Genomic DNA, 55328 nt, shown 5'->3' with positions numbered 1-55328 from the left:
GGGGGTGGGAGCCGGGCTTGCCCGCGATAAAATCGCCTCGGTCTGTCAGTTGCACCGAGGCGATGCTATCGCAGGCAAGCCAGCTCCTGCACCCGCCCGCTCCCACATAGGTTATGCAGCGTGAGTGGAACCTGGGTTAGAACTTGTAGCCGATGCCCACCATGTACACCATCGGGTCCACATCAACGTTTACCTTGGCGCGAGTGCCAGGTGCCACGGCGTTGTTTTCCACGGTCGCCTTGGTGCTGATGTCGATGTAGCGCGCCTGGGCGTTGATCATCCACTTGTCGTTGATCATGTAGTCCGCGCCGATCTGCGCCGCCCAGCCCCAGGAGTTCTCGGCCTTGAAGTTGCTGAAGCCTTCGCCCTGTGCGCGGCTGCCGACGTGTTCGTCGTAGATCCAGGTGTAGTTGATACCGGCGCCCACATACGGTTGGAACGCAGACTTGTTGTCCAGCGGGTAGTACACGACGCTCAGGGTCGGCGGCAGGTGTTTGAGGGTGCCGAGCTTGCCGTTGGCCGGGCTCAGGGCGGTGCCTTTGATCTTCACGTCGTGCTCGAACGGGGTGGCCGCCAGCAGCTCGATACCCACGTGGTTGGTCAGCATGTAGGCAAAGTTCAAGCCCAGCTGGGTGTCGCTGCTCATGGTCGCCTTGCCGCCCAGGTTGGTGCCCGCCAATGGACCCTGGTCAACCTTCACGTGACCGCTGTCGGCTTTCGGGTTCACGGTGATTGCACCGGCGCGCACCAGAATATCGCCCGCTTCGTGAGCGTGGACGACCGGGGCGGCGAGGGCGAGCGCGAAGAGGGACGCGCCGAGCAGAGACTTGTTCATGGGAGCTCCAAAAGGACGTTTAAAAGTTGTACGTCCAATGGTAAAGATCGTTCCGCTCGATCTTTTGACTCAGCTCAATGAAAGGTCGATCAGCGCTATTGCGGCAGTTCGTAGATGTAAATCTTCTCGGCGTCCATCTGGTAACCGGCGTCGGCCAGCTCGCTGGTGGACGGTTTGACCTGCATCGCGCCTTCGATCCAGTACGGCTGGTACAGCTCATCGAGCTTCACGCCGACTTCGCTTTTCACATGCACAATCTGGTTCGACGGCGGCGGTGGCACATGGATGCACGCGCCGAAATACGGCACCAGCAAGAACTCGGTGGTGCGGCCTGCTTCGCTGACTTCCAGCGGCACGATATATCCCGGCAGACGAATATGCTGGCCATCGAGGCCCTGTACCACCGGCGCGTGGGGCATTTCCTGCTTGGCCGCTGGCGCCGACTCCAGCGCGTCGGCCATCCCGGACAAGTTGTGCAGCGGCTGCATGTTCGGTATTTCCGGTTCGGCATCCGGCGGGATCAGCTCCGACCAGGTCAGCTCTTTAGGCTCAGCGGCCCAGGCCGGCAGGGCCATCAGCAGAAACAGTGCAAACAGGACGCGACGCATCAAAGCCTTCCTCATAAACGTATGGACAGGCCATCGGCCAGGGATTGTCGATAGGCGCGCCACGCGGGCACGCTGCCCATCAACAGCGCTGCGCCGAGGATACCGGCCAGCAGCGTCCATTCATATTCGCTCGGCCACGACATCGGCAGGTCCAGGCCGTAATTGGCCTGCAGATACCCGCGCGACGCGGCGATGCACACGTACAGCAGGCCGACCCCCGCGATCACGCCGGACAAGGCCAGTGCAAAGGCTTCGAAGATCAGCAAGGTCGCGATATGCCAGGGCCGTGCGCCCACCGAACGCAGGATCGCCATTTCGCGGCGGCGTTCGTTGAGGCTGGTGAGGATCGCCGTGAGCATGCCGATCAGCCCGGTCAGCACCACGAACAGCGAGATCACGAACAGGGCTTTTTCGGCGGTGCCCATCATGCTCCACAGCTCCTGCAGCGCCACGCCCGGCAGGATCGCCAACATCGGCTCGCCACGGAACTCGTTGATCTCGCGTTGCAGCGCGAAGGTGGAAATCTTGTTGTTCAGGCCGAGCATGAACGCGGTGATGGCCTGCGGGGTGAGGTCCATGTTGCGCGCCTGGTCGGCGCTGATGCGGCCTTTGCCCTGGGCGGGCACGCCGTTGTGCCAGTCGATGTGGATCGCTTCCATGCCGCCCAGGCTGATATGCAGCGTGCGGTCCACTGGTGTGCCGGTACGCTTGAGGATGCCGACCACGGTGAACGGCTTGTCATCGTGTTTCACCAGGCTGACCACTGCCACGCCGTGGGCCAGTACCAGCTTGTCGCCGAGCTTGTAATGCAGCGCATCGGCGACTTCGGCGCCGAGCACCACCTCGAACGGGTCAGTGGCGAAGGCGCGGCCGCTGGCCAGTTCAAGGTTCTGCTTGCGGCCGTACTGGTAGTGCTCGAAGTAGGATTCGTTGGTGCCCATTACGCGGTAGCCGCGGTGGGAGTCGCCCAGGGAAATCGGGATGGCCCATTTCACCTGGGGGCTGGCGGCGAAGTGTTCGTAGCTGTCCCAACGGATGTTGTTGGTGGCGTTGCCGATGCGAAACACCGAGTACAGCAGCAGGTTGACCGAGCCGGAGCGGGCGCCGACGATCAGGTCGGTGCCGCTGATGGTGCTGGCAAAGCTGTTGCGCGCCTCAACGCGCACGCGTTCCACCGCCAGCAGCAGGCACACCGACAAGGCGATGGCGAAGGCGGTGAGGATCGCAGTAAAGCGGCGGTTCGCCAGGCTGGCCATGGCTAGACGGAACAAATACATCTCAAACCTCTGCGGGCGTGGCGGCGCGATTGAGTTCGGCCAGCGACAGGTTGCGGTCGAACAGCGGCGCCAGGCTCTGGTCATGGCTGACAAACAACAGGCTGGCGCCGGCCTCGCGGCATTCGGCGAACAGCAACTGGATGAAGGCTTCGCGGGCGTCGTAGTCCAGGGCCGAGGTGGGCTCGTCGGCGATCACCAATTCTGGTTGGCCGATCAACGCACGGGCGGCGGCAACGCGTTGTTGCTGGCCGATCGACAGCGAGTCGGCGCGGCGCTCCAGCAAGTCCCGGTCCTTCAAGCCCAGGTGCGCGAGCAGGGTGGCAGCAGCCTGGTCGACACTGCCGTGGCGCTGGATCGCCCGCTGCGCACGCAGCTTGGAAAAGTGGCAGGGCAGCTCGACGTTTTCGCGCACCGACAGGAACGGCAGCAAGTTGAACTGCTGGAAGATGTAGCCGGTATGGTCGACGCGAAAGCGGTCGCGGGCGCCGGCCGAGAATTCGGTCAGCTCCTGGCCGAGCAGGCGAATGCTGCCGCGGCTGGGCTTCTGCACGCCGCCGAGCAGGCCGAGCAAGGTGGTTTTGCCACTGCCGCTCGGCCCCTTGAGAAACAGGGTTTCCCCTGCTTCCAGGCGGAACGCGGGGATGTCCAGCAACTGTGGGTGGCCGGGCCAGTTGAAGCCCAGGTCAGACAGTTCGATTAACGCTTGGGTCATGGGGAGTCAGTGGTCTGGTCTGGTTTGATTTGGATGATGACACCGATCAGGTGTGGAAGCTGGCTTGCCTGCGATGCAAGCGACGCGGTGTGGCAGAAACACTGCATCGATGCTATCGCAGGCAAGCCAGCTTCCACCTTGACTGAGGCATGAACTCAAAATTTCAGGGTAGCTGCCTGTGCCGTCGCTTCGACACCTTGCTGGCCGCTCGGGCCGATCAGTTGTACCTGGATTTTCTGCGTGGCAGGGAAAGTCTTGAACACCTGGCTCAGGTCCAGGTTGCTCAGGGCTGTCGGCGTGGCGCAGGTGAATTGGTAATGCGCGTGGATTTCGCTGTGGTCGTGATGATGCTCGTGGGCGCTGTCTTTGGCGTCGTGATCGTCATCATCGTCGTCGTGGTCAACTTCGGGTTTGTCGCCGAACAGTGGGCTGTTGAGTTCCTGGGTGCTCACGACGCAACCGGCACTTTTGGGCAGGTTGAACAGGGCGACAGGGTTTTCCAGCTGCTTGCGTGCAGCGGCGACCTTGGCCTTGTCTGCAGCGGTGGTGGCCAGGTGTTCGAAGCCCACCAGGTTCATCGCCGGGCTGTCCAGCTCAAGCTCCAGGGCCTGGCCGTCGAGTACGGCATTGAGGCGACCGACGCCGTGTTCGTGGGCACCCAGGCTGCCGTGCTCGTGTTCATGGTCGTGCTCGTCGGCAGCATGGGCGATGGCGAGTGGCAACAGGGCAAACGGCAAAGCAAGCAGCAGACGGCGCATGAGAAGGCTCCAGAACATGAAAGTTTTGTTATGTGATCTTATAACAATAGTGCCGAGAGTTTGACCGCCCGCTTGGCGTTGCGCAAGCCGCATGGGAGCATGCCCGTCAGAAAAGTGCAGGAGTAAGGACGATGTTGCGAATTCGTGGAACCGTCGGCGACCTGCCGGTGGACTTGACGCTGGAACTGGATGACGGCGATTGGGCGCGACTCGGCGCGCAGTTGCAGGCTGCGCCCGTGACGAGCGCGGCTGCCGCGCCGGTGGCGCCGGCCAAGCACAATGACGACCAGTGGCAGGGCGCCCAGGACCTGTTGCGCAACGCCGGCCAACTGAACGGCCTGGAGTTGCTCGACCAGCTTGAAGGTTTGGCGGGCGACGCGTCGGCGGGCAAGCGCCTGCTGGTGCGCCTGCGCCATAGTGCCAAGGTCAAGGTGAGCAGCGGCGGGGATACGCCGCTGTACAGTTGGATCGGCGATTAGTACAGCGCGGCAAACAGCTTGCGGCGGTACGCGGTCACCAGCGGGTGATCATTGCCCAGCAGTTCGAACACCTGCAGCAAGGTCTTGTGCGGCAAGCCTTCGCTGTAGCTGCGATTGCGGATAAACAGCTTGAGCAAGCCTTCGAGCGCCGCGTCGTACTGCTGGCGCGCCAGTTGCTGGATGGCCAGTTGATAAGCCGCTTCGTCGTCCTGCGGGTCTTGCGCCAGGCGGCTTTTCAAGTCGGCAGCGTCCGGCAGGTCGGCGGCCTGGCGCAGGAAGGTGATTTGCGCCTTGGCCCCGGCGAGGGCGGCCTTGTGATCGTCGCTCTTGACCGCGTCCAGCACAGTCTGGGCTTCACCCAGCTCACCGCGCTCGGCCAGGCAGCGCGCATACAGGATCAACGCCGCGGCGTTGGTATTGTCCTCGCCCAGCAGCGCCACCAGCACCGCTTCGGCATCGCTGATGCGGCCGTCGGCAAACAGCGCCTGGGCCTGCTCCAGCGGATCTGCCGCGGCCGGTGGTGGCATCTGCACATGCGGCTCCAGCATCGCCCGCACCGCCGACTCCGGCTGCGCCCCGGCAAAGCCGTCGACCGGCTGGCCATCCTTGAACAGCACCACGGTCGGCAGGCTGCGAATGCCAAACCGCGCGACGATATCCTGCTCGGCATCGCAATCGACCTTGGCCAGCAGCAACTCGCCCTGATAGCTCTCGGCGATCTGCGCGAGCATCGGCATCAGCGCCTTGCACGGCGCGCACCACTCGGCCCAGAAATCCACCAGCACGGGTTTTTCGAAGGAGTTCTGGATCACTGCCTGATCAAAGTTGGCGGTGGTGACATCGAAGATGTACGGCGTGGGCTCACTCATGGGGCGTCTCGAATAAAGCGGGAATGGGGCAACTATAAGGGCTGGCGCGATTGGCTGAAAGCGTGTCCAGCAGGCGAATGCGCTCACCTGCAGGCGCTGGCTTGCCGGCGATGGCCTCAAGAACGCCGCGAATGGTACAGGCTCACCTTGCGAAACTCCCAAGGCTCCGCCAAATCCGGCAACGTCAGCGCATCCAGGATCTCCAGCCGCCGGTAATCCGGATGCTGGAAATCACGCACGCGCGAATCCGCCACCAACGCTTCGCGGCCTCGGCTCAGGAACTGGTCCAGCAGCGGCAGGTTGGCCCGATCGTAGAGCACGTCGGCGACCAGGATCAGGTCGAAGCGGTCGGCTTCGGCGAAAAAGTCCGCCGAGTAGCTTAGCTCTACACCATTGAGCTCGGCATTCGCCCGACAGGACGCCAACGCCAGCGGATCCAGATCGCAGGCCACCACTTCCAGCGCACCGGCCTTGAGCGCCGCAATCGCGGCCACACCGGAGCCGGCGCCGAAGTCGAGCACGCGTTTTCCCGCAACCCATTGCGGGTTCGCCGCCAGGTAGCGTGCCAGAGCCAGGCCGCTGGCCCAGCAAAAGCTCCAGTAAGGCGGCTCGTGCAGGATGCGCCGGGTTTCTTCGGGGCTGAAAGCGCGGTCCATGTTGTCGGCGTCAAGCAACCACAACGACAACTCGGTGCCCGGCAAACGGCAGGGCACCAAGTGCGCGTCGCCGATCAGCTCGCTCAGCGCGGCTTGCAGGTCCAGCGGTGGCGTCATGGTGCCTTGACGAGTTGCAGGGGGCCGGTGGTCTGGGTGATCGGCTGGGTGATGCGCACGGCGGGCAGGTGCAGGATCAACTGGCCGGACTGGCTGGCGCGACCGCGCAATTCAACCCGCGCACCGGCCGGGAAGGCTTCGGGGTTGTAGCGCAGGCGGAAGGCGAGCGGCTGGCCATTGCCGGTCAGCACACTGCTGGCCAGCAGTTGTTGCGGGCGCGAACGGTCATCGATGACCAGCAGCGCCATCTCGACTTCGGCGCCGGCCGGCACGTTGGTCAGGCTGCCGCTGATTTCACGCTGGTAAGCGGGCAGGGGGCCGAGGTCCTCGATGCCTGGGACTTTTTTCTCTTGCGCAGGCGTGGGTTGAGGCGCGGCCGGCTTGGGGGCTTCGCTGCTGCAGGCGACCAGGAAACTGAACAGGGTAAGCAAAACAAGTGGTCGTAACTGCATGTACGGCTCCAGAAAGGACAAAATCCGTGGCTTAAAAAATATGAAACATAATAGTCAGCCTATATACCGTAAAGGCTATGGCTTGTCTTGCCACGGGGATGCGCTACCATGGCCCTCCCTTTTTTTGTTGCCTGCCACCATGCACTGTCCCTTCTGCGGTGCCAACGACACCAAGGTCATTGACTCGCGTCTGGTCGCCGAGGGCGATCAAGTGCGTCGCCGGCGCGAATGCCTGGCCTGCGGTGAACGTTTCACCACCTTTGAAACCGCCGAACTGGTGTTGCCACGGCTGATCAAGTCCGACGGCAGCCGCCAGCCCTTCGACGAAGAAAAACTGCGCGCCGGTATGCAGCGCGCCCTGGAAAAACGCCCGGTGAGTGTCGAGCGGCTGGAAGCGGCGCTGGTGCATATCAAGCACAAGCTGCGTGCGACCGGCGAGCGCGAGGTCAAGAGCCTGGTGGTTGGAGAGCTGGTGATGGGCGAGCTGCAAAAGCTCGACGAAGTCGCCTATATCCGTTTCGCTTCGGTGTATCGACGCTTCCAGGACCTCAATGAGTTCCGCGAAGAGATCGACCGCCTGGCCCGTGAGCCGGTCAAAGAATGAACCCACCTTCTGCTGAACAGGCCGTCCTCGACGCCCATTACATGGCCCGCGCCCTCGAATTGGCGCGCAAGGGCCTGTACACCACCCATCCCAATCCTCGGGTCGGCTGCGTGATTGTGCGCGATGGGCAGGTGGTCGGCGAAGGCTGGCATGAACGCACCGGCGAACCGCATGCCGAGCCCAACGCCCTGCGCGCCGCCGGTGACAAGGCACGCGGCGCCACCGTGTACGTGACCCTCGAACCTTGCAGCCACCATGGCCGCACGCCGCCGTGTGCCGATGCACTGGTGAGCGCCGGCGTCGCGCGGGTGGTCGCCGGGATGCAGGACCCGAACCCGGAAGTGGCCGGGCGGGGCATGCAGCGCCTGGCTCAGGCGGGTATCGAGGTGCTCAGCGGTGTGCTCGAGGCACAGGCGCGTGCGCTGAACCCTGGGTTTCTCAAGCGCATGGAGCATGGCCTGCCCTTTGTGCGGGTCAAGCTGGCGATGAGCCTCGACGGTCGCACCGCGATGGCCAGCGGCGAGAGCCAATGGATCACCGGCCCGGCTGCCCGCGCCGCCGTGCAGCGTCTGCGCGCCGAGGCCAGCGTGGTGCTGACCGGCGCCGACACAGTGCTGGCCGACGGCGCCCGCCTGACCGTGCGCGCCGCCGAGCTGGGCCTGGATGCGGACACTACGGCACTCGCCCTGTCGCGCCCACCGCTGCGCGTGTTGATCGACGGGCGCCTGCGGGTGCCGCTCAATGCGCCATTCTTCAAGGCGGGCCCCGCGCTGGTGATCACCTGCGTGACCCCGGAAAACCAGTTTCCGCGCGGACCCGAGTGCCTGGTGGTGCCGGGCGTGGACGGCCAGGTCGACCTGCGCTCGGCACTGGTGGCGCTGGCCGCCCGTGGCGTCAACGAAGTGTTGGTGGAGGCCGGCCCAAGCCTGGCCGGTGCGTTTGCCCAGCAGGGGCTGGTCGACGAGTATGTGATTTTCGTCGCCGGCAAGTTCCTCGGCTCCGCCGCGCGGCCTTTGCTGGACTGGCCGCTTGAGAAACTGGCCGACGCCCCCCAACTCAAGATCACTGAAATGCGCGCGGTAGGCGACGACTGGCGAGTCACTGCCGTCCCGCTTCCACCCGCGAGCGTATAATTCTGACCGGGCGCTCAAGTGCCCGCACCGTTTTCCAGGAGAAGGCCATGTTCACCGGCATTATCGAATCCATCGGCAGCATCCGCGCCATGACCCCCAAAGGCGGCGACGTGCGCCTGCTGGTTGAAACCGGCAAGCTCGACCTCGGCGACGTCAAGCTGGGCGACAGCATCGCCGTCAGCGGCGTGTGCCTGACCGTCATCGAACTGCCGGGCAACGGCTTTGCCGCCGATGTCAGTCGGGAAACCCTGGACTGCACCGCGATGAACGACCTGAAGGCCGGCAGCCCGGTCAATCTGGAAAAAGCCCTGACCCCGACCACCCGCCTCGGTGGCCATCTGGTCAGCGGCCACGTCGACGGCGTCGGCGAAGTGGTTGCCCGCAGCGAAAATGCGCGTGCCGTGGAGTTTCGCATCCGCGCGCCGAAAGAACTGGCCAAGTACATCGCCCACAAAGGCTCGATCACCGTCGATGGCACCAGCCTGACCGTGAACGCCGTGAATGGCGCCGAATTCGAACTGACGATTATTCCCCACACCCTCAGCGAAACCATCATGGCGTCCTACCAGCCGGGTCGCCGGGTGAACCTGGAAGTCGACTTGCTTGCCCGTTACCTGGAGCGCCTGTTGTTGGGCGATAAGGCCGCAGAGCCAACTGCCGGGAACATCACTGAAAGTTTTCTGGCCGCTAACGGCTACCTGAAATCCTGACCAAGGGGGTGCCGCGTGGCGCTCAATAGCATCGAAGAACTGGTTGAAGACATCCGCCAAGGCAAGATGGTCATCCTGATGGATGACGAAGACCGCGAGAACGAAGGCGACATCATCATGGCCGCCGAGGCCTGCAAGCCCGAGCACATCAACTTCATGGCCAAGCACGCCCGTGGGCTGATCTGCATGCCCATGAGCCGTGAGCGCTGCGAACTGCTCAAGCTGCCGTTGATGGCGCCGCGCAATGGGTCGGGCTTCGGCACCAAGTTCACCGTGTCGATTGAAGCGACCACCGGCGTCACCACCGGTATCTCCGCCGCCGACCGCGCGCGCACCGTGCAAGCGGCTGCCGCGAAAGATGCCAAGGCTGAAGACATTGTCAGCCCCGGCCATATCTTCCCGCTGATGGCCCAGCCGGGCGGCACCCTGGCGCGCGCCGGCCACACCGAGGCGGCCTGCGACCTGGCGCGCATGGCCGGTTTCGAGCCGAGCGGGGTGATCTGCGAAGTGATGAACGACGACGGCACCATGGCCCGTCGCGCCGAACTCGAAGCCTTCGCCGCTGAACACGGCATCAAGATCGGCACGATTGCCGACCTGATTCACTACCGCATGATCCACGAACGTACCGTTCAGCGGATTGCCGAGCAGCCGCTGGACAGCGAACTGGGCCAATTCAACCTGGTGACCTACCGTGATTCGGTTGCAGGCGACGTGCACATGGCCCTGACCCTGGGCACCATCTGCGCCGACGAACCGACCCTGGTGCGGGTGCACAACATGGACCCGCTGCGCGACCTGCTGATGGTCAAGCAACCGGGTCGCTGGAGCCTGCGCGCCGCCATGGCTGCGGTTTCCGAGGCTGGCAGTGGTGTGGTGCTGTTGCTCGGCAACCCGGTGGATGGCGACGTCCTGCTCGCGCATATTCGCGAAACCGCCGAGCATGCCCAGGTCAAGACGCCGACCACCTACAGCATCGTCGGCGCCGGTTCGCAGATCCTGCGCGACCTCGGTGTGCGCAAAATGCGCCTGATGAGTGCGCCAATGAAATTTAATGCGATATCCGGTTTCGACCTGGAAGTTGTAGAATACGTGCCCTCCGAATAAAGGCCGGCGATTCCTGCCCCTTGTTCGCGGTTAAATCATCACTGAGGGACGCACTTTTCGCGTCCCGGCTCTTTAAGAGATTTGTCGAATGACCCTGAAGACCATCGAAGGTACCTTCATCGCCCCCAAAGGCCGCTATGCCCTGGTGGTTGGCCGCTTCAACAGCTTCGTGGTTGAAAGCCTGGTAAGCGGTGCCGTGGACGCCCTGGTTCGCCACGGTGTGAGCGAGAGCGACATCACTATCATCCGTGCGCCTGGCGCCTTCGAAATTCCACTGGTTGCGCAAAAAGTTGCACAACAGGGTGAATACGCGGCGATCATCGCCCTGGGCGCGGTCATTCGTGGCGGTACTCCGCACTTCGAATACGTGGCTGGCGAATGCACCAAGGGCCTGGCCCAGGTGTCCATGGAGTTCGGCGTGCCGGTTGCGTTTGGCGTGCTGACCGTGGATTCCATCGAGCAAGCCATCGAGCGTTCCGGCACCAAGGCCGGTAACAAAGGCGCTGAAGCTGCCCTGTCCGCCCTGGAAATGGTCAGCCTGCTGTCGCAGTTGGAGGCCAAGTGATTTCCGACGAGAGCGATCAGTTCAACCCTCAGGAGCCACGTCCTGCGGATGCCGGCAAGCCCTCCAAGAGCGAGAAGCGTCGCAAGGCGCGTCAGCTCGCGACCCAGGCGCTGTACCAGCGTCACCTGGCAGGCGCTTCGCTGAACGAAATCGAGGCACAGTTTCGTGTCGACAACGACTTTACGTTCGCCGACCAGAGCTACTTCCACGACATCCTGCACGGCGTCCACGCCAACCTGACCGAGATCGATACGGCCCTGGCACCTTGCCTGGACCTGACCATCGAGGAACTGGACCCGGTTGAACTGTGCGTCATGCGCCTGTCCACCTGGGAACTGCTCAAGCGCGTCGACGTGCCGTACCGCGTGGTGATCAACGAAGGGATCGAGCTGGCGAAAGTCTACGGTTCGACCGACGGCCACAAGTTCGTCAACGGCGTGCTCGACAAGCTGGCCCCGCGCCTGCGCGAAGCCGAAGTGAAGGAACACAAGCGCTAAGCCGCGCTTGAGTTCCCATGGGTGAGTTTGAGCTGATCCACACCTACTTCGCCGCCGCGCCGTGTGCGCAGGGCGGCGAAGGCATTGCCCTGGGGATTGGCGATGACTGCGCCCTGCTGGCGCTCCCTGCCGGGGAGCAGTTGGCAATCTCCACCGATACGTTAGTGGCCGGCGTGCACTTTGCCGACCCCTGTGACCCGTTCCTGCTCGGCCAGCGCTCGCTGGCCGTGGCGGTGAGCGACCTGGCCGCCATGGGCGCCCATCCCCTCGCGTTTACCCTTGCCCTGACGACACCGACGGTCGATGCCGATTGGCTGCAACGCTATGCCCAGGGTTTGAACGCCATGGCGCAGCGCTGCGGTGTGGGCCTGGTGGGCGGCGACACCACACGCGGGCCGTTGAGCCTGACCCTGACCGTGTTTGGTCGTGTACCCGCCGGGCAGGCGCTGACCCGCAGCGGTGCGCAGCCGGGCGACCTGCTGTGCGTGGGCGGTGAGCTCGGCAATGCCGCCGGTGCCTTGCCGCTGGTCCTGGGGCAGCGCAGCGCCGACGCGGCCATCGCCGATCCGCTGCTGGCCCATTACTGGTCGCCGCAGCCGCAGTTGGCGCTGGGGCTGGCGCTGCGTGGCAAGGCTACGTCCGCGATGGATATCTCCGACGGGTTGCTGGCCGATTGCGGGCATATCGCCAAGGCATCGGCCGTCAGCCTATTGATCGAGCGCGAGCGGTTGCCGTTGTCGGCGCCGCTGCTGGCGTTTGTCGGTGATGACGCCGCGCGCGTGGCGGCCTTGAGCGGCGGCGACGATTATGTCCTGGCGTTCACCCTGCCGCCTGTCGAGTTGGCGCCGCTGCTGGCCGGCGGCTGGCCGATCCATGTGATCGGCCGGGTCGAGGCGGGGCAGGGCGTGACGCTGCTGGATGCTGCCGGGCAGGACATCACCCCGGCCGTTCGCGGCTATCAGCATTTTCGCGAGGCGCCCTGAGTCGGCGAGCTGCGCTACCCTCTATAGCGTTATCACGGATGCAAGGCTTTGCAGGAGGTCGTCACCATGGATGTGCGCCGCTGGCTGCTGATACTGCTGTGTGCTGTCGCGGCGCCCACCCTGGCGCGGGAAGTGCCGGTGGTGCCCGGCAAGGTGCTGCTGGCCAGTGAGGCCTGGGACGACTACACCAACGCTGACGGCAGCGGCCTGGCCTGGGATGTGCTGCGTCAGGTGTTCGAGCCTGCGGGGATCAGGCTGCAGATCCGCACCGTGCCTTATACCCGTTCGGTCGGCCTGACCCAGCGTGGCGAGGTGGATGGCTGGGTCGGTTCCTATCGCGAAGAAGCCCAGGGTGTGTTGTACCCGCACTGGAACTTCGATTCCGATCATATCTACGCGCTCGGTCTGGCCAGCACCGCGACGCCGACCGTGGCCACCCTCGGCAATTACCGCCTGGCCTGGGTACGCGGCTACAAGTACGAGGAGTACTTGCCCAATGTGCACCGTTTCGACCAGATCCAGCGGCGCGACGGCATTCTGCCGATGCTGCAGCACGGCCGGGCCGACTTCTACATCGATGCCCTGACCGAAGTTTCCTACGTCCTCAAGCAGGCCGACGACCCGGCGCGCTTCAGGCTGACGCATATTGCCGAACTGCCGTTGTATGTCGGGTTTGCCGACAACGAGCGTGGACGGGGGTTAATGGCACTGTTCGACCAGCGCATGGCGACCCTGGTGAAAAATGCCGAGCTGAAGCCGATTTTCGAGCGCTGGAAACAGCCGTATCCGTTCTGACTGGCATAGAACCGGGATGAAGGCCAATCGAACCGATTGATCTTTATCAGCGATAATTCAGCTTAAGCGTCTGTAGGAACCTGCTGTTACAATGGCCGCCACTGTAAAAACTGAAATCAGGAGCACACGGTGCCCGTCGTTTTCGTCGCTGCTTCCAAGCTGCCTACCCCTTTTGCCACGTTCACCATGAACGGCTTTCTCGAAGAAGCCACCGGTCGCGAGCACGTTGTGCTCAGCCTGGGGGATATCGCTGATGGCGCGCCGGTTCTGGGGCGCGTGCACTCCGAATGCCTGACCGGTGACGCGCTGTTCAGCCAGCGCTGCGACTGCGGTTCGCAACTGGAAGCCGCGCTGCAGGCTATCGCCCGTGAAGGTCGTGGCGTGCTGCTGTACCTGCGTCAGGAAGGCCGTGGCATTGGCTTGCTGAACAAGATCCGCGCCTACGAGCTGCAGGATGGCGGCGCCGATACCGTCGAGGCCAACGAGCGCCTGGGCTTCGCCGCCGACCAGCGTGACTACGCGATCTGCCTGCCGATGCTCGAGCACTTGGGCGTCAAATCCCTGCGCCTGATGACCAACAACCCGCGCAAGGTCAAGGCCTTGACCGAGATGGGCATCACTGTGGCCGAACGCGTGCCGCTGCACACCGGGCACAACCCGCATAACAAGCTCTACCTCGCGACCAAGGCCAGCAAGCTCGACCATATGATGGGCAACGAGCATCAGGGCGAGGTTGATCGCGCGTGACCCGCGGCCAGGTGAAACGGCGACTGTCCTTCAACTGGTGGCAGTACCTGGCCCTGGCGCTGCTCCCGCTGTTCGTGATCAACCTGGTGTTTGGCCAGGCCGAGTCCCTGCTGCCGGTGCTGGCGATGCCATTCTTTATCGCCGGCGTGGCCTCGATGTTCCTCAGCCTGCGCTACTTTCACGGCTATAAACACGCGCTGATCGCCACCGCCAAAGCCCTCGATACCGCTGAAGAACCGGCTGCCTGGATCACCCTCGCGGCTCGCCGGCGCACGGCGTTGCTGGTGGCTGCCATACCCGCATGGATCGGTGCGCTGGCGGTGTTCGTCGGCCTGGAAGCGGTGCCGCTGTTTCTGCTGGCGCTGTCGACCCTGGTGCTCTTTTACCTCTACCGCATTCCCCGTCAACTGGGATGAAGCGCCACTGGCTGGCGGTCCTGCTGCTGGCGCTGAGTGCCCCGGCGTGGGCAGCCGAGCGCGTGGTGAGCCTGGCGCCATCCTTGTCTGAAATCGTGGCTGAACTGGGCGCTGCCGACCTGCTGGTCGGCGTGCTCGATGGCGGTGAGCGCCCGGAAGCGCTGGCCAACGTGCCGTCGGTTGGCAAGTACGGCCAGTTGGACATGGAGCGCCTGCTCAGCCTCAAGCCCGACCTGATCCTGCTCTGGCCCGGCAGCGTCGGCCCGGCCCAGCGCGAGCAGCTGCAGCGCCTGAACATCCCGGTTTTCGTCGCCGAACCGCACAGCCTCGAGCAACTCACTACCCAGGTCCAGACGATTGCCGAACAGCTGGGCCGCGCCGAGGCCGGCCGACAATTGGCTGTGCAGTTGCGCCAACGCCTGGCCGAATTGCGCCAGCGCTATCAACGTGCCGAGCCATTGCGGGTGTTTTACCAGGTGTGGGACCAGCCGCTGTACACCGTGGGCGGCGGGCAGATCATCAGTGATGCGTTGAATGTGTGCGGCGCGCGCAATGTGTTCGACGATCTCAAGCTGCCCGCGCCGCAGGTCAGCATCGAGTCAGTGTTGCAGCGTGATCCCGAGATGATCCTGGTGGGTGATCCGGCTCAGCTGCAGGCCTGGAAGGTCTGGCCGGCGATGGCAGGACGGGTGCGCGTGGTGCCGGATAAAGGCTTGGAGCGGCCCAGCGGGCAGATGCTGGAGGCGGTGGGGCGGTTGTGTGAGGTGATTGCGCCGAGCCGGTGAGACCGCTATCGCCGGCAAGCCGGCTGCTAGAGGGTGAGCGCATTCCCGTCGCAGGCGCTGGCTTGCCGGCGGTGAGGCCTGCACAGACGCCTCACATCTCAGGCGTCCAGGTCACCCCAAACATCCACACCCGGCCTTCTTCGCGATAATCGTGATTGTTCAGGAACGCCGGGTCGTTGTAGCTGTACATCGCGCGGGCGTACGTCTTGTCCAGCAGGTTATCGACCTTCACCGACAGCAACACTTCACGGTTCAATGCCCAACTGCTGCGCAGCCCCAGCAGCGCATAACCGCCCAGGCGATTGCGATTGTCTTCATCGTCGTAGCTGCTGCTGATCGCCTGCCAGCTGGCACCCAGGCCCAACTTATCGAATTGACGATCCAGGTCCAGGCTCACTGTACGCCGCGCCCGGCGGGCCAGGGTGTGGCCGCTGTCGCGGTCGCGCGGGTCGATGACCGCGAGGCCAAGGTTGCCTTGCCAGCCGAACAGGTCCTGCTTGAGCGCCGCTTCAAACCCGTTGATGCGCGCCGACGCCACGTTCTGCGGCTTGCCGGTGCGATCGAGGATAATCGCATCGCTCAAGTCGGTGCGGTACAGCGAGGCTTCCAGGCGTGTGCTGTCAGTCAGTTGGCTGCGCCATTGCAGCTCGTAGCTCTTGGAGGTTTCGGGTTGCAGGTCGGGGTTGCTGTATTGCGTCTGCGGGTAGTACAGGTCGTTGAAAGTCGGCGCACGGAAGCCTTCGCTGTAGCTCAGCAGCAGGTCATTGTCGGGGTTGACCGGCACGGTCAGGGTGCCGCTCCAGCTGTTCTGGCTGCCGAACTGCTGGTTCTGGTCGCGGCGCAGGCCCAGCTCGGTGGAAAACCACTCCCCGCGAAAGCGATGCTGCACAAAGGCGGCACGGTTCCAGCGGCTGTTTTCGGTAAAGGTGGTGGAGCCGTGGAAGCGGTCTTCGTACCAGTCGCCGCCGAGGATCAGGCTGTTTTGCTCATTGAGCGTCAGGTCGTTCTGCCAATTGACCGAGTCGCGATAGGTGTTGAACACACTGGAATCATCGCTGAGGGTATCGCGCTTGGTATCGCGATTTTCGCTGTGGCCCAGCTCCAGGCGCGATTGCCAGTGCTGATTGAGCGTGGCGTCGACATAGCCGCTGGCGCTGCTGACGGTGTAATCGGTGTAGGGCTTTTGCCCAACGGTCTGGCGAGTCGCGACGTCGTAGCGGCCGAAGCTGTTGTCGTACTCCGATTTACCGCGGTTATCCAACAGGTTGAAACCCGCCTCCAGCGTGTCGCTGAACGCGTGGCTGAGGTTCAGGCTGAGGGACTGATTGCGGTAGGCATCATGATCGCCATCGCTGAGAAACGATTGGTGGGTCGAATTGATGCTTGCGGTTTCATCCAGGCTCGCACCCAAGTTGAAGCGCGTGTGTTCGTCGCCGCCGGATACGCCGAGGCTGCGCTCCCAAGTCCCGTTGCTGCCAAACCCGAGCTTCATGCGCGGTTGCAGGCCTTGCTCGGCGTTGCGCCGGGTAAACACCTGGATCACCCCGCCAATCGCGTCGCTGCCGTAGATCACCGAGCGCGAGCCGCGCAGCACTTCCACCCGCTCGATCTGGTCGACATTCAAGTACTGCAGGCCGCTGTCGCCGGAGGTGGTGTTGGCGATGCGCTGGCCGTCCACCAGTACCAGGCTTTGTGCGGATTTGGTGCCGCGAATGTAAATGCCCGGCAAGCTGCCACGGCCACCAGTGGGCGCGACTTGCACGCCGGGCACGCGGCTGAGCAGGTCGGTGAGGCTGGTGGGCTGCAGGCGGTCGATGTCGTCGCGGGTGAATACGGTGTTGGCAGCGCTGCTGTCGTTGCGCGCCTGGACCTGGCGGTTGGCGCTGATGACGACGTCGGGGAGTTTCAGGGCGTCGTCGCGCTCGAAGGTATCGGCGAGCAGGTCGTTGGCGGGCAGGAGAAGTAAGGGCAGGGCGAAGCGAAGGCGACTCATGGGCTGTCCATTGCATTTGAACACGGCACGAAACCAATGCAGGTGCTGGTTTGCCTGCGATGCAGGCACCTCGGTTTTTCAGTGAGGCCGAGGTGATGCTATCGCAGGCAAGCCAGCGCCTACAGGTGATTCGGGGTTACAGGCCGAGCAGTGCCAGGCGCTCGCGCACCGATGCTTCGATGCCGGCCTCATCCAACCCGCACTCAGCGAGCATCTGCGCCGGCTTGGCATGTTCGACGTACACATCCGGCAAGCCCAGGTGCAACACCGACTTGAGGATGTTCTCGCGCGCCAGGAACTCGCTGACCGCCGCACCAGCGCCACCCATGATGGCGTTTTCTTCGACAGTCACCAGCAGCTCGTGGCTGCCGGCAATTTCGCGCACGAGGGCTTCATCCAGGGGTTTGACGAAGCGCATGTCAACCACGGTCGCGTCGATTTTATCGGCGACTTTCAAGGCTTCGGCCAGCTGCACGCCGAACACCAGGAACGCAGTCTTGCTGCCTTGGCGACGCACGATGCCCTTGCCGATCTCGATAGGCTCGAGGTCTTTCTCGATCACCGCATTCGGGCCGTTGCCACGTGGGTAGCGCACGGCAGCCGGGCCGTTGTACAGGTGGCCGGTGCTGAGCATCTTGCGCAATTCGTTTTCGTCGCTCGGTGTCATCACCAGCATGCCGGGGATGCAGCGCAGGTAGGACAGATCGAAGCTGCCGGCGTGCGTCGGGCCGTCTTCGCCGACCAAACCGGCGCGGTCGATGGCGAACAGCACGTCGAGGTTCTGCACCGCCACATCGTGGACCAGTTGGTCATAGCCGCGCTGCAGGAAGGTGGAGTAGATCGCGACCACTGGCTTGGCGCCTTCACAGGCCATGCCGGCGGCGAAAGTCACCGCGTGCTGCTCGGCAATCGCCACGTCGAAGTAGCGCAGCGGGAAACGCTCGCTGAAGGCCACCAGGTCGGAGCCTTCCTTCATTGCCGGGGTAATGCCCACCAGGCGCGGGTCGGCTGCGGCCATGTCGCACAGCCATTCGCCGAACACACCGGAATACTTCGGCCCGCTGGCTTTTTTCGGCGCGGCGGCGGGTGCATCGACGGGTTCGAGCTTGGTGATCGCGTGGTAACCAATCGGGTCGACTTCCGCCGGGGCGAAACCCTTGCCCTTCTTGGTGACGATGTGCAGGAACTGCGGGCCCTTGAGGTCACGCATGTTGCGCAGCGTGGCGATCAGGGTCGGCAGGTCATGGCCGTCGATCGGGCCGATGTAGTTCCAGCCCAGCTCTTCGAACAGGGTGCCGGGGACCAGCATGCCCTTGGCATATTCTTCGGTACGGCGGGCAATTTCCCACGCGCCGGGCAGACGCGAGAGCACTTTCTTGCTGCCTTCGCGCATGCTGGCGTAAGTACGGCTGGAGAGGATCTTGGCCAGGTAGTTGGACAGGCCGCCGACATTGCGCGAGATCGACATGTCGTTGTCGTTGAGGATCACCAGCATGTTGGCGTCCACTTCGGGCGCGTGGTTCAGCGCCTCGAAGGCCATGCCGGCGGTCAACGCGCCGTCGCCGATCACGGCAATCGCCTTGCGGTCGCTGCCTTGCAGGCGGGCGGCAATGGCCATGCCCAGCGCTGCACTGATCGAGGTGCTGGAGTGGCCGACGCCAAAGGTGTCGTACTCGCTCTCGGAGCGACGCGGGAAGGCCGCGATCCCGTCCTTCTGGCGCAGGGTGCCCATGCGCTCGCGACGGCCGGTAAGGATTTTATGCGGATACGCCTGGTGGCCCACGTCCCACACCAGCCGGTCGTCCGGGGTGTCGAACACGTAGTGCAACGCGATGGTCAGCTCGATGACGCCCAGGCCGGCACCGAAATGCCCACCGGTCTGGCCGACCGTGTAGAGCAATTCCAGGCGCAGTTCATCGGCCAGGGTTTCCAGCTCGGCTTCACCCAGTCGACGCAGGCCGGCCGGCGTGGCAGCACGGTCGAGCAGGGGCGTGGACGGGCGCTTGCGGGGAATCTCTTGGAACGTCGTGGGCATCAGGCGAATCGTTATAGGTATAGAAGAGGCGGCAGTTTACCTCAAGCATCGCAAACTGCCCACGCAGAGCGCCGAACTTGGCTGATATGCGGCTGCAATAGCCGCCGTTATCAGTGGCGGCGTTCGACGATATACCGCGCCAGGCCGCGCAGGGGCTCGGCCGCCGCGTCGAAAGGTCGCAGGGCGTCCAGGGCCTGGTCACGCAGTTCCAGGGCATAGGCCTTGGCGGCTTCAAGGCCGAGCAACGCAGGATAAGTCGGTTTGTCCCGTGCGATATCCGCACCTTGGCGCTTGCCCAGGGTGGCGGTGTCACTTTCGACGTCGAGAATATCGTCCTGCACCTGGAACGCCAGGCCGATGGCCCGGGAGTAGGTGGTCAGGGCCGCCAATTGCGCGGCTTCGGCACGCCCGCTGGCCAGGGCGCCGAGGTGCACGGCGGCTTCGATCAGTGCGCCGGTCTTGTGGCGATGCATGTGCTCGAGGGCTTGCTGGTCCAGCTTGAGGCTGACCGAACCCATGTCGATCGCCTGCCCGCCTACCATACCGGCCGGGCCTGCGGCGTGGGCCAGGGCGGTGACCATGCGCAACCGGATCTCGGCGTTGACGCTGCTCAGCGCCGGGTCCAGCAACGCGCTGAACGCCAGGCTCTGCAGGCCATCGCCGGCCAGGATCGCATAGGCTTCATCGAACGCTTTGTGGGTGGTCGGCTGGCCGCGACGCAGATCGTCGTCGTCCATCGCCGGCAAATCGTCATGCACCAGGGAATAGGCGTGAATCAGCTCCACCGCACAGGCCGCACCATTCGCCTCTTCGGCAGGCGCCCCCAGGGCTTCGCAGGCCGCGTAGGCCAGCAGCGGGCGCACGCGCTTGCCGCCATTCATCACGCTGTAGCGCATGGCTTCATACAGGCGCGTCATTTCCGGGCTTGGCGCAACAAACAAGGGCTCCAGCGCCGCATTTACCCGGGCTTGGCTACTGGCCTGATACGCGTCGATCATTCCGGCTGTTCCGCATCGAAAGGTTCTTCGGCCAACTCCCCGTCACGTTCCAGCAGGACCTGCACCTTCTGCTCCGCCTGCGCCAAGGCGCTCTGGCAGTCGCGGGTCAGGCCGATACCTTGCTCAAACGCCGTCAGCGAGTCTTCCAGCGACAGCTCGCCGTTCTCCAGACGCTCGACCAGAGTTTGCAGGTCGGCGAGGGATTGTTCGAAATCGAGTGCAACTTTTTTGCGGGCCATGGCGGCTATTCCTGTAGACGGTAAACCGGCGCGACACTAGCAGACATGGGGATTCTGGGCAAATGAGTGGGGTGTCACTCGCCCCCTGTATTGACCTGATAACGCGTGCTGCGGCCGCCTCCGGGGAGGCGGACCAGGCAGTTTTTTTCCAGCAGGTCCGCCAGGTGTCGCGTCGCTGTCGCCTTGGAGACCTTTGCCACCGCCTGGTACTGCGCCGCGCTGATGCCGTGTTCGAAGCCCTTCTCACCACTGTCGAGCAGGCGATTGAGGACCTTGATCTGTTCAGCCGACAAAGGACGGTCGCGGTGTTGCTGCCAGAAACGACTTTTTTCCAGCACCCGGTCAATCCGCGCCATGGCCTGCTGCACGCTGCGTAACAGGGTTTTAAGGAACCACTCCAGCCAGGCAGTGATATCCAGGGAGGACTTCTGGCTGGATTCCAGCGCGTTGTAGTAGCCGGTGCGGTCTTCGAGGATGCTGGCTGACATGGCATAGAAACGGATGGCCTGGTGTTCACCCTGGGCCAGTGCCAAATCGGTGATAGCGCGTGTCAGGCGACCATTGCCGTCATCGAAGGGGTGCAGTGTGACAAACCAGAAGTGCGCGACGGCGGCGCGTACCAATGGGTCCAGTTCCGGCTGATCGCGGCTGGTTTCGAACCACTCCAGGAAATCCGCCAGTGCCTGCTCCAGTCCCAGACGTGGCGGGGCCTCGAAATGCACGGTCGGCCGATCAAGCCGGCCCGACACCACTTGCATCGGCTCATCTCCCCTCAAGGATCCAATACTGAGCGTTCGAGCGGCATAGCTCGCTTCCGGGGCCGGGAACAATAAGTGATGCCAGTTCAGTAGGCGGGCGAGGGTAAACGGATGGGTGAATTGTTGAGTGGCATCCATCATCAACTCGGCGAGGCCTTCGCTGCGGCGGCTTACCTGACCGTCTTCCATCGCTTCCAGGCCCATCCGCCTTGCCAGGGACGAGCGCACTGAGCCGACATTCAACTGCTCACCCTCAATCGCCGAGGACGTCAGGATATTTTGCAGCAGCGCATCCAGTTCATTCTGTGCGCTGACTGCCTGGCTGACGGAGCCGAGCATGCCCAACAGCTTGCCTTGGGCTTGTCCGCATTCGCGCAGTAAAGTCGCGAGGCGACCGGGTTGCCAGTGGAAGTGAGGCCAGTCGGCGTGTTGCCAGATCCAGTGCGGATGAGCCATGGTGGAATACCTGGGGTGCGTGAGCCGAATAGAGAGGTTATTCAGCTCATTTGGTGAGCCGATTGTGCTGCGGATTCGGCTCAGGGTCTAGTCTGGTGATCGGTGTTTTCTGTAGTTTTTGTGATGTGAAGTTTTGACTTATGCTTCTTGGAGCATATATCGATCAGCAACCAATAGAAGATTACATACCTGGCATCGCTCACCATAAAGCAGTAGCTTTCTCGTCCAACTAGGTTGATATTTTGTACGTATAGAGTGTTTTAGAAACGGCAGCGCCATTCAATGCATGGGGCTTTGTAGTGTAGAGGGTTTTAATAGTGTGAAGTCGATATCTCCCTTAAATGAAATGCAAGCAATCCAATCTGGATTTCTCTGAAGAATATATGTGTGTCGTGGTATTTTGGAGAAGACTCTGAGTGCTTCTTCTGGTGTTGGATATTTATGCAATACGCTTCGTCACAAACCGAATCACCCACAATAATTATCTTATTGTCGGCGATTTTTATTATTTTCCTGGCCAGTCGTGAGGTTGCCAAGTTCGGGAGGTTGTCCGCAAACTTAATGCTTTTGTGCAGTTTGTTTCAGGCAATCTTGCTTCCTGAAAAAGGTATGTTTTCATTAGGTTCTCTAACAATGGAAGCGTGGTCATTTGTGGGTGGAATATCAAAGGCAATATTCTGGGATTTCAGCTCCGTAATTAGCTCGTCATCAAAATAGCTAATTTTTTTTGCGAACCTTCCAAGCAGGTCGTAACGGTAAGTAGCGGTTTGCTCATTAGGAGTATTGATCAGTGTTTCATACGTTGGGTGGTCGCTAAAATTTGAATTTTTGATCTGGAAAGGCTGTTGCGTTTTCAATCATATCTTTTCAACGCTGTATCCTTCTGAAGTTACTATAAAAATAATCTCTCTGCTCGTGGTTGCTTTGAAGCAATAAGTTTCCGTATTTTGCAGAGGGGTAATGCATTTTGCGTCTTCTAAAAGCGTAGGGTCTCCTTCTTTAAAAAGGCCATCTGTTTCGGTTCCAATTGCGCTAATGCCTTTGAATGCTACGGGGTTGTGAAAGGTGATTAGTAGAAGTTCATCTTGCTGGTTGGTAAAAACCATCAGTAATTCGTTACGCTTGCACGTTACTTGTTGAATGGTTCCCTTCGAGACTTCCGGTACTTCTGTTTCAGGTGTTTTTTTATTCAAGGGTTGATCGGGTTTCCAAAATTTCAAGTCGGAAAAATGTCTCTCTATATCATCCAGTTCGTCATCGCCGAGAGAGTCGTCAAAGTGTTGAGAAATTATCGTGCGTACCTTTGACAATCGTTGGGTAACGGCACAGTCATCGATAAAGTCAGTGGTCGCTTTGCGATACTCTTCCAGCGCGCCAGGTTTTTCAGCATAAAAGCTGCCCATTTTGTGTAGGGATATAAGTATGTATTCAATTTCTTTAAGGGCGTCAAGTGCTTCTTTTCCGGTAAGAACTATTTTTTGATTTTGCTCTAGCATTACTTTCTCCTCGTAAAGGTAGGGTTGTTTAATGTCAGGTTACCTTTTACGGTTAGTTCCATGGTGCTGTATCTGGGGTTTTTTACCAGTTCTAATTGTGACTCAGGTACGTCCGTTTCAATGTAATCTCGGCCTTTGCTTTTGTCGATCTGATATTTTTCCTGTGCATCTCTAGGACTTAGCACTTTGCTCTTTGCAGGTTCGAGATAGACTCTGTTGTTATCTTGGGCCAATATCACTCCTGTTTTTTCAATTCCTTTTGAGCCTGCTCTGCTTGTGTAATGCCGTACTCTGACGGTGGTGTCTTGTTTTGACGCGGGAGCGGGGAGCGTTGGCTCGCCATTGTTAGCTTTTGCGTGCTTTGTTGGGCTCTCAGCGTTGTAGGATGGTTTACATCCATCCCCACCTGGGCAGACGCTCAGTCCCAGGGGATCCACCCACCCAGTAGGGTTGGGCGCGTACAAGTACGCATTGATCCCGCCGCCCAACTTCACCGGGTCCGGCGTCAGGTAGCGACCAACATCCGGATTGTAGTAGCGATGACGGTTGTAGTGCAGTCCGCTTTCCTGATCAAAGTACTGACCCTGAAAACGTAGCGGGTTGTCGATTGTGCCTTTGTCGAGTCGGCTGATCTGGCCGTAGGCGCGGTAATGCGCGGACCAGACGATGGCGCCGTCGGGGTCGGTGAGTTCCTGCGGCGTGCCAAGGTGGTCGAGTTGGTAATGATAGGGCTTGGTATCTTTTGGGCCGAAGCCTTCCAACAAAACCAGCGGGCGAAAGCTGTCCGGTTCATAGAGATAGCTGCGATGGCGATCCGCATGGTGCTCGGCAATCAGCCTGTCGCCTTGCCAGAAAAACTCCGTCGTTATGCCTTCAACGGTTTTGCTGATGCGTCGCCCAAACGGGTCATAGCGATAGCTGGCGGTTTGGCCGTTGGGTTGGGTGAGGCCTATCAGCCGATGCTGGCAGTCGTAGCGGTATTCGGTGACGAGTTGATGGCCTTTGCCACGCCGCTCGCGGATGAGATTGCCGAAGGCGTCATAGTCGTAGTGGCGGTCGCCCTGGATCATCAGGCGGTTGCCGGCAACGATGTCGGGGCCGGGGCGGTCTTGCATGAGCAGGGTGCCGGCCGGGGTGTGGCCGAAGCGTTCCTGCAGGTCTTGGGAATGGTCGGCGCGGGTGAGGCGGCCTAGTGGGTCGTAGTGGTAGTGGTGTTCGCCTTTGCGGGTGTCGAGCAGGCGGGTGAGGTTGCCGGATTTGTCGTAGTCGTATTGGCGTTGGTAGAGGGTGTGCTGCTGTTGACTGACGGCATGGGCGTGCAGGCGCTGCTGGTCGTCGTAGTGGTAGTGGCTGATCAACTGGCCTTGTTGGCGTTGGTGTTCCTGGCCGGCTTTGAATAGGTGAGCACTAAGGACTTCACCGTTCAGTTCGACGGTGGACAGGTGGCCGCCCTTGGCGTGATTGAACACCACTCGATTGTTGTCGGGCAGACGCAGTTGTTGCAGCTGCCCGCAGGCATCGTAGCCGTAGCGCAAGGTGCCCCAGCCCTGGTGTTCGGCGGTGAGGCGGTTTTGCGCATCGTATTCGTAGGCGAGCGCCCAGTGGCCATCGTCGACGCTAAGGAGGTTGCCTTGGCGGTCGTAGGCATAATCGACAGCGTTGCCGTCGGGCAGGGTTTTTCTTACGAGCCTCCCAGCGTGGTCTCGCTCATAACGGGTAACCAGCTGACTGCCATCATCGCCGTGCTCGGTTTTTTCCTGCAGGTTGCCGTTGAGGTCGTAGGCATAAGCCGTCCGTTGGCCGTCAAAGCCGACTTCCTGCTGGATCAGGCCATTGAGGTGATAGTCGAGTGTGTAGGTCTCGCCAACCTCGTTTTCGATCTCGGTCAGCAACAGCCGAACATTGTCGTAACGGTATTTGACTTGGCTGCCATCGGCATTGATGCGCCGGCTGATCAGGTGCAAGCCATCGGCATATTCGTAGCGGGTGACATGCCCCAGCTCATCACGCTCGGAGGTGATCTTTCCGTAGGGGTTGTAGCTGTATTCCCGCGCCGCACCACCTGGCAACACGACACGAGTCAATCGACCGACGCTGTCCCACAGATACTCGGTCAGCGCCCCATGCTCATCCTCACGCGCCACCTGCCGCCCGAGGTCGTCATAGCGGTAGCGCTTGACGCCGCCATTTGGCAGTTGTTCTTCCAGCAACTGACCACGCTCATTCCACACCAGCCGATGGCAGCTGTTGTCGGGAAACCAGACCCCGGTCAGTTGTCCCTGCTTGTCGTAGCTGTAGTCCGTTACGTTGCCGTCGGGATCAGTCTTACGAACGATATCGCCCTGATCATTACGCTCGTATTTCCAGGCAGCTTCACCACGCCTTACCACCCGTACGAACCCATTGTCATGCTCGTAGGACGTCGGCTCATCGTCCCCCGGAAACACCGCCACCAAGCGTCCGGCATCGTCGTACTGATACGCCGTCACCGCGCCCAGCGGATCCTGCTCGACCGTCAGCCGGCCTTTGTCGTCGTAGGATCTGAAATGCTCGGCACCATCCGGATCAATGCGCTGCACCAGGCGCGCCCGCTGGTCGTGCACGTAGACTTCCTGGCTACCATCAGCGTTAAACACCGTGACCTGCCCGTGGTCATCCCAGGCATAGCGCGTGTCCATCTGCGAAAAGCTCGCCCAGTGGCGGACACAGCGCGCGGCCTTGCCAGCGCGTTCCCACGCCCAAAAGAAACTCGCGCCACCGGCCAACTGCCGCTCAAGAATGACGTGCTGATCGTCGTACCGATAAACCTCGCTTTCGCCGACGGCATTGGTCGCCGAGACCAGTCGGCCAGTGTCGTCGTAGGCGTAGGAAACAACGTTGTGCTCAGTCATCCACTCGAAAGGGCCATGGCCCTTGGCGCGCTGGATCTGGTAGTCCACCGCCACGATGCGACCCAACTCATAACGCAGGAACAGCGAACGCCCGACACCGTTATCCAGCCGCTCAATGCGCCCCAAAAGATCCCGGGCAATGCGCAGACGGTTGTCATACGCATCGCTGATCGCGGTCAGTATGCCGTCGCGAAAGTGGTAGAAGCGCGACGCCTGGGCCAACACCAGTTCATCCGGCAAAGCGCCCAAATAGATCGCCGCCTCGGCCAGGCTATTGGTGATTGCGGGTCGAGAAACAGATGGCAAGGGCAGGGTGGTCGAGCGGTTTTCATGATCGGTCCACACCACCGAATCACCCGACACCGCAAGCCGATGCGCCAACGAGTGACTCCAGCCAAACCCCAACCCGCCATCCACTTCCACCGCGCTGGTGCGGTACACCCTTGTCCACTCAAACGACAAGATCCCATCCAACGTGCCATCGGTGAGAGTGAGCAATTCCTCGCCGGTAACCATCGACACGGGGCAGCCGTTGGTGACCGTCTTATCCGAAGATGCCGCCGCATCGCCCTTCGGATTCGTCGATACAGCAGGCACATCATCCACACGCTCTTTTTGCTTCAGCACCGCGTTCTGCCGCGCCCGCCAGCGCATCTGCAGCGTGCCTTGCTTCACCCCGCCGACCACGCCGCGAACCGCTACCGCCTTGTAGCGATCCACCGCCTGCATGAACTTCGTCAGAATCTCCAGCACGCTCTGAACAAAACCTACAGCCGCCTTGACAATCTGTGCGCCATACCTGGCCAGCCGCAGGCTCAAATACGCCACAGCCGCCGCTGGCAATGCGATGGTCAGCACCGCGCCAATCACCAGGTCAATCAGCAGCGACACCACAAACCCAGCGGCCACTTGCGCAATCTCACTGGGCGGCAATGCGTCCAACCAGATCATCGCCGTGCGCACCAGCAGGAACAGCGCCGCCTCATCACTGGCGAGCAACATCGCCTGTTCCATGACCTTGGGCGCATCGGTGGCGATTTGTGCGAGCTTGGCCGCTTCAGCCCCCAGCTGTTCGACGTACTTCAACGGGTCTTCAAGCATCGCCTGCACTAGCTGGATGCTGTCCCACACGTCCCGGATCGCGGCCCAACTGCCCGCCAGCACGCCGCTGCCAATCGCAGTGGCCGTGGACTGCTGCCAATGCGGCTTGAAGCCTTGCCACTGTTCGCGAAGCCACCGCTCCAGGTCCGCCATCAGCCCGGCGTAGGAGGCGAAGAGCGCATCCACCTGCTCCTCGGAAACTGCGCCCTGTACCCGCACCTGATAGCGCCCGCCCGCAGCGCAGTGGTGTGAGCCCTTGCCATGCTCATCCAGCATGACCCGCGTGGAACTGCCGTCATCCAGCCCGATCACCTCGACCGGAATGTCGCCAATCGGCACGTCATACACCGAGTCGAATTTGCTCTCTATCTTCAGCTCGCCGCCCAACGGGCACACGGCAACACTGCCGATAAAGTTCGGGTCGCTCATGCTCACGGTTGTCTGCGAGTCACCGACGCGCACCACCCGATCCATTCCCAGCAACGACGGCATATCTGCCGCATGGCTCATCGAATCCAGCGCCCGCGAATACCAGGCGCCCATCTGCTGGCGATAAGTCACCAGGCTCTGATGAAAGCCATCCAGCTCATGTTCGATAGAGGCAATGTGGGAAGCGTTGGTCATCCGTGACGTCTCGGCAAAGGGCAAGGCGTCGGAGTCTGCCGCAGTAAAAAGCGGCTGGATGAACGGCGGGAAAAATCAGAAAGGGCTTACTACTGAAGCGTAAAAGTCAGCGTTAACTCGCAGCCGATTGCTCCCTCCAATGGCGACCTTGCTCATTGACGAGCAGTGCCCGCTACTTCTTTTAGCGGGGTTTCAAATTCCATCCGCTGCGTCTGCATTCTTTGCAACGCGGCAATTGGCGTGGACAGCACTCGCTTCTCGCGGGCGATGGCAAGTGCCGTGAGGGCGCAGCGCGTATAGGTGAGACTCAAGGCGTGCCTGAAACAACGAAAGCCTGCTTTTCAGGGCAGGCTTGTCGCGAATCTCGGCTGACTTATTGCTGATGAGCCGTCAGCGCCGCATAACCATTCATCAAGTTGCGATAGTTCGGAATACGCTGCGACAACAGATTCCCCAGGCCTTCAATGTCGTTGCGCCAGTCGCCCTGCAACTCACACGCTACCGAGAACCAGTTCATCAACTGTGCACCGGCCTGTGTCATACGGCTCCATGCGGCCTGCTGCACCGTGGTGTTGAAGGTGCCGGAAGCATCGGTCACCACAAACACCTCAAACCCTTCCGCCAGCGCCGACAAGGTCGGGAACGCTACGCACACATCCGTGACCACGCCGGCGATGATGATCTGCTTGCGGCCGGTGGCCTTGATTGCCTTGACGAAGTCTTCGTTGTCCCACGCGTTGATCTGACCAGGGCGAGCGATATACGGCGCGTCCGGGAACATCGCTTTCAACTCTGGCACCAGCGGGCCATTGGGGCCTTGCTCGAAGCTGGTGGTGAGGATCGTCGGCAGGTTGAAGAACTTCGCCAGGTCGGCCAGGGCCAGCACGTTGTTCTTGAACTCGTTGGGCGAGAAGTCCTGGACCAGGGAGATCAGGCCGGTCTGGTGGTCGACCAGCAGTACGATGGCGTCGTCTTTGTTCAAGCGGTTGTAGGTTGCAGTGCTCATGGTTGAATCCTTTTTTGTTTAGGTTGGTTGGGCGTTGCGTTCAACATGGGCACAGATTAATGGGTGGGCTGCGGGGGATAAATCGGCTTGGACAGGTAATACCGTCAACTGAGAAGAGACAATTGTCAGGTGGGTAAGAGGACAGGTCTTTTTAGTGACATGAAAATGTAAGGAGAAAAATCTCACGCGTGAGCTATTGAGTACGGCAAAAATAGCCTGTAGATTTTCTCACGCGTGAGTTTTTCACACCGAGGTCAGTACCATGAAAAGCAGCTCTCCATCGAACCCGCCCGCCGGGCTCGATTCCGATCCAGCAAGCCTTCAGGGAGAGCGCTTGAAGCCGTCTGCGAAAAAACCATCGAGCTTTTACATGAAGCAGATGCGCGCAGGCCTGGCGGCCGCCGGCTACGTGAAACACGAAACTTGGGTGCTTCCCGAAAACCGAAGCCTGCTCAAGCAGATGGAGAAACAGCTTCGCCAGCCGATTCTGGCTGGCTCATTCATGTCGGAGAATTTCATGAGCGCAGGTACCAACTGGAATATCGATCGCCTCTTCACGGCCTTCCAGGCCTTGGATGAAGTGGTCTCCAACGACATTACGCTTTCTCTCGTTCAAGGCTCCGAGTCCAGCATCAAGCTGGAAATGAACGACTTCGGTGGCTTGCCGATTTACATCGCGGTGGTGGGCGAGCAGATCATCGTGGATACCGTGCTGGTCGATGTCGAGTCCATCAATGACGTCGCGAAGTTCAATGACGCGGTGTTGCGCAGCCGGGAAATGTTCCCGCTGTCCTCGATCGGTATCGAGTCCATGCCGAACGGGCAGGTGGTCTACAACATGTTCGGCGCGTTGAGCTCCGACTCCAGCCTGACCAATATCGTGACCGAGGTGAAAACCCTCGTCGACAACGTGCAACGCGCCAGCGAAGCCTTCGAACGTTTCTTCAATTAAGTATTCGGGAGTATCCAATGACTCAGTCCATCTGGAGCAAACTGTTCACCGCGCTGCGTGGCGGTGCCAGCGAAGTCGGCGAATCGATCGTCGACCAACAGGCCCTGCGCATCCTCGATCAGGAAATTCGCGATGCCGACACCGCGCTGGCCAACGCCAAGCGTGAGCTGGTCAGCATCATGGCCAAGCACAAATTGGCGACCGATCGCGTCAGCGAGTACGACGCCAAGATCAAGGACCTGGAAGCCAAGGCGGTTGCGGCCCTGCAGGCCAATCGTGAAGACCTCGCCCTGGAAGTGGCCGAAGCGATTTCGACCCTGACCAACGAGCGGGAAGTAGAGCACAAGCAGGCCACCGAGTTCGGCGGCTACGCGGACAGCATGCGCAAGGACATCACCAAGGCTGAAAGCCGGATCAAGAGCCTGCGCCAGCAGGTGGACATGGCCAAGGCTCGCGAAAGCGTGCAGAAGGCCCAGGTCAGCGCGTCCATCGCCAACGGTGGTGCCAACGGCAAGCTGGAGACTGCCGTGGGTACGCTGAATCGTCTGCAGGCCAAGCAGCAGCAACGCGCTGCTGAACTGCAAGCCCAGGATGAACTGGCCGAAGCGTCGACCGGTACCGACCTGGAGCGCAAGCTGCGCGAAGCCGGCATCACGCCGGACGAAGGTAGCGCCAATGCGATCCTGGAGCGTCTGAAGCAGAAGTCGGCCGAGTAAGCGAAGGGCGAACACTGTAGCTGTGGCGGGGAGCAAGCTCACTCGCCACGGCTGCAGGGCTCTTTCTTAACGGACTGGCTTTTTAGGCTCTGCCCTTTTTTACGTTGAGGTCTGGATGGACGCCCTGAAGGGTTTCAAGACAATCGCCGGGCTGGCGCTGTTCATGGTCGCGCTGCAACTGCTCAATGTGGCGACCGGTTACAGCCTCATGGCGTTCGGGCTGGTCCCGAGAACACTGCAGGGGTTGTTCGGCATCCTCGCCTCACCGTTTTTGCACGGGTCTTTCGCCCACCTCAGCGCGAACGTGATTGCCTTTTTGATCCTGGGTACGTTGGTGATTATCGAAGGGCTCCATCGGTTCGTCAGCGTCAGCGCGATCATCATCCTGCTGGGCGGCTCGCTGGTCTGGCTGTTCGGTTTTGCGGGTGTGCATGTGGGGGCCAGCGGTTGGGTATTCGGGTTGTGGGCCTACCTGTTGTCTCGCGCCTGGTTTCACCGAAGCTGGAGCAACCTGTTAACGGCTGGTGTCGTGGCGGTGCTGTATGGCGGGCTGGTCCTGGGTTTCCTGCCTCGACAGGGCATCTCCTTCGAAGGGCATCTGTTTGGTGCATTCGCCGGATTTATTGCAGCCAAGGTACTTCTCTCCAAACCACGCAGCAGGTTTAATGCCGGCTGAGCGCACTTGAGCATCCAGATGTCGAGGCGATGACGTCATCAGGAATCAAGTACCCAGGGAGTCAGGGACTGAAATGTCGATTTTTCTTCTGTTGCGCCTGTACGCCTCGTCCCTCTTTCACCGCTTCGGTTGGGCAGGCCTGGTCATTGCCCTGGGCGTCCACCTGAGCACGGCTTACCTGGGCCTGGTGTATCTGGGCGAACAACACCTCACCGCTCCCGCCACATTTGTTTACTTCTATCTCACCACCACGCTGACCGTCGGCTATGGCGATCTTGCGCCGCAGACTTCGGCGGGGCGCGTGTTCGTGGCGACCTGGGTCATGCTCGGCGGTATTGCGCTGCTGACAGCAGCCATCGGCAAAACCACCAGCAGTGTCATCGATGCATGGAGAAAAGGCATGAAGGGCAAAGGCGATTTCACCGGCAAGGTCGGCCATACCGTGCTTATTGGCTGGGAAGGCGCGTCCAGTGAACGGGTCATTGAGTTGTTGCTGCAAGACGAAACCTCGAACGACAACCTGATCGTCATCTGCGACTGCACCCTCGACGAAAACCCGATGCCGGGCAAAGCAGCGTTCATCCGCGGTGACAGCCTGTCCTCCACCGCGCTGTTGCAGCGTGCCGGTGTGCCCGGTGCCGAGCGTGTGCTGGTGCGAACCCCGTCCGACGACCTGACGCTGGCCACCGTGCTGGCGGTGAATCAATTGAACCCTGTCGGGCATGTGGTCGCGCACTTCAATGAAAGTGAGATTGCCGCACTGGCCAGCTCCTACGCACCCAGCCTGGAGTGCACGTCGAGCATGGCCATCGAGATGCTGGTGCGCGCTTCTCAGGATCCGGGCTCGTCGGTGGTCATTAACGAGCTGCTGTGCGTGGGGCAGGGCGCCACCCAATACCTGATGAAATTGCCTTCGACCTTCGAAGCCACCTTCGGCGACCTGTACACGCGGATGAAAGAACACCACAACGCCACCCTCATCGGCTATCGCGCCAAAGGCGCCCAGCAACCGTCGATCAACCCGCCGAGCGCCACGCGCGTTGAAGGCGGCGAACTCTTCTACATTGCCTCCACCCGCCTCAAGGAAATCTCCAATGGGATGGTTTAAACAGTTGATGGGGCTTGAGGCCCCGAACGCGAGCTCACAGTCGAACCGGCCCGCCGCCGAAGCCCTGCCGACTACCGGCCCGCTGGGCCTGGCTCCAGGCAAAGGGGTGATGTTCGACACCACCCTGAAGTTGTTGCTCGACGGGCATACCTCGGTGGTGATCCCCGGCACCCAGGAAATCTGGAGTAACGGCACCGTCGACCTCGGGCAGTCGACCTGGCTGTCGCGCTATTATATGAACGACGAAGATTACTGGCTGCAGGTGCACACCACAGGCGACATCGCGGGGCAGGTCGAGTCCGTCATCCTGTTCAACTACCTCAGTTACGTCACCATCAGCAGCGAAGCCGAACTGCGCCGGCTGGCGGGGCCCCAGAGCCTGATCGGGTTGCCGACCTACACCCACAACGGCGTCGAATACACGCGCGTATGGGGCAGCGAGGAGGGCCAGACCGAGCTGGTGGCAATGAGCGAGCAGGTGATAAACCCCGAGAATTCCTACAGCGTCGAACACCGCTCGATGCTATACGCCCGTGACACAGGCCTCACCGATCGACGCGAGTTCCTGCTGTTTTCCGTCGAAGAAGACGCGGAAGGCACCGTCAGCCTGAGCACCTCGCTGGGCATTTCGCTGTACACAACCGACTTGAATGCGCTCTAAAAAAGGAAGCAGTCCATGCTAGAAGCTCTCTCCATTTCCCTGAACAAAGCCGCCGTGCTCGGATTTGTCACCTACATCCTCGGTGCGGCCGTCCTGTTCATGCTGTTCCAGTTCATCTACACCCGTGTGACCCCGCACAAGGAGTTCGAGCTGATCCGTGCGGGTAACGTGTCCGCGGCGGTCGCCCTGGGCGGCGCCATCGTCGGTTTCGCCATTCCGGCCAGCAACGTGATTGCCTACTCGATCAGCATCCTCGACTTCGTCGTCTGGGCGGTGATCGCCGCCGTTGTCCAGCTGTTGGCGTTCCTGCTGACCAGCCTGGTGCTCAAAGGCACGTCCGAGCGCATCAAGAACGGCGAACTCGCGGCCGGCATCTATGTGGCCGCCGTGGCCATCAGCGTCGGCATGTTGAATGCCGCGTGCATGACGCCTACCCAGAACTGATCGCGCACGGAGCTCCCGATGAAACGAAGCAAGTACGTCCAGCTGTCGCTGGCAGCGTCGGTCGCCATGGCGATATCCGGCTGCGGCCCGACGGAAAAAACCTACGATTTGCAGAAGAAGTACAACTTCCAGTCTGTCCAGCAGTGCGCTGATGAAAAACTTCCGGTGGACGTCTGCTCCGACGCCTACATGACGGCCATGGCCGAGCATCGCCGCATTGCGCCGGTGTACGACAACCAGGCCGATTGCGATGCCGATTTTGTCGCCGACTGGTGCCAGCAGGACTCCACCGGCAAATTCATCCCCAGGCTCGGCGGTTTCGAGCTGACCGCCGAAGGGCAGGTGACGCAATCCCAGGTCGACGCAGCCAATGCCCAAGTGGCCGGTTCCCAGGCGAACAGTGGCGGCTCGGGCTTCTCCACCAGCAGCCTGCTGACCGGGCTGTTGATCGGCAACATGCTGAGCAACAATCGCAACAGCTACCGCTCCGAGCCGGTGTACCGCTATCGCGATGATCGCGGCGACTACGCCTCCTCGACGCTCAATCAGCGCGTCTCGAAGGGCGCCACGTTTGGCCGCTCGAACCAGGCCCGCTACGGCAGCAGTAATTACACCAACACGCTGCGCTCCTCCAGCAAGTCGAGCTCCGTGGCCTCGGCCACCTCCCGTGGCGGCTTCGGCAGCAAGGCCAGCGCGCGCAGCGGCTGGGGCGGCGGGTCGAGCAGTTAAGGAAGACGGGCCATGAAGAAGATCCCTTGCGCAGAGCGCCATGACTGGAAACAGACCGCCGACAGCCTCGGCTTTCTGTTTCATACCATCGACGACGAACCCTACTGGGACGAGAGCGCGTACTACCAGTTCACGCTCCAGCAAATCGAGCGCGACCTCGAAGACCCGACCACCGAGATCCATGACATGTGCATGGACCTCGTCGCCCGCGTGGTCCACAGCGAAGAACTGCTCGAACGCCTGAGCATTCCCGCGCCCTTCTACGACATGATCCGCACCTCATGGCTGGAAGGCCACCCGCACCTGTACGGGCGCATGGACTTCTCCTACAACGGCACCGGCCCCGCCAAGTTGCTCGAGCTCAACTACGACACCCCGACCAGCCTCTACGAAGCCGCGGCGTTCCAATGGGGCTGGCTGGAACAATGCATTGAGCGTGGCCTGCTGCCCAAACACGCCGATCAGTTCAACAGCATCGACACCAAACTGCACCAGGCCTTCGCCCAGCTGCAGGTCAACCAGCCGTTCTACTTCGCCTCGATGAAAGACTCGGTCGAAGACAAAGGCACCACCGACTACCTGCGCCTGGTCGCGGAAAAGGTCGGCATCGAATCACGCCACATCGACATCGAAGACATCGGCCTGACCAGCGATGGCCGCTTCGTCGACCTCGAAGATCGCTGGATTCCCCACCTGTTCAAACTGCACGCCTGGGAGTTCATCTTCCACGAACCCTTTGGTTCGGCGATTGCCCAGAGTGATACGCAGTTTTTCGAGCCAGCCTGGAAATCGATTATTTCCAACAAAGGCATCCTGCCGCTGTTGTGGGAATTCAACCAAGGCCACCCGAATTTGCTCGCGGCCCATCTGGATACAGAGCCAGGTAAAGCTGTGCCGAAGGGCTGGGTGCGCAAGCCGTTCTTCTCGCGGGAAGGGGCGAACATCGAGTTGCAGACGGCTGATGGCCTGATTGTGAAAGAGGACGGCCCCTACACGGATGCGCCGTTTATCCTCCAGGAGTTCGCACCGCTGCCACGGTTTGGGGACAGCTATACACTGATTGGGTCTTGGGTGATTGGGGATCAAGCCGCCGGCATCGGCGTGCGGGAAGACAACAGTTTGATCACCAAGGATTCAAGTCGGTTCTTGCCGCATTTGATATTGGATTGAGGCTGGAGCTTGAAGAGCCAGCAGGGCTGATCGCTTTCATTTGCAGGACGTTTCCGAGAATCCCAACCGCATTGCGCCAGCGGGAATGCAGGCATTAAAAAGCCGGCTTGTGGCCAGCATCTTTTGATTTTATGTTTTTGATTTGTAAGGTTTTTTATTTTTGTGTGCGATTTGTCCACCCATTTATACCCCCATATTACTGGGGCGTTGCCCTTAATTAAGGAACACGCCTCAGTTCTCTAAAGGTGCCCGCCTCGAGCGTAATCTCACCAACAAGTCTGGTGTTCAATAAGCGGATCACCAATAAGGTCGGGGTACAGCTCCGTACAACCCTCTGATTTTGACAGGCTGGCGATGCCACCCTCATCCTGGCCTTCGTCCCATTCAGCCTGCGCGGCGGTTGGGTACACTCACTGGACGAGCCTTAGCGGAGAAACAGGTACCTCAAGCATATACTGCTTGTTCACTGTATCCGAGGTTAAACCTGAAGACGCCAGAACTCGCTTCCATGAGCTGTAATCCAGCAAGTTGATCGCTTTCTGGACGAGCATGGGCGACTCCATTGGAATCAGCTCATCAAACTCCTCGTGCTTCGTGAAGCCTTTACGGTTGAGGTACGTAAAACCAGACTTGGCCTGCTCTGCCGTGAGCAGATCAAGGCAGTGAGCCCTATATATGAGCGCCTTGAAGCTCACCTTCCAACGAAGCTTCAGCTCTTTGAGCGCCGACCAATTGAGGTATTTGCCCCGCATTGGAGGAAACTCTGCCGCAAAGCTTGCACGGGGCATCAGCAAAGCACTAGCAAACTGGTTGGCCTGATCCTCGGTGTGACGGCATCCTGTCTCTATGCCCTGATGCATAATTAAATGGCCCAGCTCGTGGGCAAGGTCAAAACGTTGCCGGCATGGATTGACCTTCGTGGTGTTCCTGACAATCAATGGTCGCTTGTTGAACAACGAGAACGCATCAACCTTGTCATCGGCCTCAGCTAGATTCACCACCAGTACACCAACCTTTTCTGCCAGCTTGGTCACACTGGAAAGCGGGCCGATCCCCAGACCCTGCTCGCGTCTGAACTTTTCAGCAACCTGTTCGATTTTGCCTATGCCAGATACTGGCTCATCAAGCATGCTGAAGCTCACTGCGGGAAAGGCCACCTCCTTATCCAACTCATCTATCAGCAGCTCGAACATTTCGACTTGTGCAGCAATGGTCTTCTTCAGCGTCTGTGAGGAAGCTCTTACGCTTCGGAAATGACACTGCTCTAACTCTACCGAGCCGCGCCTAGGGGTGAAGAAGAAGCTCTCGTGGACCCCCAGGATTTCACACAACTGGGCAAGCTGCGCCCTGGAAGGAATCGCATTTACTTCAAGCTTGTGAGCGTATTGACGTGTTACGCCTAACAGCTCACCGATTTCGGCAAGCGAGCGCCCTGCCGCACATCTGGCAAGGCGGAGCTTGTCGGGCGAAAATTCATCGCCTAGAGGCAAAAGGCCTGTTCTGTCATTCATCTACTAAGTCAGCGTCTCGTGGTGCATTCTGGTCCGCATCTTTGTCTCGGCGAGTCGGAAATGGTTCCTCGATTTCAACCTCGGGCGGTAGCTCTGTTGTACGAGGGGCGATCAGAGGCACGTAATCATGAACCCACTGACAGACCACGTTCCGATTGGTGTCAAAACCCAGAATCGACGCGGTCAAGGTCGGCCCGTCAAAGTTACCGTCGTTATCGACATAGAGACGCCAGGTGATGTTCTTGTCGATGGATGGCCCTAGGAGGCTCGCCTGGTAAACCTCGACTCGATTAGACAGCAGGCGATGACCCTTTTTGCGGACGTTAGGGTCGTCCATAACTACCTGCATAAGTACTCCGTTCACACTCACCGTGAAATCCATGGTGCTGTTTGTGAGTTTCAGCCAAGGCAGAGTGGGATCTTTATGCAGACGCTTGAACCGGCCATGAACACGACCATATGGCAGCGTCCCCATTGTCCAATTGGTGTCATCATCTGTAGAGGTAACCTCCAGCGCACGGTAAGCCGCCTCCAGCACGTTATTGCAGACCAGTTCAAGGTACTCTTGCTTCAGCTTCGGTTCCAGCTCACTCGGGTGTTGGATTTGGGGCATGCAATCTCTCCATAAAAGCGTGCAAAATATAGATACTGTCAACCGGCATTTTTGTGCAGATCTCCTACTTTGTCAACCGGTTGGCTGCATGTCTCATCCCACTGATGGCTGTTCGTAAACAGTACCCTGCGTGGATTCGACCTTGGAGCATTGCCTGGGGGGCCCCAGTCTTGTGATTATCGATGGCTGTCGTAAGCTTCTTTTGGGTTCTCGCTGCGCGGCAACATTCCTTGCTGGGATATGGAAGGACCAATGGTTGATCTCCGTTCTGTAGAGCAGCGTCGCAAAATCATGCAATCCGTTGGAACGGCTCATACCGGGCCGGAAATGGTCGTACGAAGAGTCCTCTACGCTTTGGGCTATCGGTACAGGTTGCACCGAAAAGACTTGCCTGGAAAACCAGATATCGTTTTTGCAAAAAAAAGTAAGGTCATCTTTGTACACGGCTGTTTTTGGCATGGACACGGCTGCCCCAAGGGGCGTCTGCCTAAGAGCAGGTTGGATTACTGGGGGCCTAAAATTGATCGTAATCGCCAGCGAGATCGTGATACTGAGAGCGCCCTTCGTTTCCAGGGATGGGACGTTCTGACCGTGTGGCAATGTGAGCTTAAAGACCTTCACCTCTTGCGGTGTCGTCTGTCGGCGTTTCTAGGCCCCAGCAAAAAACCGATCGACATCTGCCCCGTAATCGCGTAAATTCCACGCCTCGTATGAAGGCGATGATTTTCTCGCCGTGGGAGGAATACAGATGACACGACCAATTGGTATAGATCTCTTTGCAGGGGCAGGTGGAATGTCCTTGGGCTTCGAGCAGGCTGGCTTTGACGTAGTAGCTGCCGTTGAGATCGACCCTATCCATGCTGCCGTGCACTCTTATAACTTTCCCACCTGTACGGTGATTCCTCAGTCTGTATCCTCGTTAACTGCTGGGGATATTCGTGACGCAGCCAATATTGGTCGGCGAAATGTAGATATCGTCTTTGGTGGCGCTCCATGCCAAGGCTTTAGCTTAATGGGCCAGCGTGCCCTTGATGATCCGCGTAACTCGTTGGTCAAAGACTTTGTTCGTATTGTTGTAGGCCTGGACGCCTCATACTTTGTTTTTGAGAACGTTAAAGGCATCACAGTCGGTCGACATAAACAGTTTCTTGCAGAGCTCATCGAAGAGTTTCAGAGTAATGGCTATGACGTTCTGCCTTGGCGAGTACTCAATGCATCGAACTATGGCGTGCCGCAGGAACGAGAGCGATTGATTTTGATTGGGGCGAAGCGTGGACTAAAGCTTCCTGAGTACCCAGAGCCGACAACTAGATCGCCTCGATCATCGTTGCTGTTAGATGCTGCGTTGCCAGAAGGGCCGTCTTGCCAAGATGCTCTGGGTGACATTCCTAATGCTGAAGACTATGACGATTTAATTGAAAACGATTCAGCAGCAGTCAAGTGGGGGCATCCTAGTGCTTATGCTAAAATTCTTCGCGACATGGTTGCGGGGTCGGCCTACTATGGCTACAAAAGACGATGGAACAAAGAAGTTCTAACAAGTAGCCTGCGCACCAATCACTCTGAAATATCTCGCGCTCGATTTGCATCTACTGCGATGGGCCAGGTAGAACCTACCTCTCGATTCTTTAAGCTCCACGCCAATGGGGTATCTAATACGCTTCGTGCGGGCACCGACTCTGCGCGTGGTGCATTCACCAGTCCCAGACCCATCCATTACAAGTATCCGCGTTGCATAACTGTGCGTGAAATGCTTCGGTTACACGGATTTCCTGACTGGTTTCGCACGCATGTAACGAAATGGCACGGTGCAAGACAAGTCGGGAACGCTGTTCCCCCTCCACTGGCTCGGGCAGTAGCAGCAAGCATCATTGAAGCAATTGGCTGGGAACCCTCCAGCCCTGCCGATGCTATTTTGATGGGGGATGAAAGATTACTTTCGATGGACATGGGGCAAGCCTCTCGCCACTTCGAGATCAATGTTCCGATCAAGCAGCGAGACCGTAAAGGGACACCCAAGCCCAGGCAGTCAGCTATTCAGCCTGCTTAATTAAATGCCTTTTACCTTCGGCTGAAGCAAGAACATAGCGTCTCGATGGAATGTCGGGACGCTAAACTGATCTAACGTTTTCCTATGTACTGCTGAAAATTCGACAACATAAATTCCTTTGTTTCTGATCGCTGCAATAGCGACGGGGATGACGAGTTCAGTCTGAGTCGATTCAAAAGCTGCTATCACTTGGCGGCCAATTTGTTCCGTCAAAATGCGCTGATTACCTTGTTTCGCCTCTACGGTAATGAGGACATCAGACTGGCTTCCATCAGGTGCCGCGTGGAGCGCTCGAAACAAAGCATCTATCTGAACTTTTCTCAGTTTGATGTCCATTTGAAGGTGGGTCAGTTCCAGCGCGTCGATCTGGCTGTTCGTAGCATTAGCGAAGTGACTTTCGATAATTCTCAAGTTTACCGCTACTTGCAGTAACCATGATTCGTCTGTGCGTCCTAGCGCCTTCGAGGCTAGGGGGAGGCTGAGGCTTTGTACAGGGAACTCAGGTGTTGAATCTGAGGGAAGAAAATCTTCATCGAGACCGTCCAGAGCTCCGGCCATCCCGTGAACAAATTCAAAAATCGCGCCATCACCTGTCCTTTGGACCCCTCCGATCTGTAGATCCTTAAGGCGCGTTGGCCATATTTTCGAGGCACTTTTACCTCTAACAATGTCCTTCATGAAATTAAACGGGTTGCCGTCTAGCTTCATTTTGATGCCATGGTGCTCTGCGCAGTAGCGTTTCGCCTCTTGGACGTCCGCAGCGCTCACCAGTGTGCGTGAAAACGTCTTGGTTTTCTCGTCGTAGAGCGTATCGAATATCCGTTCGATGATTATCGTTTTCTCGCTAACGGCCATCCACCAGTCTCCATCTGAAATTTACGATGCGAGATGGTAGCAAGAAAGATCTAGAGCGAGGTGGATGGTAGCGAAGGTCCATAGCCGATTGCGGGAGAGCTTGGCCGGCAGGGCGATATGCTTAGGTTGCTGCCGAGCTTGGGGGAGGTTGCTATTGCTAGCTCACCACGCCCCTGCTATGAGCATTAGAGGTAACTCAGGAGCCTATTTTTTCCAGAGATGGTAGTCGGGGTTGAGACCAACTACGTCCTGATTGGAGTTGTAACAGAACTCCATTGAGCAGTTGCCAGTATCTGAAGCTATTGGCACATAGACCGGCAGTCGATCACGACTAACCATGTCACTACCACCGTCTATGGTGAGATCGCAGCTATCGCCTTGTGGATCGCACCAAATGTCATAGGTGCCTGACGCTGTAGGGGTGGCTTTTACAGATGTGATTGCTGGGGCTATCACTGGTGCAGATGAAACGGCTCCACCGAAAAGAGGTCCCGTGCCGTTCTTGTAGGCCCAATCAGTGCCGTCGCCGCCGGGATAAACGTAAAAGTCCTTGAAGACTACATACTTAATATCGCGACCTGTCGCTGATTTGCCTCGATAGTTACGATCATTGTCGATACATTTGTCGGAAATACCGATACAGGTGATGATCTCGAATGAGGACTCTTGTTGCATAGTGACTTTGCCGTAGGCGTCCTTGTATTGGACTATGATGTCATCAGGGCGGCTAGTGTCGGTGCATACGTTGTTATGGGGGCCAGTACACTTTATAGCGTTGGGCGTAGAGTACTGGCTATATAAGTCTGCTGCTTGAGATGTGGAGGCCAGTAAAGCAGATGTAAGTGCAAGCATTTTGTATATTGGTTTCATTGACTGTCCTTATCTGATTTTAGATGTTTCTATAATTTAATTGCAGGTGTTCTGCACTCGCCTGGGATTTATAAGCTAGCGACATTTCCAAGTGTGCATTTGAACTATGCCGCGCTGTCCTAGGTGTCGAATATTTATCTGTACAGTCTAACAGGCTAAAACCTGACGCATCTAACGTCTTAGACTCAAAAAAATCCTACACTACCTTCAGTATCAGAGTCTCTGACACGAAGCTACTAATTCGTTAGAGCTTGTCAAAATGGGTCGTAAATACCGTGGTCGTTTAAGCATCATAGCGTAACGATTCGCTGCATGGGAAGAGTCTCCGCAAGCCTTGATAAAGATCGTGACCTCATACGTTTGGGCGCTGCTGTGCGCGCACGGCGTTTGGCTTTAGGCTTGTCCCAAGAGGCATTGGCTGATTACGCGCAGATAGATCGATCCCATATGGGAAAAATCGAACGTGGGGAAAGGAACGTCACGTTCTTGAACATTTTACGGATTGCTAAAGCCATCCAGTGCAAGCCATCCGAGCTGCTCGTCGACGCGGGTCTATGAAGCCACGAACTCCCCTCAACGAAGATGCCTAGCCAGCGTGAACCTGGCTAGGTGGTCGTCGCTTTTGTCAAGCTGCAAGCTTTAATGCTGCCGTTAGTGCTCGTTGCTTAAGAAGTGCCCCCTGACCGAACCAGGCAGAGTCCATGCGGTACTCGTTACTACGCGCCCTGCGTTCGTGATCGACGTACTCCGTCACGGCGTTAAGCAAGCCCCACGCAGTACTTTGGGCTGACTCTAGGGTTGATCCGCGCCCCTGACCTTCATAGAGACTCTGGACCTTGCGCAGCGCTCGCTCGTTGGGAAGTACTGCCGGCAGCGGACTATTAGGACTGGTATCACACAACACGCTCATGAAAAAGCTCATGGCCTCATGCCACTGAACCTTGCGTTCAGACAGGATTCGCATTTGAAGCATGAAGTCGTCCCACTGGGAGACGGCGATACCTAACTGCTTCTTCACCACTTGTGGATCAAAGCGGGTGTTGTGCGGCACTTTGATTGCCCGGTTTGTGCCATCAAGAGCGATGGTCAACGTGTTGTTGCAAACCACCCGCACGGTAGTCGGTGTGGCGGTGGTGGCCAGGGTGCCATCACAGGAAGTCGCAAGCAGCAGATAGCCATTGACCTGATCGTTGCCTTTCAAAGCAGTGGATTGGCCAGTACGGGCCAATGCCCAGAACTTACGACCACCTTTCAATACCCCAGCTGTTTCCAACTCGTAGCCGGAAACTTCGGTCAGGTCGCGATAGAACTCTAGGACTTCATGCGGTTGTACGATTTGGTATCGGTTGGAGACCACCGACAACGGAGCCTTGGTGTCGGAGCGGTACAGCACCTTCTGTTCTGGAAAGGTATGAATGCTTCCCAAGTGCCCGATGGCATCCGCCTTGAAGTGGACCGGGCTGTTCTGGATCTGCCAGTCCATTCCGGCTTCCCGCTGCCAGACTTCGAGCGGTTGTTGCGGCGTCAGGCGACTGCCCAAGCCATGCCAGGGCGTAGCGCCAACGTAAGCCATTTGTTCAACGAGGTGAGCCATGGGAATGATTCCTTGCGAATGAATGGAAAAGAGCGTCGTTTCATCAACAAGCGACGCCTGTTCACAACGGCTTAACGGTGGACGCTGAAGGTGTGACCGCAGTGCAGGCATTGGTAGTTGTTCAGAACGTTGTCATCGATTTGTTCCCCAATTGAAGCGCCAGCTAAACCCCCGGCTGCACCACCAAACAGCCCTCCTAAAATCGCCCCAGCGATACTGCCAATCGCGATGCCCACAGGGCCGCCGACGACGCCGAGAACAGCACCTACTTCAGCGCCAGATAACGCTCCGGCTGCACCACTCGCGGCACCACCTACAGAACCGATAAATCCACCTGCTTGTCTTCCTGTGTTTTTTGTAATTACCCGTCCAGAGTTGCAGTTAGCGCAAAGTATATACATGGCGTGTTCCATTAGTAGTTGATTGGCTTTGAACATTAGTTAGGTGCTGGAGTTGCTTTGTGGAAAGAAACCTGATGGTTCAAGTTGGTAATATATATTTGAGAAATATTTAGATAAGTACACTGAAGAGTTGCAGATTCCGAAAATTTGTCTTATGCGATATGGTTATTAAAAACACATTATTAATTCATTATTGATGTAGGGAAAGCTGTCGACTTGGTTCTCCAACGCTGGTGTCAGTTAGTTCTTTTTGTTTGGTTGAGTTGGTTCTTACAACCGGAAATAGGGGTGCATTTGCTTTGCATATTATTTTACGTAAAGCACCTTCCCTGGCTGTCCGGGCTAGACCCTATATAGTCGGCTCGGTAGCCAATTTGACTGAAGGGGTTTGATGATGGACGCAAAAGGTCACACGGAATTTCGAGTCATTCGCATGAAGCTGATGCAGATACGTATTGGCGTATCGCGTTCTACTATTTATGACTGGATGAACCCTAACTCTCCACGGTACGACAGCACTTTCCCCAAGCCTTTTAAAATTGGAAGCTCCGCTGTGGGCTGGCTTGAGGAGAACGTCAATGAATGGATCATGTCTAAGGTCGCTGGCGCGTGTACCGTAAGCCATTAATTGATTGACCAATCTTTCGCACTAACTCGATAGTGAAAGTGAACTGCGAAGAGACGTTTATTGCGGGGGAATGCTTGATGGGGGTTTTTCTATTGCCTGACTCTCTCGTGGTGAGCTAACGAGAAGATTCTGGAGTCTTTGTTATTAGCATGCTTAGCATTGTAGTTGACTAGTTTCATTGGCGTTGTAGTTGACTGTCTAACTAACATTCTAATCAGTCAGCATCGTTGGGTGTTATTGCTTTTGGTAGCATTGGTGCTGTAGCCAATTGGTGTCACTGATACGGTCAGCAATATGAGTACTGGCAGAATGTAATGAATTCTATCTGTCCGAGTCATGGTCATTCAAGAACCATGGTTCAAGAACTGTCACGGCATAAGACTGTGCTAACAAGCACAGGCGTCGTAGCGTATTGAATTGAGAATTTAAATGAAAGCTAAAGAACTTAAACATATCGAGGCGGCAATGCTTGAAAGCACTGCGTCATATTTCGACAGTAATGACACTGGCGTTATGTCTGTTGGTGGCGAACGGAGTGCGGTACTGAAGATCAGAGACATCGAATCGTTAGCTCGAGAAATATCAACAAGCGATGAAGTCTGTTTTTATCAAAAGGATATGCGAGGACGGGCAAGGTTCGCTGCAACGAAAATGGGAGAGAGGTTGTTGACGAACATCTGGGCGAAAGAGGTAATAGATAAATATTATCCTATCCACGACTTTAACCCTTTTGTGAAAGCTTTTTTTGAGTCTGTGGAGGAGCACGCCCAAGCATTTCACAGCTTAAGAAAGGCGCAATCATTCGATGGTGATTTATTGGTTCTAATAGACTCGTTGAATCGGGTTGTCGAAAGATTAAGGAGGGCAGTTAAAAGCAAAGATTTCAAAAATGAAATAAGCAGTCATCGACGACTGTCCAATAAAAACCATAAGAGCCTGATTAGCTATATAGATGCCGTTTTCGAAGAGCGGTCCCGGCTTTTGGTTTTGAGAGTTGATTTGGGGTATTCAAAATCTGTAGTCCAACGCCATTTTCGAGAAGGGTTACAGTTTGAAGATGTTAAGAAACATAGAGAGAGGTTTTTGCGATTATTAAGGGCGCGGGTGCCTCCTACAACGTTTTTAGGACATGCTTGGAAGCTGGAGTTCGGCTTGTCTAAATCATTTCATTATCACTGCATGTTTTTCTTGGATGGTTCTAAGCTGCGTGAGGATATTGTTTGGGGTAAGATCATCGGTGAGCTTTGGGTTGAGAATGCGACAAAAGGGCAAGGTGTCTACTATAATTGTAATCGCAGAAAGAACGTTTATCGTGCTTGTGGTATTGGGATGGTTGAGCACTCTGATAAAGGCATGCGGGAAAACTTGAAGAAAGCAGCTATTTATCTAACCAAAATTGAATATTACATGCGCATTGCGACTGAGGGTCGAGCTAGAACCTTTGGTCGTGGTGAGATGCCTAAAAAGCCACTGAAGAAGAGAGGTCGCCCCAGAGGAGCGCCCGCAAGTGAAGGTGGTGAGGCTATTGCTTAGTCGTTGTATTTATAATTGCATCGACGGCCTTTCGGAAGTCCTCATCATCTTTAAGCCACCTTTTGAGTGTATTGACGATAAGGTCTTTTGATAGGCTTATTCTTTGATCTTCGATAAAATCAGTCAGCTCCTTTTTAATCGAGTTGGCGGCGTCAGTGAAATCACCCCAGCCGTTTTTTGGCCGTTTTTCTTTCAGAAGCTTTATTGCGTAATCTTTCGCAGGCTGGAATTTTGCCTTTCTTGCCTCTGCGCCAGCATACGCCCTGCGCTGATTAAGCTCGGAAGGGGAGTCTATATGCGACTTATAAAAAGCATGCAGTGCAGCGGCCTCAGAGCTCGCGCTAGCCTGTACGATTAAAGGCCAGGCACGGTGCGAGTCTTCATTATCAATGGCTTGTTCTGCGAGTATGCATAAAACACAAGAATAAAGAAATGGGAACTCCGGACTCGCTTGATCAGAGGCTATATGCAGTAGCCTCTGGTCATTAAGTACCTCCTCAGTGATGTCTCCCTTGTTCATTCCGTCCTTAATGGCGCTAATGAATTCATCGAAGTGGGTGTTGCCAAAGATACTTTCGTAGGTCAGATGAAGAGACTGCCATGTATCGAAAATCAAATCTGTTTGTGATTTATTTGAAAGCTTTTCAAATAGCATATTTTCATCTCGTTGGCTTATTGCCCAATTGGATTAGAGAGCAAGAGTTTGGCCCAGTCCATCATCAGTGCGCGACGCTTATCAAGGAAGTTTGAACGCGAGTACGCCCCTTCAGTTTGATCTCGCTCATCATGCGCCAGCGCCATCTCGCAAATCTCCCGTGGGTAGTGAGTGCATTCACCGGCCCAGTCTCGAAATGAGGATCGAAAGCCATGTCGGGTGACGTGCCTGTACTCCATGCCGTGTAGGAGCGTGCGTATGGCGTTTGCGTGCATGACCCCTGACTTGCCCTGGCCTGGGAATAGAAAGGGGCTTCCTTCAACTCGTGGAATGCTCTTCACCAGTGTCACGACTTCTTCCGCGAGCGGTACGATAAATGCGACGCGCATCTTCATTCGCTCAGCAGGCAGTGACCAAATTCCTGCGTCCAAATCAAACTCATCCCACCGAGCGAACCTCACCATATGGGCGCGTGCGCTGGTCATTATTAGCAACTGAGCCGCCAACGACGCCGGCTCGTTGTTTGCGCGGAGTTTGGTCATCAACGCTGGTACGTCCTGCCAGCGCAAGGCTTCAAAGTGATTTCGTTTTCGAGCCGTCTTCTTTTCAACACGACTCAGCAGATTGTCTAGGTGACCACGCCAGCGAGCAGGGTTCTCACCTTCGCGTAGGCCGCGTGCCTTGGCCGCGTCCAGTACTTGTTCAATCTGCCCGCGTACCTCGTCAGCGGTTCTGGTCTTGGTGATCCAGATGGGTTGCAGCACTTTGAGCACCTGAGGGGTACTAATCTCCTCAGCTGAAAGTTTGCCGATGTGGTCAAACGCATACAGCTCCAGCTTCCGCAGCCAACCTTTGCGCCATTTATCTGACCAAGTGCCTCCGTGTGCCTCGCAGTACTCCTTCGCGAGTGTCTCGAATTTTAACTGTTTCCCCTCACTGGTTCGTTGTGCTTCGCGCTGAGCAGCGCGTTCGATGTCGCGAGCGGCTAGAGGGTCGACACCATCGCTCAACTGGGTTCGTTTGTTGCTGGCGTCTTGCCTGGCTTTCTTGAGGCTAACGTCTGGATATGAGCCCAAGCCCATTTCCCTGCGACGGCCTGCCAATTGGAAGCGAAGTATCCAGGATTTACGTCCGGTAGGTTTGACGACCAACCGCAGCCCATCACCATCTTCATAGGTGCCGGGTTTGGTCAGGTTTTCGATTTGTTTCGGATTTAACTTACCCATTGGATTTCCCCTCTCGTCCCTTTTGTCCCCACATTTGTACCCCCACTTCATCGTCGGATGAGGTCGAATGGAATTGAATGCCATCGAACAGGGAGACGCCAGGAAGCCCCGTAATAGCTAAGCTATCAGGTAGGTTCTCGGATGAGATAGGATTATTTCGAACAATTAAAAAGCCGGCTTGTGGCCGGCTTCTCGGGGACTGCCTCAGCTTGTTTTTGACAAACCTCACCAGCCTTCAAATCGCTCAGCCAACATCGCGTCTGGCTGAATAGTAGGGGCATCCGCGGGAACTCCTCCGCTTCGCCAGGCAAGGTGGATAGCGCAAAGCCACCCCCTGCCAAATGTGCGGCGCATGATACCCACATTCACTTCAAATGCCCACCTCCGGATCCGATTTAGAGCCTTCCCAGCCCAGCAGGTGTTCGTCCAGCGGCACCGGTCGGCGGTTGTTCAGGGTGGACCACCAGAACACCCAGCCCACGATGGTGAAGTTCTGCTCGAACCGCTGTTCGTGTGTGAGGTATTCGTCCGGGTGTTCGCTGGCGTTGTGGCTGCGCATGCGCAAGCCACCCCCGGGTCGGTTGTAGAGGTATTTGATGCGCAGCATGCCGTCGTGTTCGACCGCGTAGATTTCGCCATCGATGATTTGGGTGCGGCCTTTGTCGATGGCGAGGGTGGCGCCTTGCTGGATGATGTCGATCATGCTGTTGTCGACCATGTAGGCGCCCAGCGCGCGGTCGGCGTTGACGTTGAGGGCTTGCAGGGTCTGCAGTGAGATACGGATGCATTCGGTGGAGGTGAATGAAGCGTGGAGGGCGATCTCCACGTCGATTTTTTCCGGGCGGCAGGCGGGGCCTGTGAGGTATTTTCCGGTTTCTTCGCGGGCAGGGAGTCCTTTCCTGGCGTCCGGGCCTTCCAGCAGGAAGTTGGCCGGTGGGTGTTTGGGGCCTTCGCCGGTGCGTAGCCAACGGCTGGAGATGCACAGCAGTTCTGCGATCTCGTTGAGTCGGCCCATGGGTACACCGCGTTTGAACCAGTTGTTCACGTGTTGAGGCGTGACACCACGGTTCTTGGCGAAGTCGGAGGCGGAAAGATGAACTTCCCGCAGTAGCGCTTTTAAGCGGTCACCTGATGTATTCATAAACGCAAGTTTACTGGTCGGAAAAACAGATCAAATAAACTATGCGTTGACTGGCGGACGTAGGTTTTTACTTAGTTGTAGTCTGATACTTCCGATGGTTAATTAACTTAAACAGCGTTTATAAAGTGTTCAACTTTGAGTTTAATTTTCCCCACAAAAAAAGCCCCGAATAATCGGGGCTTTTTCAATTGCTGAGGCAATGAGGAGTCGGTATCAGCCTTTGTAGGCAGCGACCGACTTCAGGATCTCGGCGCGGGCGGCGTCTGCGTTGCCCCAACCGTCGATCTTCACCCATTTGCCTTTTTCGAGGTCTTTGTAGTTCTCGAAGAAGTGTTTGATCTGCTCCAGCAACAGCGGCGGCAGGTCGGTGTATTCCTTCACGTCCACATACAACTGGGACAGCTTGTCGTGGGGTACTGCGATAACTTTGGCATCGCCGCCGCCATCGTCGGTCATGTTCAGGATACCGACTGGACGGGCGCGGATAACCGAGCCTGGGGTCACTGGGTAAGGGGTGACCACCAGCACGTCGAGGGGGTCACCGTCGTCGGCCAGGGTGTTAGGGATAAAACCGTAGTTGGCCGGGTAGAACATCGGGGTGGCCATGAAACGGTCAACGAACAGGCAGTCGCTGTCTTTGTCGATTTCGTATTTGATCGGCGCGTGGTTGGCCGGAATCTCGATGGCGACGTAGATGTCGTTCGGCAGGTCTTTGCCAGCCGGAATCTTGCTGTAGCTCATTGGGCGTTGCCCCCGTTAATTGGCCAAGAAACTTGGCCGGATTGGCCTAAAAGTGGCGGCGATTATAGGCATATTCCGCCGCCGATGCCATGCGCCAGACGTCGTACGGTTATTCGTCCTGCGGCTGATAGCGTGGGTCGCTGGCTTGCAGTTGGACGAGGCGGGCCAGCGGATCCTGGCGGTAAAAGCGGCTGAGTTGGGCGTACACCTGTGGATAACTGTTGACCAGCAAATCCGGGGCGCTGAAGAAATATTCGCTGGTGACCGCGAAGAATTCCGCCGGGTTCTCGGCGGCATAGGGGTCGATCTCGGTCTCGACGTCCGGGTTGGCGTCCAGTTGACGGTTGAGGTCATCAAAGGCGCTCTGCATCACGCTGGCCCATTCCTGCACGCGCATGTCGTGATGCAGCGGCGGCAGGCCGTTGGCATCGCCGTTGAGCATGTCGAGCTTGTGCGCCAGCTCGTGGATCACCAGGTTGTAGCCTTCCCACTGACCGCTGGCCAGCACGCCGGGCCAGGCGAGGATGACCGGGCCTTGCTGCCAGGCTTCGCCGCTGTGTTCGCCGTCCCACTCGTGTTCGATGCCACTGCTGTCGCGATGGCGCTGGGGGCTGACGAAGTCGTCGGGATACAGCACGATCTCATGGAAGCCCTGATACCAGTCGAGATCGCCCAGGTTCATCAGCGGCAATTGCGCCTGGGCGGCGAGCAGCAGGCGTTGTTCCTGGTGCAGTTCGACGCCGGGCAGGGCGGTCAGGTGTTTTTCGGCGAGGAACACCACGCAGGCTTCGCGCAGCCATTGGTCCTGCTCGGCGCTGAGGCCGTCGAGGAAGGTCAGGTGGTGGCGCACCCGCTGCCAGGTGTCATCGGCAATCGGGTGCTTGGCCAGCAGGCGCCGGCGGCGCCAGGCGCTGAGGGACCACATTGCCGGTCAGTGCGGCTTGGCTTCGGAGGATGCGCGGCCAAAACGGCTGCGGAATACACCAATGATCATTGGCACCAGCGACAGCAGAATGATGAACACCACCAGCAGCGACAGGTTTTTCTTGATGAACGGCACGTTGCCGAAGAAGTAGCCCAGGGTCACCAGGCCGCCCACCCAGAGGATGGTGCCCAGTACGCTGAAACCGAAGAAACGTGCGTAAGGCATCTTCGCGATGCCGGCGACGAACGGTGCGAAGGTGCGCAGGATCGGCAGGAAGCGCGCCAGCGTCACGGTCTTGCCGCCATGGCGATCATAGAAGTCGTGGGTTTTCTGCAGGTAGTCGCGGCGGAAGATTTTCGAGTTCGGATTGTTGAACAAGCGTTCGCCGACCGTTCGCCCAATCACGTAATTGGTGCTGTCGCCGAGAATCGCTGCGAGCATCAGCAGGCCGCCCAGCAATACCGGGTCCATACCGCCGCCTGCCGCCACGGCACCCGCGATAAACAGCAACGAATCACCCGGCAGGAATGGCATGACCACCAGGCCGGTTTCGCAAAAAATCACCAGAAACAGAATGGCGTAGATCCACGGACCGTAATTGGTTACCAGCAGGTCGAGGTAGACGTCGAGATGCAGGATAAGGTCAAGCGGGTTGAAATCCATGGATGGCACCTGTGTGAATGGCCCGACTCAGCAGGCCTGTGCGGAAGCTCGGGTAAGTAAGGCTACAAGTGTATGCCGCATTTCTTACAACCCTGAAAGGTCCGCATTATACGGATTGAGCTGTGAAAAGCCTGTTGGTTTTGTAGCGGGGGATGTCGCACAAAGGCTGGGTTACGGTCTGAATGTTATCGAATGTCCGATTGTCGCCGCTGGCCTTTGTGGGAGCTGGCTTGCCTGCGATGCAGACACCTCGGTGTTTCAGTGAGACCGAGGTGATGCCATCGCCGGCAAGCCCGCTCCTACAGGGGATTTGTGGGGTTTGGGGTCAATCTTCGCTGATCGGCAATGTGTAGTTCTTGAACTCGGTGTCCTCGCGAAACCCGATCGACTCGTAGGTCTTCTGCGCCACTTCGTTGTCACTGCTGGTCGACACCCGCAACCGCACGGCCTGCGTTTCCTTGGCCATTTTCTTCGCGGTGCGCATCAAGTTGTCCGCCACCAGTTGGCGACGAGCGTCCTCGGCGACGTAGATGTCATTCAGGATCCATACGCGCTTGAGCGACAGTGACGAAAAGCTTGGATACAGCTGGCAAAACCCAAGCAACTTCTTGTCGTCATCGTCGGCGAGGGCCAGGTAAATCACTGACTCTTTGCGGCGCAGGCGTTTTTCGAGGAAGGCGCGCGAGGAATCCGGGAAGGGCAGGGCCCCATAAAACTCGCGGTATTTGACGAACAACGGGGTCAACAGGTCCAGGTGTTCCAGGGTCGCTTGAGTGATCCGCATGCCAGGCCTCAACTTCCAAATGGGGTATGACCACACACGCGGCCGTAACTCGATGCTGCCTAAAGGCGTGAAAAAGCGCAATCGTGCCGGTATCAGTCCGTGGGCGGGCTGAGTAGGAAATTGCCTTTCATCAGGTCAGGGTCGTCGGATTCAATGGTCTGAACCTGCGCCTCATCCTTCAGATTGACCCCCGACAGCTGCCGGCGACACGCTTCTCGCATCAAGTACAGCAGGCGATGGGCCGCCATGCCATAACTCAACCCTTCCAGGCGCACATTGGAGATGCAGTTGCGATAGGCATCGGTGAGACCGACCTTGGGGTTGTAGGTGAAGTACAGGCCCAGGCTGTCCGGCGAACTGAGCCCAGGCCGCTCGCCGATCAGGATCACCACCATCTTCGCACCGAGCAATTGCCCGATCTCATCCGCCACCGCCACGCGGCCCTGTTCCACCAGAATCACCGGTGACAGTGACCACCCTTCGGCGTGGGTCTGTTCCTCCATACGTGTAAGAAACGGCAGGGTATGTTTATGCACCGCCAGTGCCGACAGGCCGTCGGCTACCACGATTGCCAAGTCGACGCCGCCGGGGTTGGCCGATGCATGATCGCGCAGCAATTGGGCCGACTCGTCACTCAAGCGCCGACCCAGGTCCGGGCGTTGCAGGTACGTATGGCGGTCAACGGCGGCGCTGTGCAGCAGCAGGCTGTCACGTCCGCGCTCGGCCAGCTGGCTGCTGAGGCCGCCATGGTCGAAGGGCAGGTGCACCGCGTCCCGCGCCTGGGCGTGGGCAAACTGGAAGTCCAGTTGTGCGCCGGTGGGAATGCTCGTGCCAGTGCGGCCGAGGGCAATGCGCGCCGGCGTCAGGCGGCGCAGTTCGAGCCAGGGGTTGTCAGGCAGGTCGAGTTGCACGGGCGGCTCCTTCATCCCAGTTGCGCCAGGGCGTGGCGAAACGCCGGTGGCAGGCTGTTGCCGAAATGCACCTTGCCGTCGGCTTGCGTGAAGATGCCCATTTTCGCCAGCCACTGTTCAAACTCCGGCGCCGGCTTTAAACCCAATGTTTGCCGGGCATAGAGGGCGTCGTGGAAGGAGGTGGTCTGGTAGTTGAGCATGATGTCGTCGGAACCGGGGATGCCCATGATGAAGTTGATCCCGGCCACGCCCAGCAGGGTCAGCAGGGTGTCCATGTCATCCTGGTCGGCTTCGGCATGGTTGGTGTAGCAGATGTCGCAGCCCATCGGCACGCCGAGCAGCTTGCCGCAGAAATGATCTTCGAGGCCGGCGCGGATGATCTGCTTGCCGTTGTACAGGTACTCCGGGCCGATAAATCCTACGACCGTATTCACCAAAAATGGCTTGAAATGCCGGGCCACGGCGTAGGCACGCGTCTCGCAGGTTTGCTGGTCGACGCCAAAATGCGCGTTGGCCGACAAGGCGCTGCCCTGGCCGGTTTCGAAATACATCAGGTTCTGCCCGAGGGTGCCGCGATTCAGGCTCAAGCCGGCGTCGTAACCTTCCTGCAGCACGCTCAGGCTGATACCGAAACTGGCGTTGGCCGCTTCGGTGCCGGCAATCGATTGGAACACCAGGTCCAGCGGCACGCCCCGGTTGATGGCTTCGATGGAAGTGGTGACGTGGGTCAGCACGCAAGCCTGGGTCGGGATTTCGTAGCGCTGGATGATCGCGTCGAGCATCTCGAGCATGGCGCAGATCGAGGCGATGCTGTCGGTGGCCGGGTTGATGCCGATCATGGCGTCGCCGTTGCCGTAGAGCAGGCCGTCGAGGATGCTCGCGGCAATGCCGGCCGGTTCATCCGTGGGATGGTTGGGCTGCAGCCGCGTCGACAGGCGTCCGCGCAGACCCATTGTGCCGCGAAACTGGGTGACCACGCGGATTTTCTGCGCCACCAGCACCAGGTCCTGCACGCGCATGATTTTGGAGACGGCAGCGGCCATTTCCGGGGTCAGCCCCGGCGCCAGGGCGCGTAGGCTTTGTTCATCGGCGGCGTCGCTGAGCAGCCAGTCGCGCAGGCCGCCGACGGTCAGGTGGCTGACCGCGGCAAACGCCTGTTTATCGTGGGTGTCGATGATCAGCCGGGTGACTTCGTCGCTTTCATAGGGGATCAGCACCTCTTCGAGGAAGTGCTTCAGCGGGATATTCGCCAGCGCCATTTGCGCCGCGACACGTTCGCCGTCGTTCTGCGCGGCGACGCCGGCGAGAAAGTCCCCGGAACGCGCGGGGCTGGCCTTGGCCATCACGTCCTTGAGGCTGTCGAAGCGGTAGGTCTGTGCACCCACCGCGTGGGAAAAGCTTGCCATACAGTGTCTCCTGGATGACGCGGGCCCGATGTGAGAATCGAACCCGCGTCGAGGTTTACGGCTATCAGTGCAAGGCGGCCTCTGCGGCCTGGATCGCCGCGAATTCCTCTTCGGGCGTGCCTGCTACCAAGTGATGCCGGCTGTAGAAAGCAAAGTAAGCAATTAATACTCCATAGATGATCGCCGCGCCAATCACCACCCGTGGATCCACCAGAAAGCCCGCCACTACGGCCACGCAGGCCAGCACCAGGGCAATGCCGGAGGTGAAGATGCCGCCGGGCGTGCGGTACGGACGGTCCATTTTGGGGCGACGGATGCGCAAGGTGATGTGCGCGGCCATCATCAGCACGTAGGAAATGGTCGCGCCGAACACCGCCACCAGGATCAGCAAGTCGCCCTGGCCGGTCAGCGACAGGCCGAAACCGATGATGCCGGGGATCACCAGCGCCAGCACGGGGGCCTTGCTCTTGTTGGTCTGTGACAGCTTGCGCGGCAGGTAGCCGGCGCGAGACAAGGCGAAGATCTGCCGTGAATAGGCGTAGATAATCGAGAAAAAGCTGGCGATCAGCCCAGCCAGGCCGACCAGGTTGACGAAGCTGCCCATCCAGGTCGAACCGCCGTACGACAGCGCCAGCGCCTCGACCAGCGGGTTGCCGGATTTGACCAGCGCATAGGTGCCGGCGCCGCCCGGGGCAATCACCAGGATCAACAAGGCAAAACTGGTCAGCACCACAATGGCGCCGATCAGGCCGCGTGGCAGGTCGCGCTTGGGGTTCTTGGTTTCTTCGGCGGCCAGTGGCACGCCTTCCACCGCGAGGAAAAACCAGATGGCATAGGGGATCGCGGCCCACACGCCGACGTAGCCGAACGGCAGGAAGGTGCTGGCACCCTTGGCCTCGGTGACCGGGATGTCCAGCAGGTTGGCGACATTGAAGTGCGGCACCATCGACACCAGGAACACGCCGAGGGCAATCGCGGCGATGGCGGTAATCACAAACATCAACTTCAAGGCTTCGCCGACACCAAAAATGTGGATGCCGATAAAGATGATGTAGAACGCCAGGTAAATCATCCAGCCGCCGATGCCGAACAGCGACTCGCAATAAGCGCCGATAAACACCGCGATGGCGGCGGGGGCAATCGCGTATTCAATGAGGATGGCGGTGCCCGTGAGGAACCCGCCCCAGGGGCCGAAGGCGCTGCGCGCAAAGCCGTAGCCGCCGCCGGCGGTAGGAATCATGGACGACAATTCGGCCAGGGAAAAACACATGCACAAGTACATGGTGGCCATCAGCAATGTGGCGAGAAACATGCCGCCCCAGCCACCCTGGGCCAGGCCGAAGTTCCAGCCGGCGTAATCGCCGGAGATTACATAGGCAACGCCAAGGCCGACCAGCAGGACCCAGCCGGCAGCGCCTTTTTTAAGTTCGCGTTGTTGGAAGTATTGGGAGTCGACTTTTTCGAAGTCGACGGAAGACCCGGACGCCGGAGCGCTATTCGGTTCGCTAGGCATGATGGAATCCCTTTCTTATTGTTTTTTCCCGGCTTACTTAAGTAAGCCGAATGAGTAGCAAGGTTTTGTGAAGATCAAGTGTGGGAGCGGGCTTGCTCGCGAATGCGGTGTGTCAGTCACTGAGTCTTAGGCTGACCCACCGCATTCGCG

General features: G+C 58.6%; 58 protein-coding genes. 25 read left to right on the top strand and 33 right to left on the bottom strand.

Annotated features, from left to right (window positions below; translation table 11 throughout):
- Positions 1–136 precede the first annotated feature (136 nt).
- The 5 genes from QMX97_RS14480 to QMX97_RS14460 form a co-directional block, all read right to left on the bottom strand.
- Positions 137–835, bottom strand: a complete 699-nt coding sequence (locus QMX97_RS14480; RefSeq protein ID WP_106802505.1) for an OmpW family outer membrane protein — start codon at positions 833–835, stop codon at positions 137–139.
- A gap of 95 nt (positions 836–930) precedes the next feature.
- Positions 931–1443: a DUF3299 domain-containing protein gene (locus QMX97_RS14475; protein WP_106802506.1), complete on the bottom strand. Its 513-nt coding sequence runs from the start codon at positions 1441–1443 to the stop codon at positions 931–933.
- Between the two features lie 11 nt (positions 1444–1454).
- Positions 1455–2720, bottom strand: coding sequence for an ABC transporter permease (locus tag QMX97_RS14470; RefSeq protein ID WP_065909957.1), 1266 nt, complete (start codon positions 2718–2720; stop codon positions 1455–1457).
- Between the two features lies 1 nt (position 2721).
- Entirely contained in the window at positions 2722–3432 is a 711-nt protein-coding gene (locus QMX97_RS14465; protein ID WP_282397126.1) for an ABC transporter ATP-binding protein, read from the bottom strand.
- Positions 3433–3587: 155 nt separating this feature from the next.
- Positions 3588–4190 (bottom strand): DUF2796 domain-containing protein, encoded by a 603-nt coding sequence (locus tag QMX97_RS14460; RefSeq protein ID WP_282397125.1) that lies wholly within the window; start codon positions 4188–4190, stop codon positions 3588–3590.
- A gap of 131 nt (positions 4191–4321) precedes the next feature.
- Here QMX97_RS14460 and QMX97_RS14455 point away from each other — a divergent pair, with 131 nt between their 5' ends.
- Complete coding sequence (locus QMX97_RS14455) at positions 4322–4669, top strand: hypothetical protein (protein WP_106802509.1); 348 nt, start codon at positions 4322–4324, stop codon at positions 4667–4669.
- Here QMX97_RS14455 and trxA read toward each other — a convergent pair.
- The 3 genes from trxA to QMX97_RS14440 form a co-directional block, all read right to left on the bottom strand.
- Positions 4666–5538, bottom strand: coding sequence for a thioredoxin (trxA, locus tag QMX97_RS14450; protein WP_065909965.1), 873 nt, complete (start codon positions 5536–5538; stop codon positions 4666–4668). The genes QMX97_RS14455 and trxA overlap by 4 nt on opposite strands.
- 116 nt (positions 5539–5654) lie before the next feature.
- Positions 5655–6311, bottom strand: a complete 657-nt coding sequence (locus QMX97_RS14445; protein ID WP_106802510.1) for a 50S ribosomal protein L11 methyltransferase — start codon at positions 6309–6311, stop codon at positions 5655–5657.
- A complete protein-coding gene (locus QMX97_RS14440) occupies positions 6308–6763 on the bottom strand; it encodes a YbaY family lipoprotein (protein ID WP_065909967.1) in 456 nt (151 codons plus the stop codon). Before QMX97_RS14440 ends, QMX97_RS14445 begins: the two co-directional genes overlap by 4 nt.
- A gap of 139 nt (positions 6764–6902) precedes the next feature.
- Here QMX97_RS14440 and nrdR point away from each other — a divergent pair, with 139 nt between their 5' ends.
- From nrdR to QMX97_RS14385, 11 genes are all read left to right on the top strand, one after another.
- The gene (nrdR, locus tag QMX97_RS14435) at positions 6903–7367 is read left to right on the top strand and encodes a transcriptional regulator NrdR (protein WP_016978538.1); all 465 of its coding nucleotides are present in this window, start codon (positions 6903–6905) and stop codon (positions 7365–7367) included.
- Entirely contained in the window at positions 7364–8500 is a 1137-nt protein-coding gene (gene ribD / locus QMX97_RS14430) for a bifunctional diaminohydroxyphosphoribosylaminopyrimidine deaminase/5-amino-6-(5-phosphoribosylamino)uracil reductase RibD (RefSeq protein ID WP_282397124.1), read from the top strand. The genes nrdR and ribD overlap by 4 nt, the downstream gene beginning before the upstream one ends.
- A 47-nt stretch (positions 8501–8547) precedes the next feature.
- A complete protein-coding gene (locus QMX97_RS14425; RefSeq protein ID WP_065909971.1) occupies positions 8548–9210 on the top strand; it encodes a riboflavin synthase in 663 nt (220 codons plus the stop codon).
- A 15-nt stretch (positions 9211–9225) separates the two neighbouring features.
- On the top strand, positions 9226–10317 hold the full coding sequence (ribBA, locus tag QMX97_RS14420; protein WP_065909973.1) for a bifunctional 3,4-dihydroxy-2-butanone-4-phosphate synthase/GTP cyclohydrolase II: 1092 nt from the start codon (positions 9226–9228) through the stop codon (positions 10315–10317).
- An 88-nt stretch (positions 10318–10405) separates the two neighbouring features.
- Positions 10406–10882: a 6,7-dimethyl-8-ribityllumazine synthase gene (gene ribE / locus QMX97_RS14415; protein WP_003176356.1), complete on the top strand. Its 477-nt coding sequence runs from the start codon at positions 10406–10408 to the stop codon at positions 10880–10882.
- Complete coding sequence (gene nusB, locus QMX97_RS14410) at positions 10879–11379, top strand: transcription antitermination factor NusB (protein ID WP_044269051.1); 501 nt, start codon at positions 10879–10881, stop codon at positions 11377–11379. Before ribE ends, nusB begins: the two co-directional genes overlap by 4 nt.
- A 17-nt stretch (positions 11380–11396) precedes the next feature.
- Positions 11397–12362: a thiamine-phosphate kinase gene (gene thiL, locus QMX97_RS14405; protein ID WP_106802512.1), complete on the top strand. Its 966-nt coding sequence runs from the start codon at positions 11397–11399 to the stop codon at positions 12360–12362.
- Positions 12363–12428: 66 nt separating this feature from the next.
- Positions 12429–13157: a transporter substrate-binding domain-containing protein gene (locus tag QMX97_RS14400; protein WP_282397123.1), complete on the top strand. Its 729-nt coding sequence runs from the start codon at positions 12429–12431 to the stop codon at positions 13155–13157.
- A 129-nt stretch (positions 13158–13286) separates the two neighbouring features.
- Positions 13287–13904 (top strand): GTP cyclohydrolase II, encoded by a 618-nt coding sequence (gene ribA, locus QMX97_RS14395; RefSeq protein ID WP_065909979.1) that lies wholly within the window; start codon positions 13287–13289, stop codon positions 13902–13904.
- A complete protein-coding gene (locus QMX97_RS14390) occupies positions 13901–14320 on the top strand; it encodes an MFS transporter (RefSeq protein WP_065909981.1) in 420 nt (139 codons plus the stop codon). Before ribA ends, QMX97_RS14390 begins: the two co-directional genes overlap by 4 nt.
- Positions 14317–15105: a cobalamin-binding protein gene (locus QMX97_RS14385; RefSeq protein ID WP_106802514.1), complete on the top strand. Its 789-nt coding sequence runs from the start codon at positions 14317–14319 to the stop codon at positions 15103–15105. The genes QMX97_RS14390 and QMX97_RS14385 overlap by 4 nt, the downstream gene beginning before the upstream one ends.
- A gap of 91 nt (positions 15106–15196) precedes the next feature.
- Here QMX97_RS14385 and QMX97_RS14380 read toward each other — a convergent pair whose 3' ends face one another.
- The 9 genes from QMX97_RS14380 to ycaC all read right to left on the bottom strand — a co-directional run bounded on the left by QMX97_RS14380 (position 15197) and on the right by ycaC (position 28702).
- A complete protein-coding gene (locus tag QMX97_RS14380) occupies positions 15197–17098 on the bottom strand; it encodes a TonB-dependent receptor (RefSeq protein ID WP_282397122.1) in 1902 nt (633 codons plus the stop codon).
- Between the two features lie 136 nt (positions 17099–17234).
- Positions 17235–19133, bottom strand: coding sequence for a 1-deoxy-D-xylulose-5-phosphate synthase (gene dxs / locus QMX97_RS14375; RefSeq protein WP_282397121.1), 1899 nt, complete (start codon positions 19131–19133; stop codon positions 17235–17237).
- A 110-nt stretch (positions 19134–19243) separates the two neighbouring features.
- Complete coding sequence (gene ispA, locus QMX97_RS14370; RefSeq protein WP_065909986.1) at positions 19244–20131, bottom strand: (2E,6E)-farnesyl diphosphate synthase; 888 nt, start codon at positions 20129–20131, stop codon at positions 19244–19246.
- Positions 20128–20370: an exodeoxyribonuclease VII small subunit gene (locus QMX97_RS14365; protein ID WP_003176346.1), complete on the bottom strand. Its 243-nt coding sequence runs from the start codon at positions 20368–20370 to the stop codon at positions 20128–20130. The genes ispA and QMX97_RS14365 overlap by 4 nt, the downstream gene beginning before the upstream one ends.
- Before the next feature lie 74 nt (positions 20371–20444).
- A complete protein-coding gene (locus tag QMX97_RS14360) occupies positions 20445–21584 on the bottom strand; it encodes a Fic family protein (RefSeq protein ID WP_282397120.1) in 1140 nt (379 codons plus the stop codon).
- Positions 21585–22165: 581 nt separating this feature from the next.
- Positions 22166–22441, bottom strand: a complete 276-nt coding sequence (locus QMX97_RS14355) for a hypothetical protein (protein WP_162946135.1) — start codon at positions 22439–22441, stop codon at positions 22166–22168.
- A complete protein-coding gene (locus QMX97_RS14350; RefSeq protein WP_065909991.1) occupies positions 22442–23080 on the bottom strand; it encodes a hypothetical protein in 639 nt (212 codons plus the stop codon).
- A complete protein-coding gene (locus QMX97_RS14345; RefSeq protein ID WP_282397119.1) occupies positions 23080–27696 on the bottom strand; it encodes an RHS repeat-associated core domain-containing protein in 4617 nt (1538 codons plus the stop codon). Before QMX97_RS14345 ends, QMX97_RS14350 begins: the two co-directional genes overlap by 1 nt.
- Positions 27697–28069: 373 nt before the next feature.
- Positions 28070–28702 carry an isochorismate family cysteine hydrolase YcaC gene (ycaC, locus tag QMX97_RS14340; RefSeq protein ID WP_065909998.1) on the bottom strand — a complete coding sequence of 211 codons (633 nt, stop codon included), beginning with the start codon at positions 28700–28702 and terminating at the stop codon, positions 28070–28072.
- A 370-nt stretch (positions 28703–29072) separates the two neighbouring features.
- On the opposite strand from ycaC, the gene QMX97_RS14335 reads away from it, so the two are divergent.
- From QMX97_RS14335 to QMX97_RS14300, 8 genes are all read left to right on the top strand, one after another.
- On the top strand, positions 29073–29654 hold the full coding sequence (locus QMX97_RS14335) for a YjfI family protein (RefSeq protein WP_106802519.1): 582 nt from the start codon (positions 29073–29075) through the stop codon (positions 29652–29654).
- 17 nt (positions 29655–29671) lie between these two features.
- Positions 29672–30370 carry a PspA/IM30 family protein gene (locus QMX97_RS14330; protein WP_282397118.1) on the top strand — a complete coding sequence of 233 codons (699 nt, stop codon included), beginning with the start codon at positions 29672–29674 and terminating at the stop codon, positions 30368–30370.
- A 115-nt stretch (positions 30371–30485) separates the two neighbouring features.
- Entirely contained in the window at positions 30486–31046 is a 561-nt protein-coding gene (locus tag QMX97_RS14325) for a rhomboid family intramembrane serine protease (protein WP_065910007.1), read from the top strand.
- 73 nt (positions 31047–31119) lie between these two features.
- A complete protein-coding gene (locus QMX97_RS14320; protein WP_106802522.1) occupies positions 31120–32154 on the top strand; it encodes an ion channel in 1035 nt (344 codons plus the stop codon).
- The gene (locus QMX97_RS14315) at positions 32141–32815 is read left to right on the top strand and encodes a DUF2491 family protein (RefSeq protein ID WP_282397117.1); all 675 of its coding nucleotides are present in this window, start codon (positions 32141–32143) and stop codon (positions 32813–32815) included. Before QMX97_RS14320 ends, QMX97_RS14315 begins: the two co-directional genes overlap by 14 nt.
- 15 nt (positions 32816–32830) lie before the next feature.
- Positions 32831–33259, top strand: coding sequence for a DUF350 domain-containing protein (locus tag QMX97_RS14310; RefSeq protein ID WP_065910015.1), 429 nt, complete (start codon positions 32831–32833; stop codon positions 33257–33259).
- A gap of 18 nt (positions 33260–33277) precedes the next feature.
- The gene (locus QMX97_RS14305) at positions 33278–33988 is read left to right on the top strand and encodes a DUF1190 domain-containing protein (protein WP_065910018.1); all 711 of its coding nucleotides are present in this window, start codon (positions 33278–33280) and stop codon (positions 33986–33988) included.
- A gap of 12 nt (positions 33989–34000) precedes the next feature.
- Positions 34001–35158 (top strand): glutathionylspermidine synthase family protein, encoded by a 1158-nt coding sequence (locus tag QMX97_RS14300; protein ID WP_201145967.1) that lies wholly within the window; start codon positions 34001–34003, stop codon positions 35156–35158.
- Between the two features lie 410 nt (positions 35159–35568).
- Here the strand turns inward: QMX97_RS14300 and QMX97_RS14295 are convergent, their stop codons facing one another.
- On the bottom strand, positions 35569–36669 hold the full coding sequence (locus QMX97_RS14295) for an XRE family transcriptional regulator (protein ID WP_282397116.1): 1101 nt from the start codon (positions 36667–36669) through the stop codon (positions 35569–35571).
- Positions 36662–37282 (bottom strand): hypothetical protein, encoded by a 621-nt coding sequence (locus QMX97_RS14290; RefSeq protein WP_282397115.1) that lies wholly within the window; start codon positions 37280–37282, stop codon positions 36662–36664. Before QMX97_RS14290 ends, QMX97_RS14295 begins: the two co-directional genes overlap by 8 nt.
- A gap of 240 nt (positions 37283–37522) precedes the next feature.
- Between QMX97_RS14290 and QMX97_RS14285 the strand changes: the two genes are divergently transcribed.
- Positions 37523–37978: a very short patch repair endonuclease gene (locus QMX97_RS14285; protein ID WP_348775368.1), complete on the top strand. Its 456-nt coding sequence runs from the start codon at positions 37523–37525 to the stop codon at positions 37976–37978.
- A gap of 52 nt (positions 37979–38030) precedes the next feature.
- Complete coding sequence (locus tag QMX97_RS14280) at positions 38031–39332, top strand: DNA cytosine methyltransferase (protein WP_282397113.1); 1302 nt, start codon at positions 38031–38033, stop codon at positions 39330–39332.
- Here QMX97_RS14280 and QMX97_RS14275 read toward each other — a convergent pair whose 3' ends face one another.
- Both QMX97_RS14275 and QMX97_RS14270 read right to left on the bottom strand, forming a co-directional pair.
- Positions 39333–40187 carry a hypothetical protein gene (locus QMX97_RS14275; RefSeq protein WP_282397112.1) on the bottom strand — a complete coding sequence of 285 codons (855 nt, stop codon included), beginning with the start codon at positions 40185–40187 and terminating at the stop codon, positions 39333–39335.
- A 204-nt stretch (positions 40188–40391) separates the two neighbouring features.
- Positions 40392–41057, bottom strand: a complete 666-nt coding sequence (locus QMX97_RS14270) for a hypothetical protein (RefSeq protein WP_282397111.1) — start codon at positions 41055–41057, stop codon at positions 40392–40394.
- Between the two features lie 312 nt (positions 41058–41369).
- Between QMX97_RS14270 and QMX97_RS14265 the strand changes: the two genes are divergently transcribed.
- Positions 41370–41615, top strand: a complete 246-nt coding sequence (locus QMX97_RS14265) for a helix-turn-helix transcriptional regulator (RefSeq protein WP_282397110.1) — start codon at positions 41370–41372, stop codon at positions 41613–41615.
- 67 nt (positions 41616–41682) lie between these two features.
- Here the strand turns inward: QMX97_RS14265 and QMX97_RS14260 are convergent, their stop codons facing one another.
- A complete protein-coding gene (locus tag QMX97_RS14260; RefSeq protein ID WP_282397109.1) occupies positions 41683–42651 on the bottom strand; it encodes a DUF932 domain-containing protein in 969 nt (322 codons plus the stop codon).
- A 71-nt stretch (positions 42652–42722) separates the two neighbouring features.
- Positions 42723–43052: a hypothetical protein gene (locus tag QMX97_RS14255; protein WP_282397128.1), complete on the bottom strand. Its 330-nt coding sequence runs from the start codon at positions 43050–43052 to the stop codon at positions 42723–42725.
- A 391-nt stretch (positions 43053–43443) separates the two neighbouring features.
- Between QMX97_RS14255 and QMX97_RS14250 the strand changes: the two genes are divergently transcribed.
- Positions 43444–43680, top strand: a complete 237-nt coding sequence (locus QMX97_RS14250) for an AlpA family phage regulatory protein (protein ID WP_348775367.1) — start codon at positions 43444–43446, stop codon at positions 43678–43680.
- Positions 43681–44109: 429 nt separating this feature from the next.
- Positions 44110–45213, top strand: coding sequence for an inovirus-type Gp2 protein (locus QMX97_RS14245; protein WP_282397108.1), 1104 nt, complete (start codon positions 44110–44112; stop codon positions 45211–45213).
- On the opposite strand, the gene QMX97_RS14240 is transcribed toward QMX97_RS14245, so the two are convergent.
- The 10 genes from QMX97_RS14240 to eat all read right to left on the bottom strand — a co-directional run bounded on the left by QMX97_RS14240 (position 45203) and on the right by eat (position 55178).
- A complete protein-coding gene (locus QMX97_RS14240; RefSeq protein ID WP_282397107.1) occupies positions 45203–45868 on the bottom strand; it encodes a hypothetical protein in 666 nt (221 codons plus the stop codon). The genes QMX97_RS14245 and QMX97_RS14240 overlap by 11 nt on opposite strands.
- Positions 45869–45885: 17 nt before the next feature.
- A complete protein-coding gene (locus QMX97_RS14235; protein WP_282397106.1) occupies positions 45886–47094 on the bottom strand; it encodes an integrase arm-type DNA-binding domain-containing protein in 1209 nt (402 codons plus the stop codon).
- 370 nt (positions 47095–47464) lie between these two features.
- A complete protein-coding gene (locus QMX97_RS14230) occupies positions 47465–48235 on the bottom strand; it encodes a S24 family peptidase (protein ID WP_213554262.1) in 771 nt (256 codons plus the stop codon).
- A 213-nt stretch (positions 48236–48448) separates the two neighbouring features.
- Positions 48449–48976 carry an inorganic diphosphatase gene (ppa, locus tag QMX97_RS14225; RefSeq protein ID WP_003219382.1) on the bottom strand — a complete coding sequence of 176 codons (528 nt, stop codon included), beginning with the start codon at positions 48974–48976 and terminating at the stop codon, positions 48449–48451.
- Between the two features lie 109 nt (positions 48977–49085).
- Entirely contained in the window at positions 49086–49901 is an 816-nt protein-coding gene (locus tag QMX97_RS14220; protein WP_065910024.1) for a M90 family metallopeptidase, read from the bottom strand.
- Between the two features lie 6 nt (positions 49902–49907).
- Positions 49908–50564 (bottom strand): DedA family protein, encoded by a 657-nt coding sequence (locus tag QMX97_RS14215; protein ID WP_065910026.1) that lies wholly within the window; start codon positions 50562–50564, stop codon positions 49908–49910.
- 325 nt (positions 50565–50889) lie between these two features.
- Positions 50890–51348: a GNAT family N-acetyltransferase gene (locus tag QMX97_RS14210; RefSeq protein WP_065910028.1), complete on the bottom strand. Its 459-nt coding sequence runs from the start codon at positions 51346–51348 to the stop codon at positions 50890–50892.
- 92 nt (positions 51349–51440) lie between these two features.
- Positions 51441–52274: an ethanolamine ammonia-lyase subunit EutC gene (gene eutC / locus QMX97_RS14205; RefSeq protein WP_106802526.1), complete on the bottom strand. Its 834-nt coding sequence runs from the start codon at positions 52272–52274 to the stop codon at positions 51441–51443.
- The gene (locus QMX97_RS14200) at positions 52271–53665 is read right to left on the bottom strand and encodes an ethanolamine ammonia-lyase subunit EutB (protein ID WP_282397105.1); all 1395 of its coding nucleotides are present in this window, start codon (positions 53663–53665) and stop codon (positions 52271–52273) included. Before QMX97_RS14200 ends, eutC begins: the two co-directional genes overlap by 4 nt.
- 64 nt (positions 53666–53729) lie before the next feature.
- A complete protein-coding gene (eat, locus tag QMX97_RS14195) occupies positions 53730–55178 on the bottom strand; it encodes an ethanolamine permease (protein WP_065910034.1) in 1449 nt (482 codons plus the stop codon).
- Between the last annotated feature and the right edge of the window lie 150 nt (positions 55179–55328).

The sequence above is a fragment of the Pseudomonas sp. PS01298 genome (assembly GCF_029959745.1).
Classification (GTDB): Bacteria; Pseudomonadota; Gammaproteobacteria; order Pseudomonadales; family Pseudomonadaceae; genus Aquipseudomonas; species Aquipseudomonas aylmerensis.
The sequence above is the reverse complement of the archived record's forward strand: the minus strand, read 5'-3'. Positions and strand labels throughout refer to the sequence as shown.

Bases quoted from the DNA above. Each gene is read 5' to 3' on its own strand.
- QMX97_RS14480 (WP_106802505.1), bottom strand. From the start codon at position 835: ATGAACAAGTCTCTGCTCGGCGCGTCCCTCTTCGCGCTCGCCCTCGCC.
- QMX97_RS14475 (WP_106802506.1), bottom strand. From the start codon at position 1,443: ATGCGTCGCGTCCTGTTTGCACTGTTTCTGCTGATGGCCCTGCCGGCC.
- QMX97_RS14470 (WP_065909957.1), bottom strand. From the start codon at position 2,720: ATGTATTTGTTCCGTCTAGCCATGGCCAGCCTGGCGAACCGCCGCTTT.
- QMX97_RS14465 (WP_282397126.1), bottom strand. From the start codon at position 3,432: ATGACCCAAGCGTTAATCGAACTGTCTGACCTGGGCTTCAACTGGCCC.
- QMX97_RS14460 (WP_282397125.1), bottom strand. From the start codon at position 4,190: ATGCGCCGTCTGCTGCTTGCTTTGCCGTTTGCCCTGTTGCCACTCGCC.
- QMX97_RS14455 (WP_106802509.1), top strand. From the start codon at position 4,322: ATGTTGCGAATTCGTGGAACCGTCGGCGACCTGCCGGTGGACTTGACG.
- trxA (WP_065909965.1), bottom strand. From the start codon at position 5,538: ATGAGTGAGCCCACGCCGTACATCTTCGATGTCACCACCGCCAACTTT.
- QMX97_RS14445 (WP_106802510.1), bottom strand. From the start codon at position 6,311: ATGACGCCACCGCTGGACCTGCAAGCCGCGCTGAGCGAGCTGATCGGC.
- QMX97_RS14440 (WP_065909967.1), bottom strand. From the start codon at position 6,763: ATGCAGTTACGACCACTTGTTTTGCTTACCCTGTTCAGTTTCCTGGTC.
- nrdR (WP_016978538.1), top strand. From the start codon at position 6,903: ATGCACTGTCCCTTCTGCGGTGCCAACGACACCAAGGTCATTGACTCG.
- ribD (WP_282397124.1), top strand. From the start codon at position 7,364: ATGAACCCACCTTCTGCTGAACAGGCCGTCCTCGACGCCCATTACATG.
- QMX97_RS14425 (WP_065909971.1), top strand. From the start codon at position 8,548: ATGTTCACCGGCATTATCGAATCCATCGGCAGCATCCGCGCCATGACC.
- ribE (WP_003176356.1), top strand. From the start codon at position 10,406: ATGACCCTGAAGACCATCGAAGGTACCTTCATCGCCCCCAAAGGCCGC.
- thiL (WP_106802512.1), top strand. From the start codon at position 11,397: ATGGGTGAGTTTGAGCTGATCCACACCTACTTCGCCGCCGCGCCGTGT.
- QMX97_RS14400 (WP_282397123.1), top strand. From the start codon at position 12,429: ATGGATGTGCGCCGCTGGCTGCTGATACTGCTGTGTGCTGTCGCGGCG.
- QMX97_RS14385 (WP_106802514.1), top strand. From the start codon at position 14,317: ATGAAGCGCCACTGGCTGGCGGTCCTGCTGCTGGCGCTGAGTGCCCCG.
- QMX97_RS14380 (WP_282397122.1), bottom strand. From the start codon at position 17,098: ATGAGTCGCCTTCGCTTCGCCCTGCCCTTACTTCTCCTGCCCGCCAAC.
- dxs (WP_282397121.1), bottom strand. From the start codon at position 19,133: ATGCCCACGACGTTCCAAGAGATTCCCCGCAAGCGCCCGTCCACGCCC.
- ispA (WP_065909986.1), bottom strand. From the start codon at position 20,131: ATGATCGACGCGTATCAGGCCAGTAGCCAAGCCCGGGTAAATGCGGCG.
- QMX97_RS14365 (WP_003176346.1), bottom strand. From the start codon at position 20,370: ATGGCCCGCAAAAAAGTTGCACTCGATTTCGAACAATCCCTCGCCGAC.
- QMX97_RS14360 (WP_282397120.1), bottom strand. From the start codon at position 21,584: ATGGCTCATCCGCACTGGATCTGGCAACACGCCGACTGGCCTCACTTC.
- QMX97_RS14350 (WP_065909991.1), bottom strand. From the start codon at position 23,080: ATGCTAGAGCAAAATCAAAAAATAGTTCTTACCGGAAAAGAAGCACTT.
- QMX97_RS14345 (WP_282397119.1), bottom strand. From the start codon at position 27,696: ATGACCAACGCTTCCCACATTGCCTCTATCGAACATGAGCTGGATGGC.
- ycaC (WP_065909998.1), bottom strand. From the start codon at position 28,702: ATGAGCACTGCAACCTACAACCGCTTGAACAAAGACGACGCCATCGTA.
- QMX97_RS14335 (WP_106802519.1), top strand. From the start codon at position 29,073: ATGAAGCAGATGCGCGCAGGCCTGGCGGCCGCCGGCTACGTGAAACAC.
- QMX97_RS14330 (WP_282397118.1), top strand. From the start codon at position 29,672: ATGACTCAGTCCATCTGGAGCAAACTGTTCACCGCGCTGCGTGGCGGT.
- QMX97_RS14325 (WP_065910007.1), top strand. From the start codon at position 30,486: ATGGACGCCCTGAAGGGTTTCAAGACAATCGCCGGGCTGGCGCTGTTC.
- QMX97_RS14320 (WP_106802522.1), top strand. From the start codon at position 31,120: ATGTCGATTTTTCTTCTGTTGCGCCTGTACGCCTCGTCCCTCTTTCAC.
- QMX97_RS14315 (WP_282397117.1), top strand. From the start codon at position 32,141: ATGGGATGGTTTAAACAGTTGATGGGGCTTGAGGCCCCGAACGCGAGC.
- QMX97_RS14310 (WP_065910015.1), top strand. From the start codon at position 32,831: ATGCTAGAAGCTCTCTCCATTTCCCTGAACAAAGCCGCCGTGCTCGGA.
- QMX97_RS14305 (WP_065910018.1), top strand. From the start codon at position 33,278: ATGAAACGAAGCAAGTACGTCCAGCTGTCGCTGGCAGCGTCGGTCGCC.
- QMX97_RS14300 (WP_201145967.1), top strand. From the start codon at position 34,001: ATGAAGAAGATCCCTTGCGCAGAGCGCCATGACTGGAAACAGACCGCC.
- QMX97_RS14295 (WP_282397116.1), bottom strand. From the start codon at position 36,669: ATGAATGACAGAACAGGCCTTTTGCCTCTAGGCGATGAATTTTCGCCC.
- QMX97_RS14290 (WP_282397115.1), bottom strand. From the start codon at position 37,282: ATGCCCCAAATCCAACACCCGAGTGAGCTGGAACCGAAGCTGAAGCAA.
- QMX97_RS14285 (WP_348775368.1), top strand. From the start codon at position 37,523: ATGGAAGGACCAATGGTTGATCTCCGTTCTGTAGAGCAGCGTCGCAAA.
- QMX97_RS14280 (WP_282397113.1), top strand. From the start codon at position 38,031: ATGACACGACCAATTGGTATAGATCTCTTTGCAGGGGCAGGTGGAATG.
- QMX97_RS14275 (WP_282397112.1), bottom strand. From the start codon at position 40,187: ATGGCCGTTAGCGAGAAAACGATAATCATCGAACGGATATTCGATACG.
- QMX97_RS14270 (WP_282397111.1), bottom strand. From the start codon at position 41,057: ATGAAACCAATATACAAAATGCTTGCACTTACATCTGCTTTACTGGCC.
- QMX97_RS14265 (WP_282397110.1), top strand. From the start codon at position 41,370: ATGGGAAGAGTCTCCGCAAGCCTTGATAAAGATCGTGACCTCATACGT.
- QMX97_RS14260 (WP_282397109.1), bottom strand. From the start codon at position 42,651: ATGGCTCACCTCGTTGAACAAATGGCTTACGTTGGCGCTACGCCCTGG.
- QMX97_RS14255 (WP_282397128.1), bottom strand. From the start codon at position 43,052: ATGTATATACTTTGCGCTAACTGCAACTCTGGACGGGTAATTACAAAA.
- QMX97_RS14250 (WP_348775367.1), top strand. From the start codon at position 43,444: ATGATGGACGCAAAAGGTCACACGGAATTTCGAGTCATTCGCATGAAG.
- QMX97_RS14245 (WP_282397108.1), top strand. From the start codon at position 44,110: ATGAAAGCTAAAGAACTTAAACATATCGAGGCGGCAATGCTTGAAAGC.
- QMX97_RS14240 (WP_282397107.1), bottom strand. From the start codon at position 45,868: ATGCTATTTGAAAAGCTTTCAAATAAATCACAAACAGATTTGATTTTC.
- QMX97_RS14235 (WP_282397106.1), bottom strand. From the start codon at position 47,094: ATGGGTAAGTTAAATCCGAAACAAATCGAAAACCTGACCAAACCCGGC.
- QMX97_RS14230 (WP_213554262.1), bottom strand. From the start codon at position 48,235: ATGAATACATCAGGTGACCGCTTAAAAGCGCTACTGCGGGAAGTTCAT.
- ppa (WP_003219382.1), bottom strand. From the start codon at position 48,976: ATGAGCTACAGCAAGATTCCGGCTGGCAAAGACCTGCCGAACGACATC.
- QMX97_RS14220 (WP_065910024.1), bottom strand. From the start codon at position 49,901: ATGTGGTCCCTCAGCGCCTGGCGCCGCCGGCGCCTGCTGGCCAAGCAC.
- QMX97_RS14215 (WP_065910026.1), bottom strand. From the start codon at position 50,564: ATGGATTTCAACCCGCTTGACCTTATCCTGCATCTCGACGTCTACCTC.
- QMX97_RS14210 (WP_065910028.1), bottom strand. From the start codon at position 51,348: ATGCGGATCACTCAAGCGACCCTGGAACACCTGGACCTGTTGACCCCG.
- eutC (WP_106802526.1), bottom strand. From the start codon at position 52,274: ATGAAGGAGCCGCCCGTGCAACTCGACCTGCCTGACAACCCCTGGCTC.
- QMX97_RS14200 (WP_282397105.1), bottom strand. From the start codon at position 53,665: ATGGCAAGCTTTTCCCACGCGGTGGGTGCACAGACCTACCGCTTCGAC.
- eat (WP_065910034.1), bottom strand. From the start codon at position 55,178: ATGCCTAGCGAACCGAATAGCGCTCCGGCGTCCGGGTCTTCCGTCGAC.